Source organism: Nocardia speluncae NBRC 108251, from assembly GCF_001613245.1.
Taxonomy (GTDB): domain Bacteria; phylum Actinomycetota; class Actinomycetes; order Mycobacteriales; family Mycobacteriaceae; genus Nocardia; species Nocardia speluncae.
Genome location: NZ_BDBZ01000013.1, coordinates 1 through 57,671, shown reverse-complemented (window position 1 = coordinate 57,671; position 57,671 = coordinate 1). Strand labels below are relative to the sequence as shown.

The 57,671-nt window shown below is 67.4% G+C and carries 50 protein-coding genes and 1 pseudogene (1 of these 51 running past the window's edge); 29 read left to right on the top strand and 22 right to left on the bottom strand.

Features of this window, described 5'->3' with window-relative positions; translation table 11 throughout:
• The 3 genes from ligD to NS6_RS14440 all read right to left on the bottom strand — a co-directional run.
• Nucleotides 1-946: the 5' portion of a non-homologous end-joining DNA ligase gene (ligD, locus tag NS6_RS14450; RefSeq protein WP_307647620.1), read on the bottom strand. The gene continues 23 nt to the left of window position 1, outside the view; only the first 946 of its 969 coding nucleotides appear in the window; the start codon lies at nucleotides 944-946; its stop codon lies off the left edge, out of view.
• Nucleotides 947-1,020: 74 nt separating this feature from the next.
• A complete protein-coding gene (locus NS6_RS14445) occupies nucleotides 1,021-3,417 on the bottom strand; it encodes a tyrosine-type recombinase/integrase (RefSeq protein ID WP_068041827.1) in 2,397 nt (798 codons plus the stop codon).
• Entirely contained in the window at nucleotides 3,414-4,625 is a 1,212-nt protein-coding gene (locus tag NS6_RS14440; protein ID WP_068041824.1) for a tyrosine-type recombinase/integrase, read from the bottom strand. The genes NS6_RS14445 and NS6_RS14440 overlap by 4 nt, the downstream gene beginning before the upstream one ends.
• A gap of 62 nt (nucleotides 4,626-4,687) precedes the next feature.
• On the opposite strand from NS6_RS14440, the gene NS6_RS14435 reads away from it, so the two are divergent.
• Nucleotides 4,688-5,545, top strand: a complete 858-nt coding sequence (locus NS6_RS14435; RefSeq protein ID WP_245669344.1) for an ATP-dependent DNA ligase — start codon at nucleotides 4,688-4,690, stop codon at nucleotides 5,543-5,545.
• Between the two features lie 41 nt (nucleotides 5,546-5,586).
• Here the strand turns inward: NS6_RS14435 and NS6_RS14430 are convergent, their stop codons facing one another.
• Nucleotides 5,587-6,171 carry an NPCBM/NEW2 domain-containing protein gene (locus tag NS6_RS14430; protein WP_068041818.1) on the bottom strand — a complete coding sequence of 195 codons (585 nt, stop codon included), beginning with the start codon at nucleotides 6,169-6,171 and terminating at the stop codon, nucleotides 5,587-5,589.
• A gap of 727 nt (nucleotides 6,172-6,898) precedes the next feature.
• Here NS6_RS14430 and NS6_RS14425 point away from each other — a divergent pair.
• Together NS6_RS14425 and NS6_RS14420 are read left to right on the top strand one after the other, a co-directional pair.
• Nucleotides 6,899-8,488 carry a DEAD/DEAH box helicase gene (locus NS6_RS14425; protein ID WP_068041815.1) on the top strand — a complete coding sequence of 530 codons (1,590 nt, stop codon included), beginning with the start codon at nucleotides 6,899-6,901 and terminating at the stop codon, nucleotides 8,486-8,488.
• Nucleotides 8,489-8,723: 235 nt separating this feature from the next.
• Nucleotides 8,724-9,179: an SRPBCC family protein gene (locus tag NS6_RS14420; protein ID WP_068041813.1), complete on the top strand. Its 456-nt coding sequence runs from the start codon at nucleotides 8,724-8,726 to the stop codon at nucleotides 9,177-9,179.
• Nucleotides 9,180-9,247: 68 nt separating this feature from the next.
• On the opposite strand, the gene NS6_RS14415 is transcribed toward NS6_RS14420, so the two are convergent.
• From NS6_RS14415 to NS6_RS14400, 4 genes are read right to left on the bottom strand one after another with little or no spacing between them, the layout of a single operon-like run.
• The gene (locus NS6_RS14415) at nucleotides 9,248-10,072 is read right to left on the bottom strand and encodes an ABC transporter permease (protein WP_068041810.1); all 825 of its coding nucleotides are present in this window, start codon (nucleotides 10,070-10,072) and stop codon (nucleotides 9,248-9,250) included.
• On the bottom strand, nucleotides 10,069-10,878 hold the full coding sequence (locus NS6_RS14410; RefSeq protein WP_068041808.1) for an ABC transporter permease: 810 nt from the start codon (nucleotides 10,876-10,878) through the stop codon (nucleotides 10,069-10,071). The genes NS6_RS14415 and NS6_RS14410 overlap by 4 nt, the downstream gene beginning before the upstream one ends.
• Entirely contained in the window at nucleotides 10,875-11,666 is a 792-nt protein-coding gene (locus tag NS6_RS14405) for an ABC transporter ATP-binding protein (RefSeq protein ID WP_068041805.1), read from the bottom strand. The genes NS6_RS14410 and NS6_RS14405 overlap by 4 nt, the downstream gene beginning before the upstream one ends.
• A gap of 31 nt (nucleotides 11,667-11,697) precedes the next feature.
• Nucleotides 11,698-12,696 carry an ABC transporter substrate-binding protein gene (locus NS6_RS14400; protein ID WP_245669342.1) on the bottom strand — a complete coding sequence of 333 codons (999 nt, stop codon included), beginning with the start codon at nucleotides 12,694-12,696 and terminating at the stop codon, nucleotides 11,698-11,700.
• Nucleotides 12,697-13,095: 399 nt separating this feature from the next.
• Between NS6_RS14400 and NS6_RS14395 the strand changes: the two genes are divergently transcribed.
• The 6 genes from NS6_RS14395 to NS6_RS14370 all read left to right on the top strand — a co-directional run bounded on the left by NS6_RS14395 (nucleotide 13,096) and on the right by NS6_RS14370 (nucleotide 19,072).
• A complete protein-coding gene (locus NS6_RS14395) occupies nucleotides 13,096-13,770 on the top strand; it encodes a FadR/GntR family transcriptional regulator (RefSeq protein WP_084471076.1) in 675 nt (224 codons plus the stop codon).
• 144 nt (nucleotides 13,771-13,914) lie between these two features.
• Nucleotides 13,915-14,481, top strand: a complete 567-nt coding sequence (locus NS6_RS14390) for a MaoC family dehydratase (protein ID WP_068041797.1) — start codon at nucleotides 13,915-13,917, stop codon at nucleotides 14,479-14,481.
• Entirely contained in the window at nucleotides 14,478-15,692 is a 1,215-nt protein-coding gene (locus tag NS6_RS14385; RefSeq protein WP_068041794.1) for a CaiB/BaiF CoA transferase family protein, read from the top strand. Before NS6_RS14390 ends, NS6_RS14385 begins: the two co-directional genes overlap by 4 nt.
• Nucleotides 15,689-17,068 carry an MmgE/PrpD family protein gene (locus NS6_RS14380; protein ID WP_068041791.1) on the top strand — a complete coding sequence of 460 codons (1,380 nt, stop codon included), beginning with the start codon at nucleotides 15,689-15,691 and terminating at the stop codon, nucleotides 17,066-17,068. Before NS6_RS14385 ends, NS6_RS14380 begins: the two co-directional genes overlap by 4 nt.
• A 19-nt stretch (nucleotides 17,069-17,087) precedes the next feature.
• Entirely contained in the window at nucleotides 17,088-18,251 is a 1,164-nt protein-coding gene (locus NS6_RS14375; protein ID WP_068041788.1) for an acyl-CoA dehydrogenase family protein, read from the top strand.
• Nucleotides 18,248-19,072, top strand: a complete 825-nt coding sequence (locus NS6_RS14370) for an HpcH/HpaI aldolase/citrate lyase family protein (RefSeq protein WP_068041785.1) — start codon at nucleotides 18,248-18,250, stop codon at nucleotides 19,070-19,072. The genes NS6_RS14375 and NS6_RS14370 overlap by 4 nt, the downstream gene beginning before the upstream one ends.
• 98 nt (nucleotides 19,073-19,170) lie before the next feature.
• On the opposite strand, the gene NS6_RS14365 is transcribed toward NS6_RS14370, so the two are convergent.
• Nucleotides 19,171-20,667: an MFS transporter gene (locus NS6_RS14365; RefSeq protein WP_068041782.1), complete on the bottom strand. Its 1,497-nt coding sequence runs from the start codon at nucleotides 20,665-20,667 to the stop codon at nucleotides 19,171-19,173.
• A gap of 113 nt (nucleotides 20,668-20,780) precedes the next feature.
• Between NS6_RS14365 and NS6_RS14360 the strand changes: the two genes are divergently transcribed.
• The 10 genes from NS6_RS14360 (at nucleotide 20,781) to NS6_RS35855 (ending at nucleotide 32,703) form a co-directional block, all read left to right on the top strand.
• Complete coding sequence (locus NS6_RS14360) at nucleotides 20,781-21,461, top strand: TetR/AcrR family transcriptional regulator (protein WP_068041778.1); 681 nt, start codon at nucleotides 20,781-20,783, stop codon at nucleotides 21,459-21,461.
• A 349-nt stretch (nucleotides 21,462-21,810) separates the two neighbouring features.
• Complete coding sequence (locus NS6_RS14355; protein WP_210747134.1) at nucleotides 21,811-22,230, top strand: nitroreductase/quinone reductase family protein; 420 nt, start codon at nucleotides 21,811-21,813, stop codon at nucleotides 22,228-22,230.
• Between the two features lie 128 nt (nucleotides 22,231-22,358).
• The gene (locus tag NS6_RS14350) at nucleotides 22,359-24,275 is read left to right on the top strand and encodes a helix-turn-helix domain-containing protein (protein ID WP_068041771.1); all 1,917 of its coding nucleotides are present in this window, start codon (nucleotides 22,359-22,361) and stop codon (nucleotides 24,273-24,275) included.
• A 145-nt stretch (nucleotides 24,276-24,420) separates the two neighbouring features.
• A complete protein-coding gene (locus tag NS6_RS14345) occupies nucleotides 24,421-25,695 on the top strand; it encodes a hydroxymethylglutaryl-CoA reductase, degradative (RefSeq protein WP_157112760.1) in 1,275 nt (424 codons plus the stop codon).
• Nucleotide 25,696: 1 nt separating this feature from the next.
• A complete protein-coding gene (locus NS6_RS14340) occupies nucleotides 25,697-26,659 on the top strand; it encodes a hydroxymethylglutaryl-CoA lyase (protein ID WP_068041765.1) in 963 nt (320 codons plus the stop codon).
• Between the two features lie 33 nt (nucleotides 26,660-26,692).
• On the top strand, nucleotides 26,693-27,187 hold the full coding sequence (locus tag NS6_RS14335) for a hypothetical protein (RefSeq protein WP_068041762.1): 495 nt from the start codon (nucleotides 26,693-26,695) through the stop codon (nucleotides 27,185-27,187).
• Nucleotides 27,184-28,563 carry a tripartite tricarboxylate transporter permease gene (locus NS6_RS14330; RefSeq protein ID WP_068041759.1) on the top strand — a complete coding sequence of 460 codons (1,380 nt, stop codon included), beginning with the start codon at nucleotides 27,184-27,186 and terminating at the stop codon, nucleotides 28,561-28,563. Before NS6_RS14335 ends, NS6_RS14330 begins: the two co-directional genes overlap by 4 nt.
• 258 nt (nucleotides 28,564-28,821) lie before the next feature.
• The gene (locus NS6_RS14325) at nucleotides 28,822-29,523 is read left to right on the top strand and encodes a response regulator (RefSeq protein ID WP_068041757.1); all 702 of its coding nucleotides are present in this window, start codon (nucleotides 28,822-28,824) and stop codon (nucleotides 29,521-29,523) included.
• Between the two features lie 137 nt (nucleotides 29,524-29,660).
• Nucleotides 29,661-30,608, top strand: a complete 948-nt coding sequence (locus NS6_RS14320; RefSeq protein ID WP_371859341.1) for a HAMP domain-containing sensor histidine kinase — start codon at nucleotides 29,661-29,663, stop codon at nucleotides 30,606-30,608.
• Nucleotides 30,609-30,687: 79 nt separating this feature from the next.
• Nucleotides 30,688-32,703, top strand: a complete 2,016-nt coding sequence (locus tag NS6_RS35855; RefSeq protein WP_245669340.1) for a DUF4153 domain-containing protein — start codon at nucleotides 30,688-30,690, stop codon at nucleotides 32,701-32,703.
• A 204-nt stretch (nucleotides 32,704-32,907) separates the two neighbouring features.
• Here the strand turns inward: NS6_RS35855 and NS6_RS14310 are convergent, their stop codons facing one another.
• Together NS6_RS14310 and NS6_RS14305 are read right to left on the bottom strand one after the other, a co-directional pair.
• On the bottom strand, nucleotides 32,908-33,231 hold the full coding sequence (locus NS6_RS14310; RefSeq protein WP_068041750.1) for a branched-chain amino acid transporter permease: 324 nt from the start codon (nucleotides 33,229-33,231) through the stop codon (nucleotides 32,908-32,910).
• A complete protein-coding gene (locus NS6_RS14305; RefSeq protein ID WP_068041748.1) occupies nucleotides 33,224-33,961 on the bottom strand; it encodes an AzlC family ABC transporter permease in 738 nt (245 codons plus the stop codon). Before NS6_RS14305 ends, NS6_RS14310 begins: the two co-directional genes overlap by 8 nt.
• A gap of 79 nt (nucleotides 33,962-34,040) precedes the next feature.
• On the opposite strand from NS6_RS14305, the gene NS6_RS14300 reads away from it, so the two are divergent.
• The gene (locus NS6_RS14300) at nucleotides 34,041-34,481 is read left to right on the top strand and encodes an Lrp/AsnC family transcriptional regulator (RefSeq protein ID WP_210747190.1); all 441 of its coding nucleotides are present in this window, start codon (nucleotides 34,041-34,043) and stop codon (nucleotides 34,479-34,481) included.
• Between the two features lie 18 nt (nucleotides 34,482-34,499).
• Here the strand turns inward: NS6_RS14300 and NS6_RS14295 are convergent, their stop codons facing one another.
• The 3 genes from NS6_RS14295 to NS6_RS14285 form a co-directional block, all read right to left on the bottom strand.
• A complete protein-coding gene (locus tag NS6_RS14295) occupies nucleotides 34,500-35,576 on the bottom strand; it encodes a Gfo/Idh/MocA family protein (RefSeq protein WP_084471049.1) in 1,077 nt (358 codons plus the stop codon).
• Between the two features lie 201 nt (nucleotides 35,577-35,777).
• On the bottom strand, nucleotides 35,778-37,043 hold the full coding sequence (locus NS6_RS14290) for a hydantoinase/carbamoylase family amidase (RefSeq protein WP_068042243.1): 1,266 nt from the start codon (nucleotides 37,041-37,043) through the stop codon (nucleotides 35,778-35,780).
• Nucleotides 37,044-37,055: 12 nt separating this feature from the next.
• Entirely contained in the window at nucleotides 37,056-38,183 is a 1,128-nt protein-coding gene (locus NS6_RS14285) for a diaminopropionate ammonia-lyase (protein WP_068041742.1), read from the bottom strand.
• A gap of 146 nt (nucleotides 38,184-38,329) precedes the next feature.
• Between NS6_RS14285 and NS6_RS14280 the strand changes: the two genes are divergently transcribed.
• Nucleotides 38,330-39,103, top strand: coding sequence for a GntR family transcriptional regulator (locus NS6_RS14280; RefSeq protein ID WP_068041740.1), 774 nt, complete (start codon nucleotides 38,330-38,332; stop codon nucleotides 39,101-39,103).
• A gap of 46 nt (nucleotides 39,104-39,149) precedes the next feature.
• Here NS6_RS14280 and NS6_RS14275 read toward each other — a convergent pair whose 3' ends face one another.
• The 7 genes from NS6_RS14275 to NS6_RS14245 form a co-directional block, all read right to left on the bottom strand.
• On the bottom strand, nucleotides 39,150-40,577 hold the full coding sequence (locus tag NS6_RS14275; RefSeq protein WP_068041738.1) for a sodium:solute symporter family transporter: 1,428 nt from the start codon (nucleotides 40,575-40,577) through the stop codon (nucleotides 39,150-39,152).
• Nucleotides 40,578-40,595: 18 nt separating this feature from the next.
• Nucleotides 40,596-41,762, bottom strand: coding sequence for a M20/M25/M40 family metallo-hydrolase (locus tag NS6_RS14270; RefSeq protein ID WP_068042241.1), 1,167 nt, complete (start codon nucleotides 41,760-41,762; stop codon nucleotides 40,596-40,598).
• A gap of 43 nt (nucleotides 41,763-41,805) precedes the next feature.
• Nucleotides 41,806-43,395: an N-acyl-D-amino-acid deacylase family protein gene (locus tag NS6_RS14265; protein WP_168443481.1), complete on the bottom strand. Its 1,590-nt coding sequence runs from the start codon at nucleotides 43,393-43,395 to the stop codon at nucleotides 41,806-41,808.
• 336 nt (nucleotides 43,396-43,731) lie between these two features.
• On the bottom strand, nucleotides 43,732-44,649 hold the full coding sequence (locus tag NS6_RS14260) for a phosphatidylinositol mannoside acyltransferase (RefSeq protein ID WP_068041732.1): 918 nt from the start codon (nucleotides 44,647-44,649) through the stop codon (nucleotides 43,732-43,734).
• Nucleotides 44,650-44,859: 210 nt separating this feature from the next.
• On the bottom strand, nucleotides 44,860-45,741 hold the full coding sequence (gene bla / locus NS6_RS14255; RefSeq protein ID WP_245669355.1) for a class A beta-lactamase: 882 nt from the start codon (nucleotides 45,739-45,741) through the stop codon (nucleotides 44,860-44,862).
• A gap of 264 nt (nucleotides 45,742-46,005) precedes the next feature.
• On the bottom strand, nucleotides 46,006-46,887 hold the full coding sequence (locus NS6_RS14250) for an LLM class flavin-dependent oxidoreductase (protein WP_068041728.1): 882 nt from the start codon (nucleotides 46,885-46,887) through the stop codon (nucleotides 46,006-46,008).
• Nucleotides 46,888-47,113: 226 nt separating this feature from the next.
• Nucleotides 47,114-48,127: a TetR/AcrR family transcriptional regulator C-terminal domain-containing protein gene (locus NS6_RS14245; protein WP_068041727.1), complete on the bottom strand. Its 1,014-nt coding sequence runs from the start codon at nucleotides 48,125-48,127 to the stop codon at nucleotides 47,114-47,116.
• A 242-nt stretch (nucleotides 48,128-48,369) separates the two neighbouring features.
• On the opposite strand from NS6_RS14245, the gene NS6_RS14240 reads away from it, so the two are divergent.
• The 8 genes from NS6_RS14240 to NS6_RS14205 all read left to right on the top strand — a co-directional run bounded on the left by NS6_RS14240 (nucleotide 48,370) and on the right by NS6_RS14205 (nucleotide 56,125).
• The gene (locus NS6_RS14240) at nucleotides 48,370-49,599 is read left to right on the top strand and encodes an FAD-dependent monooxygenase (RefSeq protein WP_068041722.1); all 1,230 of its coding nucleotides are present in this window, start codon (nucleotides 48,370-48,372) and stop codon (nucleotides 49,597-49,599) included.
• 24 nt (nucleotides 49,600-49,623) lie between these two features.
• Nucleotides 49,624-50,073 (top strand): VOC family protein, encoded by a 450-nt coding sequence (locus NS6_RS14235; protein ID WP_068041719.1) that lies wholly within the window; start codon nucleotides 49,624-49,626, stop codon nucleotides 50,071-50,073.
• Between the two features lie 59 nt (nucleotides 50,074-50,132).
• Complete coding sequence (locus NS6_RS14230; RefSeq protein WP_068041716.1) at nucleotides 50,133-51,146, top strand: AF_0692 family protein; 1,014 nt, start codon at nucleotides 50,133-50,135, stop codon at nucleotides 51,144-51,146.
• 145 nt (nucleotides 51,147-51,291) lie between these two features.
• Complete coding sequence (locus tag NS6_RS14225) at nucleotides 51,292-52,329, top strand: hypothetical protein (protein WP_068041713.1); 1,038 nt, start codon at nucleotides 51,292-51,294, stop codon at nucleotides 52,327-52,329.
• On the top strand, nucleotides 52,314-53,087 hold the full coding sequence (locus NS6_RS14220) for a hypothetical protein (protein WP_157112759.1): 774 nt from the start codon (nucleotides 52,314-52,316) through the stop codon (nucleotides 53,085-53,087). The genes NS6_RS14225 and NS6_RS14220 overlap by 16 nt, the downstream gene beginning before the upstream one ends.
• An 11-nt stretch (nucleotides 53,088-53,098) precedes the next feature.
• Nucleotides 53,099-53,581 (top strand): hypothetical protein, encoded by a 483-nt coding sequence (locus NS6_RS14215; protein ID WP_068042233.1) that lies wholly within the window; start codon nucleotides 53,099-53,101, stop codon nucleotides 53,579-53,581.
• A gap of 9 nt (nucleotides 53,582-53,590) precedes the next feature.
• Complete coding sequence (locus NS6_RS14210) at nucleotides 53,591-55,318, top strand: asparagine synthetase B family protein (RefSeq protein ID WP_068041710.1); 1,728 nt, start codon at nucleotides 53,591-53,593, stop codon at nucleotides 55,316-55,318.
• Between the two features lie 51 nt (nucleotides 55,319-55,369).
• On the top strand, nucleotides 55,370-56,125 hold the full coding sequence (locus tag NS6_RS14205; RefSeq protein ID WP_068041707.1) for a hypothetical protein: 756 nt from the start codon (nucleotides 55,370-55,372) through the stop codon (nucleotides 56,123-56,125).
• A 454-nt stretch (nucleotides 56,126-56,579) separates the two neighbouring features.
• On the opposite strand, the pseudogene NS6_RS14200 reads toward NS6_RS14205, so the two are convergent.
• Nucleotides 56,580-57,671, bottom strand: a pseudogene (locus NS6_RS14200) (hypothetical protein); the annotation flags it as partial.

The window sequence follows — 57,671 nt, the reverse complement described above, 5'->3', positions numbered from 1 at the left end:
CATCGGGTGAGCGGTCCGGTCTCAGTCCGCGGAAGCTGGGATGGCGCAGAACCCCGTCGCCTGTGAGCTCGCGATACTCCACGTCGGCGACCAGAACCGGATCGACCCACCGGGCGGCCTTCGATATCGCGGCCGGCACGGCCCTGAGCGGACTGGTCGTCCGCGCGATCCCGTCCAGGGCGGCTCGCAGTTTCCGGCGATCAGCCATTGTGAATCCTGTTCCGACGCTGCCGATGAAGCGCAAGTCGGGACCGTTCTCGTGTGCGCCGAGCACTAGCGATCCGAGCGTATCGGCGAAGGCACCGTTGCCGGGTAGCCAGGCGACGATTACCCCCTCGGCAGTGCGGCGCAGAGCCGACTTGATCCAGTCACGGCTGCGGGTGCCGGGCCGATATCTGGAGTCGGCGCGCTTGCTCACGATCCCCTCGAGTCCGGCCTGCGCCGCGGCCGCCAGCAGATGTTCGGGGTCGAGGGCGGTCCAGAATGGTGGCACGCGGATCAGTCCGCCTTCGAGAGTGAGGTCATCGAGTATCTCGCGGCGCGCGAGGTAGGGCTTGTCCATTGTCGAGACCGCGTCGACGAACAGGACGTCGAATACCACGTATTCAACGCGGACCCCGGCGAGTCGCGCGCTGGTGGGCTTGGAATGCATACGTTGCTGAAGCCGGGCAAAGTCCGGAGCTCCGGTCGCAGGGTCCGGCGCGACGATCTCACCGTCGAGGACCAGGCCGCCGTCGAACTCTGCGGTAGCCGCCGACAACGCCCCGGCGAGGTCGGGATAGAACTCAGTAGCCTCCCGCAGGTTCCTGCTCCAGAATCGGCAACCTCCTTCACCACAGCGAGACACCGCCCGCTGCCCATCCCATTTCATCTCGTAACGCCAGTTCAGGGCCGGATCGGGTGGACTCCCCGCTGTGGCCAGCATCGGAGCCGGTACGCGCGCCACCCATCGAGCATACTAGTAGCAAACACTGCTGCGGGCTCGACGAACGCAGCCCGATCGGTCGGCGTCTCCGGCGCTCAGCTCGATGCCGGCGCGATCTGCTGGCGTTTGGTGTCGATATGGCGCAGGGTCTGTTGCAGGGCTTCGACCTCGCCCAGCCACTGCCGCTCGTGGGCTTGGTCGAGCCGGTCGCGGGCATTGGCGGCCATGTCGTCCAAACGCGGCAGCTGGGCACGGTCCAAGCGCAGGAAGGGGCAACGCACGCAGGCATGCTCGTGAATGCACGGGGTGCCGTACGGGCGGAAGCAGTCGCCGAGCTCGACGCGGCGGAGCAGGAAGTGCTGTTCGAACTCACGCCACTCCCCGGCGGTGGCGTCGCGGTACTCGACCGATTGACGCAATGTCCGCCGGTGGGTGATGAACTTCTGGTGGTGGGCGATCACTTCGTCGTCGAACACCGCGGCGTAGCTGCGGGTGGTGTCGAGATCCAGGTGGCCCAGTAGTGAGGCCACGATGTGCAGGGGCAATCCGGATCCGACCGCATCGGTGGTGAACAGGCGCCGGAAGTCGTGTGGTGTGAACACGACGGGCTCGCCATCGGCGGTGATGCCGGCAGCCTCGGCGGTGGCGTTCAGGATGGTGCGTACGAAGTTCGTCGACAACACTTCGTGGCGAGCACCTACCGGACGGGCGAACAGGTGGGGCAAGGGTTCGCCGTGAAGCCGTTCGTGGTGGTCGTAGCGCACCGACAGCGGGACCCGTTCGCGGCCGGCTTTGGCTCGGCGCTGAACGGCCACCAGGACTTCGACCAGTTCCGGGCTCATCGGGATGAGTCGTTCGATATCGATCTTCGAGGGCGCGATGTGCAGCAGCGGCACCAGGGTGCCGGTGCTGGCCGGTGTGTAGTGGCGAATGGAGAGCTGGGTCAGTTCGAGAACTTCTTCGATTCGGGCTCCGGTGAGCCGCAGGGTTTCGATGAGGGCCCATGCCCAGAAGCAGTCCAGTTCGAGTTTGCTCGTATCGATCAGGCCGGATTTGTTGGCGATATCGGCGGGTCCGGCAACCCAGGTCCGGCTCCGCTGGTTGCGGGTGGCGGTCAACGGTGGGTCATGGCGCCGGTAGGTGATGCCGTCCACAGTGAACTCTTCATCATGGGCCGCGTTTTTGGCGGCTTGTAGCAGCTCCGCCGACCAGCGTTTGCGGTCGAGCGCGGTGGTGGTGAACTGGTCGAGTAGCCCGGTCAGTACCCGGGTACGTTTCTGCATACGCGCTTTGACCCGGTTACGGGTCTTCTGTAGTGCACGTACGTCGGCGGCGCGGACCGGTGACGGTGCCGCCCACCGCGCCCAGCGGGCGGGGTCTTCCAGAGCCCAGTGGGCGATGTCGTGGTAGAAGGCGCGCACGGTGAACAAGATTCCGTGGAAGTCACCGCGGGGTTTGCCTTTACTGGTGACGGCCAGCCGCTCTCGCCAGGCCGCAACCACTTCAGGGCTCAGTCGTAGATCCTGCTGGGCCGGGTTGATTTGCAGGATCGTCCACCAGAACAACCTCGCCAAGTGGTGGGTGATGTGTTCGAGCGTGGAGTAGTCGACGCTGGGTCTGATTTCGTCGACGTAGTCGATGAGCAGGTCCCGGACCGGGCTCGGTGGCAGTCCGTATCGGTCGACGAGGCCAGCGGTGGTGTGCTGGCGGGTGTTGCCCTTGGCACTCCATACTGCCCGTAGCGTCGGCGGCTCATCGGCGAAAGGGCCGAGCTCAACCATCAGTTCCCAAGCCAAGTGCTCGCGGCGGATGCGCCCGGAAGCGCGGACCATATCGGCGTAGGCGAGTAGATCGTCACCGGTGACGGCGCCCAGCGGCTTCCCGGTGCGGATCATGATCCGTGCCAGACAAGTCTCTGCATCGAGTTGGACCCGCCGTACCTGCGCGCTGTAAGACGGTAGCGCCCGTAGCCGGTCGAACATGTCCGGGTCGTTGAACAAAGAGAACCGCTGCGGTAGTTCTCGAAAGATCGTCGACAACATGAACGTGTACGAGGGCCGGACCAACCTGGCGATGACCAGTGCGGTCAGGGCTCCGTGTCCGTCGACGGATCTGGTGACGCGGCCGTCCTCCTCGAGCTGGTGTGCCCATGCCCGGGGTGCCTCGTCGGCGCCGCTGGCCAACCACCGCTGTTCCCAGGTGTCGCCGGGGTACTCGGCCAGCCACTCCAGCACCCGGTGCAGGTGCCGGATCCACCGCTGTCGGTTACGAACGTCACCGGGCATGATCGGTCCGAGCTGACTCGCCAGAGCTTCGACTACCTCGTCGATTCCGGCGGCCAACAGATCCGATCCAGGGCTGTCGTCCGGCCGTGGCGGGGGTGGCCGTCCGGCGTCGTAGCCATCGAGAGCGTAGATCCGCCCCGATGGGGCGTACCGGTGATCGCGTGGCATCCGCGCCACAACGCCATCCTCTGTGGCGGTGTCGCTCATTCGGTCAGTCCCAGCAGTTCACGCACCTGTTCGGCGTCGTAACCATCGGCGATCGGCGCAACAGATTCGCGGCGTGGACGGGCGTGGTGTTCGGTGACTTTGGCGATGAGATCCTCCAGCCGAGGTCTGGTGTAGAGGAGGGTGGTGCTGACCGAGGCGTGCCGCAGGATCGTCTGCACATCAACGAGGGTGAACACTGGGTCGTCGATCATGCGGGTCGCGGCCGTGTGGCGCAGATCATGCAGAGAATGATTGGTGCCCAGCAGGGCGTTCGCGCGCATCAGCACCGCCCTCGCTGCGTGATAGGTCAGTGGCCGGTAGGGACTGCGCAGTGTGTGCCAGACCAGACCGTCGTCCAGGTGATCCTGCTGAGCGGCCTCGACCAGATACAGCGAAAGCCAAGCGAATGCGTCCGCCGAGGCGGGAACTTCAGCCAGTTCGCGGCTGCCCTTGGATACCACCTTGATAGTGCGGCGCCCGGCGTCGACATCGACCAGACGCATCCCGAGCAGTTCCGAGGCCCGGACTCCGGAGGAGAGGTAGAAGGCCACCAGCGCCCGGTCTCGGTTGCTTCGCAGTGCCGCGAACAGGTCTTCCACTGCCTGATCCGGAATGGACCGCGGGTGCCGCTGCGGCACTTTCTGCCGGTAAGGGGCACGCCGGCCCCTGGCGAACGGCTCCATCGGATTGTGGTGCGCATCGACCCGACCTCCACCGCGCCTGGTCCTGGTCGGCACCGGATTCAACAGCGGACCGAGATCGGAATCGACCGCAAACACATAGAACTCCGACAACACCGTCAGCTGATGATTGATCGTGCGCGGCGCGTACCCGATGGTCGGATAGGACTTCCCGGTGATCGCGTTGACCGAACCCAACGGCGGCGCGGTCGGCGAGCGGTGCAGCCGCCGCGGATTCGGGGCCGTTCGCAGGTGCTCGACGAGATCACGCACGTGAGCGCGCTCTGCATGTTGCCAAGCGACGCCGTGAACATGGAGAAACCGGAACCAGCGAAGTAGGTCGAATCCATAACTGCGCAGCGAACTCGGGCTCAGGTCGCAAGCCGACAGCTCCCGCAGCCATAGCTCGGCCGCCTCATGCGGGCGGTCCGGAAACCGGACCTGCCAACGTTGTACACCTTCGACCGCCTCGACCGACCCGATCGAAGGCAGGCCCGCTGCAGGCACATTCAATCGCAGAACTCCCATGCCGATGAACTATGCGCGAGGTGCGCGAATTCTTCGTAGTTCAGTCAACATGACGCGCGATCGTGATCTGCCGCGGCGGGGCCTGCCGCCTCTACAGCCGTAACCGGCGCGAAATCACCGATTCGTATCCAGAGCTCGTGGCCGCCCTGACCACCGGGGCCGGCAATCGCGAGATGGTTCTCGACGGCGAGATCATCGCGCAGACACCGGCCGGCACGCCGTCGTTCGCGCTGCTACAGCGCCGCATGCATGTCGCGCGACCAGGCGCTGCGCTGGTGCGGGCCGTACCGGTTCAGCTGTTCCTCTTCGATATGCTCGTCGACGAGGGCGAGACCGTGACAGGAGAACCGTATCTACGGCGCCGGGAGCGGCTCCACAGGCTCGGGTTCACCGCCGCACCGGTGCAGACACCGCCGCACTGGGTGGAGGTCGACGCGGAAAAAATGATGGCCGCCGCCCGGGACAACCACCTCGAGGGCATTGTGTCCAAACGCATCGACTCCGTGTACCGGCCCGGCCGGCGCTCCCCGGATTGGATCAAAACCCCGTTCCGCCGGACCACCGAAGCCATCGTCGCGGGCTGGACCTCCGGCAGCGGGTCGGTATCCGGGTTCTTCGGGTCGCTGATCCTCGGCGCGCACGATCCCGCGGGCAACCTGATCCACATCGGCAATGTCGGCACCGGTTTCACCTTCGCCGACCGGCGTTCGCTGCGCGCCCGCCTCGAAGAACTGGCCCGCGCCGATCCCCTGTTCCCGCTGGCTTCGGCACGCGGCCGGCCCGGGACTCCACATTGGGTGGAGCCGGTTCTCGTCGGCGATGTCGAGTACCGCGAGTACACCGGCGAAGGGCTGCGTCATCCCAGCTGGCGTGGTCTACGCGCCGACAAATCGACCGATGAGGTGGTCGTCCCCGAGTGAACGAGCGGTCCCGCGCCGTTCGACGACGATATTCGCCGAACCTATTTCGTGAGGGTCGGATCGCCCCAGACGCCGTTGCCGAGCTGGGTGCAACTCGACGAGTCACTGTCGAGAAGGGTGAATGCGATCGTCAGGTTCTCCACACCGGCCACCGGTATATCCACCTTCGGCGGTACGCCCACACCGATATTTCCCGATGTGAAAACCGATTTGCCGTCGGCGACCACCGAGAACTGCAGAGCCGATTCTGTATTTCCCCCGTCGGCCACACCGACCACCGAGGAGAAGCGCGACCATTCCCGGTTGAGGTCGTAGGTGTGCTTCACCTCGGTGCTACAGCCGCTGAACTGCTGGTAGATCGCGTGCGGATAAGCAACATTGTTGACCGTGATCGACCCGGTGTAGGCGGTGGTGCCGACCGGGGACAGTTCGGCCACGAACTGCTGGGCGGTGCCATCGGTCGCGGCGGCCGGTACCGGCGACGACGCCGGGGCGGAGGTCGAACTTTCCGTGGTGGTCGCGGGGAGGGCGGAATCGGAGTCGGCTTCCCCCGAACCCGGACCGACGATGAGCGTCACGACCAAACCGGCGATCGCCAGCGCCGCACCGAGGCCTGAGACAAGCATCACCCGTTGGACGGGATCACCTGCACGAGCATCCGGCGACGTAGACGCCGGCGAGGGGGGACTCTCGGGTTGCCCGCGGGTGGGATCGGTGGGATTGGACACGCGCACACTCTTCTTCGACGAACTCGCCGGAACCCGGATGGGTGCCGCAGCAGAGATATACCACGCTCGACGGGTGTAGGGAATCGGAGCGCTCGGGTCGGTGGTGCTGCCGCGGCCGGCTGATACGGCCTATCGGTTTCTCTGGGCCCGGAACGCGAAAGATATGGCGGGCTTTGATAATTCACCAGCAAAGGACCAGACCATTCGGATCGATCGGGCAGCGAGCGAATCCGGCAGAATATCGGCTATCCGCGTGCAGCGGCCCCGATTCCCGATCGGCAGTAATGCGGCGATTCTCCGGCAACTACCGCCTGCCCGGCGAATCGCTGCGGCCGGAAGCCGGTGACACCGCTCGGGCCGGCAACGCCACCCTTATCACAGATGCCCGCGAATAATTCGACCGCCGACCCGATCGACTGTGCGCCGATTCACGAATACCGGATTCGGCCCACCCGTGCTGTATGGTGACTGCTGTACCTGCGCCGATGAGTATGCATGTACAGCCGTCGCGGGATACCTGCTTTTCGCGTCGGGACCCGCGACACCGCCACCTCGTGTAGGCCCGGACATCGGTCCGATCGGACGTCGCGGTATCACCTCCGATGCCGAAAGGCGCACTATATTCATGCCTGTCCACACTGCTGTCACGCAGACTTTCGCCGATCTCGGCGTATCCACCGGAATTGTCGACGAACTCGCGGCCGCCGGTATCACCACGCCGTTCCCCATCCAGGCCGCCACCCTGCCCGACAGCCTCGCCGGACGCGATGTGCTGGGCCGCGGTAAGACCGGTAGCGGTAAAACCCTGGCCTTCGCGATCCCGATGGTCGACCGGCTCGCCGGCGCCAAGCGGGTACCCGGCCGGCCGGCCGGGCTGATCCTGGCCCCCACCCGGGAGCTCGCCACCCAGATCGCCGCCACCATCACCCCGCTGGCGCAGCTCCGCGGGCTGCGGGTGACCACCGTCTTCGGCGGTGTCCCGGTGAACCGCCAGATCAAGGCCCTCAAACAAGGTGTCGATATCGTCGTCGCCTGCCCCGGCCGGCTCGAGGATCTGATGAAACAGCGGGCCCTCACGCTGGACGCGGTGCGGATCACCGTGCTGGACGAGGCCGACCATATGGCCGATCTCGGCTTCCTGCCCGGCGTGACGCGGATCCTCGCGGCCACCCCCGCCGATGGTCAGCGCCTGCTGTTCTCGGCCACGCTGGACAACGGGGTCGGGAAGCTGGTCGACCGGTTCATGCGCACACCCGTCACCCATTCGGTCGACGAAGCGGGTGACCCGCCGCCGAAGATGGAACATCACGTTTTCGAACTCGAGGGTGCCGCGGCGAAGAAACAAATTGTCCGGATGCTGGCCAACGGTAGCGGCCGCCGCATCCTGTTCATGCGCACCAAACACCACGCCCGGCGACTGGCCGGCGAACTGTCTCGCGCCGGTATCGCCGCCGTCGACCTGCACGGAAACCTTTCCCAGCCCGCCCGCGACCGCAACCTCGCCGCATTCGCCGCCGGGACGGCCCGGGTGATGGTCGCGACCGATATCGCGGCCCGCGGTATCCACGTCGACGACCTGGAACTGGTGATCCACGTCGACCCGCCCGCCGAGCACAAGGCCTACCTGCACCGGTCCGGCCGCACCGCACGCGCTGGAACCGAAGGTACCGTGGTCACGCTGGTGCTTCCTGAACAGCGTAAGGATGTCGCGGCGCTGCTGCGCAAAGCGGGTATCACGGTGAAACCGCGCCCGGTGACCGTCGATTCGCCGATCCTCGCCGACCTCTCGGACGGTGCGGCTGCCGCTTTGCAGCTCCCCTCGGAGCCGTTTCAGGCCGACCGCTCGCGCCCCGAGAACAAACCTGCCCGCAGTGGTAGGCGCGGCTCGCGCGGTGCACGCACGTCGGCGAACGGCCGCGCTGATACGACCGGCTCGGCCGCCGGTGCGGGACAGCGGACCCGTCCGGAGGGGTCGGGTAAACGTTCCGGCCACAGCGATCGTTCCGGTGCGGCCGAACACGCCGGAGCACGCGGATCCGGCGGACGACGTGGAGCTTCCGCGGGACGCGCGGGCAGCCGGGTCGCGTCCGGCCACGAGGCTCCCGCACGCAAGCAGACAGCAGGCACGAAACGGGCCGCACATACGACCACCACGAATACTTCCGATCCGACGCGCTCGCGTCGTCCTCGCCGGGCCACCCGCCCGGCAGGCTGATCCGCTCCTGACCCGGATTTCCTCGGGCAGGCTGCGTCCCTCTCGGGCGATGACAGCCTGCTCGAGCCCCGGCGCCGCGCGGCGAATCTGCTGCGAAAGCCCCGGACGGCGCCGGTGTGCCGCGAATCCCGGCGCGTTTCGCAGGCCGGTGGCCGGGTAACTCGCCGGGCGAGGTATCTGCGGTACAGCACAGGTGCCCGCATGCAGCAAGGGTTCCCCGACGATCGGAGCTGCGATGCCCGCCGAACCGAGTGTGCGTATCCCTATCCCGATCGAGGACGTATTCGCCGTTCTCGCCGACGGCTGGCTTTATGCGCTGTGGGTTGTCGGTGCCACACATATACGGAAGGTCGATACCGGCTGGCCGGAGATAGGCACCCGTATCCATCACAGCGTCGGCGGTTGGCCGCTGGCTCTCAGCGACACCACGACGGTGCGCGCAGTGGATCCCCCACACCATCTGGAGCTGGAAGCCCGGCTGTGGCCGGCCGGGGCGGCGCGTATCTCACTGCACCTCGCCGCCCTCGGCCCCGCCGACACCGAGGTCCGGATGGCCGAACGCGTCTGCCGAGGCCCCGCACGCCTGTTACCCGGGCCGGTCCAGGACATGGCGCTCCTTCCGCGCAATCACGAATCGCTTCAGCGGCTCGCGGCCCTGGCTGTCGGCCGCTCCCCCGACGGTCCCGGCTGATCCCTCTCGCCGATCCTCCCACCGGACAACAACTGATCGCGGAAACGCGCACCAGCAGACCGGCCGGATTATCGGGCCGATCCGCCGAAGCGGGCTGTGACGCGGTTTTCCAGCGCCTGCAGGGCGATCGTGGGAGGTAGCGCAATCACCACGATCAGCACGACCGAGCCCATGATGTTCTCCATCCGGATGAGGCTCACATTGCGCAACATCTCGTAGCCGATACCACTCGACGAGGAGAACATCTCCGCGAGAAGCAAGCCCAGGAAGGCGAGACCGAAGGTTGTCCGCATACCGGTGGCGAGTGCGGGCAGAGCCGAAGGCACGATGATCTGGCGGATGAGCCGCGGCCAGCTCATCCGCAGCGACGCCGCCATTTTCAGATGCAGGGGGTGGACCGCGGCCGCGCTCTCCACGGCCATGATCAGCATCGGGACGAATGCCGCGTAGAAAGCGAATCCGAACCGGCTCAGCTGGCCTATCCCGAGGAAGGACAGGAACAGCGGGTACAGCACGATTTTCGGAATACTGTTGATCGAGTAGATGATCGGCAGCACCGCACGCGACCAGAAAGCGCTCAGCCCGAGCGCGAGACCCAGAATCGAACCCACTGCCACGCTGACGACGAAGGCGGCGATGAGCAGGCGCAGGGAGTCGAACACATTGGCGCGAAACGATTCGGTGGCCAGATCGGCGAACAGCGACCGCATGGAATCGGCGGGCGTGGGAAAGATTCGGCTGTCCAGCACGATCGCGGTGACCCACCAGGCCAGGACCCCGAGGACGGCGACGAGGATTGCGGGCCCGACTCGCCGGGTCGTGCTGGTCCGGGGCACCGCTGTGCCCAGGGATATCGGGCGGGTCGACAGCTGCCGCGACGCTACGGATGTCATCGCCGGCGCCTCCAATCGAATCGGTTGAGCACTGCGGAGATGAGCAGGGTCGCCAGGAGCGCCAGCGCGGTGACCACCAGGATGCCCGCGTACATCTCGGCGATATCGAAGCTGTCGTAGGCGATCGAAATGTAGTGGCCCAGGCCGTCGGTGGAGAGAATGAATTCACTGGCCAGCACGGAGATGATGGCGTACGACAGCCCCAGTTTCAGTCCGGTGATGATATTGGGTAGCGCATAGGGCAGCAGGATCGACCGGAAGTACTGCCACCTGGTCATGCGCAACACCCGGCCCAGTTTCCCGATGATCGGCGTCGTGGCTTCGAATCCGGTCTGCGCGTTCACGGTGACGATACCGAAGGCGAAGACCGTCGAAAGCACCGCGATCGGCGTGATTCCGCTGCCGAAAAGCACCACCATGATGGGATAGAGCGCGAAAGTCGGCACCGCGTAGTACACATTCAGGTACGGGCGGAAGGCGCGCTTACACAGGTCGAACCGCCACAGCAGGTATGCGGCCGCGATTCCCAGAACAGAACTGACGACGAAACTGATGGCGATGATCCCGAGCGTGCGCCCCAGCGAATCGACCAGGAACTCCCGGTCACCGAGCAAACGGATCGTCTCGATCACCATGTCCGAAACAGGCACGATATCCAGCGGCGAGGCCAGCGACGAGCGCGCATAGAGCTCGACCAGTACCAGCAGCACGATGATGACCACAGCGGTCCAGCCCGAGCTCGGTAGCCGCAGCACCCGGGCCGGCGGCGGACGGAGATAGCCGGGGACTACGGATCTGTTGCTCATCGGGTCACGCTCATCGTCTTCTTGGCCTCGTCCCGCAGCGACGACCAGATACGTTCGTGCAACGAGGTCGCAGCAGGCGAGGTCAGCACCCCCTCCGAACGCGGACGGGGGAGGTCGATGTCGATATCGTCGATGAATCGTCCCGGCCGCGCGCTCATGACCAGCACCCGGTCCGACAGCAGGATCGACTCCTGGATGCTGTGGGTGATGAACAGGACACCGCAGGTGAGCTTCTCGACGATTTCGAGCAGCTCGTAGGACATCACCAGCCGCGTCTGTTCGTCGAGCGCGCCGAAGGGCTCGTCGGCCAGGATCAGATCGGGTTGCATCGACAGACACCGGGCGATGGCGACACGTTGCCGCATTCCCCCGGACAACTGCCCCGGAAAATGATCTCCGAAAGCGGCGAGGCCGACCGTGGCCAGCAGTTCATCGGCGCGGGATCGGCGCTCACGCTTGGCCACTCCTTGCACCTCGAGCGCGAAAGCCACATTGTCACGGACTGTCCGCCACGGCAGGGTGGCCGATTCCTGGAAGATCACCGCGGTGCGTTCTCGGGGGCCGCTCAACGGCTTCCCGTCCACGGCCACGGTCCCGGCGTCGTGGTCCTGCAGACCCGCGACGATCTCCAGCATCGTGGATTTACCGCAGCCGCTGGGGCCCACGATGGAAACGAACTCACCGCGCCCTATCTGCAGATCGACCCCGTCGAGTGCGGTGACCGCACCGAACCGCCGGACGACACCGCGTGCGTCGACGATCGGATCGGATGTCGTTGGAGTGTTCATGAACTGACCCTTCGCGGTCGGAAGTTATACATCACGACGAGGACGTGCCGGAGCATCCGTCGGGTAGCGAATGATCCACCTCGGCCGGCAGGAACTGCGGATCGAACAGGGTGCACAGGTCGGGGTCGCGGTCGCTGCCCGATAGTTCGACCCCGGCCTGCGCCGAGGCCACCGAAGCGGGGTCGAAGCCGCCGCCCCAGGTTCGGGCGGCCGCCGCCCGCTCGACCACTTTCAGCGCGGCCTCGACATCGAATCCCGAATACTCGGCGTACAACTCGGCCGCCGCGCGTGGGTTCGCGTCGATGGACGCGACCGCCTCCGTGTAACCGGCGTTGATGGCTCGCACCACTCCCGGATGGGAGGCGGCGTAGTCCTTGGTCGTGGTGATGGTGGATTGGAGGAATCGCTCCAGGTATTCGGGACTGCTCGCGATCAGCTCGAAATCGTCCGGTCGCTGTTCGGCGACGATCGACGGCAGCATCGCGATATCCACGGACCCGGCCTCGAGCAGTGCGAGCCCCTCGCCGATACCACCCGAGGAGACGCGTTCGATCCGGCCTTCCGGGATACCGGCCAGCTTCGGTATCAGCTGTGAGAGGGCGTCGGTCGCCGAGTTCGGGCGGGTATAGGCCCACCGGCGCACGTCCTGGATCGAGTTGATCCGGGTATTCGAGGCAAGTGCATAGAAGTTCATCGGGTACGGCCCCTGCGTACCGCCACCCACCACGCGCAGTTCCGAACCGGTCGGGTCGGCCTGCACGATCGACGGGTAGCTCACCTCGCCGATCGGGATATTGCCGTCCAGCAGGGTGCGCATGGTGGCACTGCCACCTTTACCCGGCACGATGTTCTCGACGATGACGCCGTATTTCTCGAACAACCCCTGTTTCTGAGCGACGAGCCACGGAATGCTGTAGATCTCGGCCGCGGCCGACACCGTCACATCGATGGTGACGGGGGCGGCCGGATCGGCGTCGGGGCCCGGATCGCCGGCGCAGCCGGTGAGCGCGACGAGCAAGGCGACTGCCACGGCGATCGACCCGCGTCGACGGGCCCGTCGACGCGGGGACGGAAATGATGTGAACATGATCCCTCGACATATCGTGCGGGTCGGTGGTGACGATGCCGCCGCCACGGGTGGTAGAGAGCGGCACGTGGGGATGTGACGGCTCGCAGGACCTCGTTGGTGAGACGTGGGTTACAGTGGGTGACTGTAAACATATGATGCTTTAGTCGTCAAGATCCACATTTCTCGACGATACCGGGCCACGGATGGCGAAATTTGCCCTAATACAGCAGACTTTTCAAGATTCCACCGGGCAAGAAGTAGCCCCGGACCGGCAAGGAGAGGCCGAGGTTGGTCGCCGATCACACGCACCACGGATCGAAGGCAGCGGCACCCCGGCCGCCACTGGCCTACGAGATTCTGATGGAAGCCATCCGGGCCCGAATCCTGTCCGGCGAACTCCCTCCGGGCACCCGGCTACCCACCGAGCCCGAGCTCAGCGACGAGTTCGGCGTCGGGCGCAGCACTATCCGCGAAGCCCTCCGCTCACTGGCCACCCAGAACCTGATCCACACCACCCGCGGGGTGACGGGCGGCAGTTTCGTCACCGCCCCGAGCATCGGGCACATCAGCGCTCACCTGGAGACCGGCGTCGCACTGATGGCCGCGGCGCAGGCCGTGAGCGTCGACCAGCTGATGGACGTGCGCGACCTGATGGAGGTCCCCGCGGCCGGAATGGCAGCCTTCCGGCGCACTCCTGATCAGCTCGAACAGCTCGAAGCCGTGATGTTCGAACCGGACGGCACCCAGGGCCCCGAGACATACGCGGCAAACCAGGAATTCCACCTCATCCTGCTGCGCGCGGCGTGCAATCCACTACTCGAGCTGATCACGGCGCCGGTCTTCCGCGTGCTGTCCGGACGCTTCGGCCGCGATCACACCCCGGACGGATTCTGGGATTGCGTGGACCATGATCACCGGGCGATCCTCTCGGTGGTACGGGACGGCGATTCGGTGGCCACCATGAACCTCATGCGCCGGCATCTGGACCATCTGCGGGATTCGTACCGACAGATGGACCGGTTACGGTGCACATAAAGTGATACCTCTGATGTTTTAATCCACAAGATCAGGCGATCACCAGCTAACTACGGAAGTCTTTTCGCAAGGCGAACTATTGACGCCACAAACATCAGACGTTTAGAGTCATCGCGACTGCCCGACCGACGCCTAGGAGGCACCGTGGCGACCCATCCCGCAGTTTTGGGAAGGTTCTTCGAGGACTACACCGTTGGCGATGTGTACCAGCACCCACTGGGACGAACCATCTCCGAGGCCGACAACACCTGGGTGACCCTGCTGTCGATGAACCTGAACCAGAACCACTTCAACGCCCATCTGGCACAACAGAATCCGATCACCAACGGCCGGATCATCGTCAACTCGGGGCTCACCGTCTCGGTGGTGCTGGGTATTTCGGTCCTGGATATGAGCCAGAACGCTATCTCCAACCTCGCGTTCACCGATATCAAGATGAGCCACCCGGTCTATATCGGTGACACGATCTACGCCGAGAGCATCTGCACCGGCCTGCGCCACTCGCAGTCGCGGCCCTACGCCGGCATCGTCTCGATGATCACGCGCGGACTGAACCAGGACGGTGACGAGGTCATCTCCTGGAAGCGTTCGGTGATGGTCGCGACCCGTGAAAGCGGTATCGGGCAGAACTACTTCCCCGCGGCCAAGAGCGGTCCGCTCGAGCTACCCGATTCCGCATCCGCCGGTACGACCAACGGAGTTTCCGAATGAGACCGCTCGAAGACGTCCGGATCCTCTCGCTCGAACAGTACGGCGCGGGCCCGTTCGGGAGCGTGCACCTCGCCGACCTCGGCGCCGATGTGCTCAAGGTCGAGGATCCCGGCGTCGGCGGCGATGTCGGCCGCTACGTCCCGCCTTTCGCCGCGGGCGAGGATTCGCTGTTCTTCGAAACCTTCAACCGCAACAAGCGCAGTATCTCGCTGGACCTGTCGACCACGACAGGCCGGCAGGTGTTCGAAGATCTCGTCCGTGAATCCGATGTCGTGTACTCCAACCTGCGCGGCGATGTACCGGAAAAGATCGGCATCACCTACGACCAGCTCAAACACCTCAACCCGGCGATCGTCTGCTGCAGCCTCACCGGGTTCGGGATGACCGGTCCACGCGCGAAAGAACCCGGATACGACTACATCCTGCAGGGCTTGGCGGGATGGATGAGCGTGACCGGCGACCCCGACGGCCCGCCCACCAAATCGGGCCTCTCGCTGGTGGATTATTCCGGCGGGTTCGTCGCCGCCATCAGTATCCTGGCCGGGCTGCACGCCGCCCGGCGCGACGGTATCGGTGGTGACTGCGATCTCTCGCTGTACGACACCGCGATGGGACTGCTCACCTATCCCGCGACCTGGCATCTCAACGGCGGTTTCGAACCCGTCCGCACCCGCAATTCCGCGCATCCGTCGCTCGTACCGTTCCAAGCGTTCGAAGCATCGGACGGCTGGCTCATCGTCGGCTGCGCCAAGGAGAAGTTCTGGCAGCGGCTTGTCGTCGCGATCGACCGGCCGGAACTCGCGGACGATCCCCGCTTCACCGATTTCGAGAGTCGCGGCCGCCACGCCGCCGAGCTGCTGCCGATTCTCGAAGAGGTTTTCGCCACGGCCACCGTCGACCACTGGCTGTCGCTACTGCGAGCCGCCGGTGTGCCGACCGGGCCGATCAACGATATCGGCCAGGCCCTCACCGAGGAGCACACGCTCGCCCGCGGGCTGATCGTCGATACCGAACATCCGCGTTTCGGCACGGTCCGGCAGATCGCCTCGCCGGTGCGTTTCGGGACCCAGCAGCCCGATTACCGGCGGGCACCCACGCGCGGCGAGCATTCCGAAGCCGTATTGCGCGGACTCGGCTACGACGACGAACGGATCGCGGAGCTGACCGCCGGCGGCGCCTTCGGCAAAGACGACTCGGACACCGGCCGATGACTGCGGCCGCGGTACTGGCCGAGTGGATTCACGAGACGGAGCCCGCTGACCTGCCGCCGCAGGTGCAGCACGCGGCCGGCAGGCATCTGCTCGACGGGGTAGGCGTCACCATCGCGGCGGCCCGCCTGGCCGCCGGCACCCCGGGGTGGACCGTTGCGCACAGCCTCGGCGGACCACCCCAGGCGCGTGCGCTGACCGGTTGCGAGGCGCTGTCCGCACCGGCGGCAGCCATGGCGACCGCGATGCTCGAACACGCACTCGACTTCGACGACACCCATGCCGGGGGGCTGGTCCACCCGACGGTGACCGTGCTGCCGGCCGCGTTCGCGGTCGGTCAGCAGCAGTCGGCGACGGGCGCGCAGGTACTGGCGGCGGCGGGGATCGGACTGGAAACGGTCTGCCGGCTCGGCGCCGTCAGCCCGCACGGTTTCCACGCTCGCGGCCTGCACGCCACCGGCGTGGCCGGGCCGCTCGCCGCGGCCGTGACCGCGGGAAGGCTGATGGGCCTGCCCGCCGCCCGCCTCGTCGACGCACTGGGGATCGCCGGCTCCTCGGCCGGCGGATTACTGGAGTTCCTGGACTCCGCCGCCGATACCAAATCCCTGCATCCCGGTTCCGCGGCCTTCTCGGGCGTGGTGGCCGCGCGACTGGCCGCCGCCGGGGCCTCCGGACCGCCCTCGGTACTCGAAGGTAAGCGCGGTGTGTACGCAACACTGTCGGAACGCGGAGCCGATCTCGGTGTGCTGACCGACGATCTCGGGGTCCGCTGGGAGACCACGCGCATCGGTATCAAGCCCTATCCGAGCTGCCAGCTCATGCATGTAACCCTCGATGCCGTAGCCGCCGCGGTCGCCGAAGTGGCGGTGGACCCGGCCGATATCGTGGATATCGAGGTGCACGTCCACCCCGATTCCAGCCCGTTCGTCTGTGGTGACCACACCGGTACGGCCCCGCCGCGCAGTACCTACGATGCCAAGTTCGACCTGCCGTGGAGCGTCGCCGCACTGCTCCACGACGGGGCGATCACCATCGACACCTACACCCCGCAGTCGATCACCCGTCCCGCTGTCGCGGCGACGGCGAAATCGGTCCGGGTGCTCCCTGCCCCGACCGATGGTCCCGCGGCCGCGGCGCCGGGCCGGGCTGTTCTCACCCTGCGCGACGGGCGGATAGCGACAGGAGAAGTCCCGGGTAGCAAGGGAACACCGGAGGTTCCCATGACCGATGCCGAAGTGCTGGCGAAGTTCACCGGCAACTGCGCCGGGCACGCGCGGGCCGGCGAACTCGCCGACCGAATCCTGAACTTGTCCGCGGAGACCGACCTGACCGTCGTGCACGACCTCGCGTATCTCATCGCCACCGATCGGCACGACTGACGAAAGCTGAGGAATCAGAATGGATTTCACCTTCAACGAACAGCAGCGCGATTTCCGTTCGGCCTTGCGGGCCTTCGTCGAGAAGGAGATCGTGCCCGTCGCGAGCGAATACGAACGATCGGGCCGGTACCCGACCGAAATCGTCGAGCATATGAAGAAAATGGGACTCTTCGGGATCACCACTCCCGAGGAGTACGGCGGCCTGGACCTGGACAAGGTGTCGTTCACACTGGTCTACGAGGAACTGGCCCGGGGCTGGATGGGCATCGCCGGCATCCTCGGTAGCCACAACCTGTCCTGCTGGATGATCGCCCGGCACGGTACGGCGGAACAGAAACAAGAACTCCTGCCGAAACTGGCCGCCGGGACCTACCGGACCGGTGTCGGCCTGACCGAACCGGGCGCGGGTACCGACCTCCAGGGCATCCGCACCACAGCCCGCAGAGACGGCGACCACTACCTGGTCAACGGCACGAAAACGTGGATCACCAACGCGCGGCACGCGAACGTCCTTCCCGTTCTGGTGAAAACGGATACCACCACGAACCCGGCCCACAAGGGCATGAGCATTTTGCTGATCGATACCACCACCGAGGGCTTCGAGGTACAGCGTGATCTCGGAAAGCTCGGGTACAAGGGCACCGAATCGTGCGAGATCGTGCTGACCGATGTGCGGGTACCGGCGAGCGCGCTGCTCGGCGGTACCGAGGGCCGGGGCCTGCAACAGGCCCTGTCCGGACTCGAGATCGGGCGGCTCAATATCGCCGGGCGCAGCGTGGGGATCGCGCAGGCCGCCTATGACGCCGCCCTCGTCTACGCCCGCGAACGCGAGGCGTTCGGGCAGCCCATCGCGGAGTTCCAGGCCATCCAGCTGAAGATCGCCGATATCGCGACCCAGTTACAGGCCGCGCGGCTGATGACCTACTGGGCGGCGTCGCGCGCCGACGGCGGCAACCGCGTCGATATGGAGGCGGGGATGGCCAAGACCTTCGCCTCCGAAACCGCGATCATGGCAAGCCTGGAATCCATGCGCATCCACGGCGGATACGGTTATTCCACGGAATTCGTCGTGGAACGGCTCTACCGGGATGCCCCGCTCATGGCGATCGGCGAGGGCACCAACGACATCATGCGCACCGTCATCGCGAAAGCACTCGTCTCGGGGCAGGGTGTAGTCGGATGACGGCGACCACCTACCTGTATGTGCCGGGTGATGTCCCGCAGCGTTTCGACAAAGCGCTGCGCTCCGGCACGGACGCGGTGATTCTCGATCTCGAGGACGCCGTGGCCGCGGCCCGGAAGGACGAAGCACGCGGGTTGGTGGCCGAGTGGATCGCGAACTGCGATCCGGACGGTATCGAGCTCTGGGTCCGGGTGAACCCGGGTGCATTGCAGGAGAGCGATATCCGCGCGGTGGCCGGGCCGAACCTCACCGGCATCTGGCTGCCGAAAGTGGAATCGGCCCGCGATCTCGAGGCGGCGGACCGCATTCTCACCGGATGCGGGGCGGGCGACGCGCAGCTGTCCGCGCTCGTCGAAACGGGTACCGGGCTCCTGGCGGCACCGGAGCTCGCGCGGGCGCCCCGGCTCCGTTTCCTGCAGATCGGCGAGGTCGACCTCGCGGCCGACCTCGGGATCGAGGTCGACGACTCCGCGGAGCAGTTGCTGTTCGCACGTAGCCAGGTGGTGGTCGCGAGTGCTGCTGCCGGGATAGAACCGCCGGTCGCGGCGGTATCGGTGAACTTCACCGACCTCCCCGCATTCGAGGCCGATACCCGGCGGCTCCGCCGCCTGGGTTTCATCGGGCGGGCATGTATTCACCCGAAGCAGCTCGCGCCGGTGCGTACCGTGTTCACCCCGACGGCGGAGGAGGTCCGGCACGCGGAGGATGTACTGAACCGGCTCTCCGCCGCCACCTCGGGCGTCGGAGTCGACGCGCACGGACACCTCATCGATGAGGCTGTCGCACGGTCGGCGCGCCGGGTTCTCGCACGCGCACGCTGACCATGCGGGAAGTCCTACGCTCAGGCCCCCTGAGGCTCGCCCGACATCATCGTGCCCGCCTCGCATCTCGCGAAGGCGGGCACGATGATTCTGCGGGATCAGTGCGCGAGCACCGGTTCGCCCTCGGCCGGAGCGGGCAGGGTGGACGGCATCAGCACCCCCAACACAATCGCACCGACTACGAAAACGCCTGTGGCCCAAGCGAAGCTGGTGGTGTAGCTTTCGATGGCCGATTGCGCGACGGTGATCTGGCTCGGCGCCCGTTCGGCGAGGTAGTCACCGGCCGCCGAGGCCGCGAGGGTGCTCAGCAGCGCGGTGCCGATCGAGCCGCCGACCTGTTGGCTGGTGTTGATCATCGCCGAGGCGACCCCGGCATCGTCGTGCCGCACCCCGGCGGTAGCGCTCTGGAAAGCCGTCGACATCGCGGCGCCGAGACCGAGACCGAGCAGGATCAAGCTGGGCAGGATATGGGTGGTATAGCCGGTATCGAGGCCGATCTGCGTCAGCCAGGCCATACCGAGCGCGGCGATCGCGAACCCACCGCTGACCGCCACCTTCGGACCGATCTTCGGCAGCAGCAACGAGGGGGTCGTGGTGGACGAGGCGATCATTCCGGCGACCATCGGCAGGAATGCCACACCGGTCATGATCGGCGAGTATCCCAGCGTGAGCTGCATGTAATAGGTCAGGAACAGGAAGATCGCGAACATTCCGATTCCCATGACGAATACCGCGAGGTACGCACCGCCACGGGTGCGGTCGAGCACGATACGCAGCGGTAGCAGCGGGTGCGCCACCCGGGTTTCCAGCCAGACGAACAAGCCCAGCAATGCGGCGCCGCCGACGAGGAACGTGAGAGTGAGCGAATCGGTCCAGCCTTCGCTCTCGGCGTGGGAGAAGCCGTAGACGATCGCGAACAACGCCGCGGTGACCACCACCGTCCCCGGGATATCGAGCTTGGGCCGGGTGCCACCGGTGTTCCGCGCCAGGAGCAGTACCGCGCCGACCAGCGCGACAGCCGCGAAGATCAGATTCACGAACATCACCCACCGCCACGACGCCCATTCGGTGAGCGCACCGCCGAGCAGCAGGCCGATGGCTCCGCCGGTTCCGGCGACGGCGCCGAAGATACCGAAGGCCTTCGCCCGTTCCGACGGTTCGGTGAATGTGACGGTGAGCAGCGACAGCGCCGCCGGCGCGAGCAGTGCGCCGAACACACCCTGGCCGACGCGTGCCGCGACCAGCATCTCGAAGTTCGTGGCGGCGCCGCCCACAGCGGAGGCCACCGAGAAACCGATCAGGCCGATGATGAAGGTGTTGCGGCGGCCGAACAGGTCGCTGAGCCGGCCGCCGAGCAGCAGCAGGCTGCCGAAGGCCAGGGCGTAGCCGGTGATCACCCACTGGCGGCTCGCATCGTCGAAGCCGAGGTCGCGCTGGGCCTCGGGTAGTGCGATGTTCACCACGGTCGCGTCGAGCACGACCATGAGCTGGGCGACGCCGAGAACGGCGAGAACCCACCATCGCAGCGCGTGTGATCCGTGCCTGCCGGACGGTTTTTCCTGCGCGGATGGCCCGCGATCGAACGTGGTAGTCATCTCGCCCCTAGAAAAGAGTGATTAAATGGAGAAGGTGTCTCCGCTTACCTGAACGCTAACACAATAACGGAGATCATGGCTCCACTTAATCCCGCCGTTGATAGACTGCGGCTGTGAAACCCGCCACGACCCTGCGCACCCGGCGCCTGCGCGCCGATGCCGTCCGCAACCAGCAACGCATCGTCGAGGCCGCCCGCGAACTGTTCGCCGATCGCGGACTCGAGATCACCCTCGACGATGTGGCCGAACACGCGGGCGTGGGAGTCGGCACCGTCTACCGCCGGTTCGCCAACAAGACCGAACTCATTTCCGAGGTCTTCGAACGCCACCTCGGTGAATTCGCCGATGCCGCCGAGGCGAGCACGCATCATCCCGACCCGTGGCTCGGCCTGGTCCAGTTCGTCGAATACGCCTGCCGCCACCTGGCGATCAACCGTGGGTTCAGCGAGGTGATCCTCGAACTCGACCTCGATACCGAGCGCTTCCACCGCATCCGCGACCGGATCAAACCGGCGATCGCCGCCATCGTCGAACGCGCTCGGGCAGCGGGCGTACTGCAACCCGATATCGAACCGTCGGATCTCTTCGCACTGGTCCATATGGTCGACGGATTCGTCGAATTCGCCAAACCGATCGATCCGGAGATCTGGCGGCGCTATATGGTCATCACACTCAACGGAATTCGCGCCGACAGCGTCGCACGCCAGGAATTACCGGTCCGCGCGCTCACCGATGACGAGGTCGATCGCGCCAAGGCCGCGCGCACCACCCCCTGCACCGTCCGACGCCGCTGATCGCCCCTCGTACCGGCGCCGAAACGGCTCATAAATCGCGCCCTGCCGGCCGCGCTCAAGGCCTGGGTCGAGCACGGAATCAACCTGCGCGAAGGCTTCTACAAATAAGCAGTGCACCGAGTAGTGCGTGTCCGTCCCGGACCGCCGGGCGTTCACGGGCGCGCCGACCGCGCAGGCGACTTCAAGCGGAACAGCCGTAGACGACACGCTTCTCCGAACCCCCTGCCGTGATCAGCAGTTACCTTCTGTCCCAGACCGATCGAGTGTCGACTACGGCTGTCTGTCATCGGCGGGTACTACCATCCACCAGATGTCGTTGCCGAATGATATGCCAGCGTTCAATCGGTCAGTGGTTCAAGACTTCCGCGCCAACGGCGGGGAGATCACGATGGAGGGAATGCTGAAGGGGGCCGACCTGGTCCTACTGACCACCGTCGGCCGGCGCAGCGGGCGGCAGCATATCGTGCCGCTCGCCTACCTGACCGACGGTGCCGATCGAATCGTGTTGTGGGCGTCCAATATGGCCGCGGCGCAGCATCCGGCGTGGTACCGGAACCTTGCTGCCAACCCGCAGGTCATCATCGAACAACCCACCTCCGCCGGGATCGACCTTTTCACCGGCACCGCGCATACCGCCACCGGGCCCGAACGTGCGGGGCTGTTCGGGATGCTGGCGGAGCAGTTCCCGCATATGGCCGCCCATCAGCAGCAGACCGAGCGGGAAATCCCCCTCGTGGTGGTGGAACGGATATCCGGGCTGACCGGATAGGTCCCCACCGCCATACCGCCGATCGGTGCGTCCCGCCCCCGGCGCTCACCTGGATGAGGGGAAGGCGCGGCATCCGTCGCGACCCACCTCGCGTACCCGGCCCGGCTGCTGAGCACCAGACTGTAGCCATGAACAGCAGTGACGTCGCGCGTCTCGTCCACGGGGTGCTCCGCACCGTCACCCACGGTGAACCGGATATCACCGCACTGGCGGGCTCGCTGACCGAACTGGGGCTGGAGGCCGCCACGATCGGCGAGATCGTCGACCGAGTACGCCGCGACCGGGCCGAGGTCGCCCGGCTGCGCCGGCGCGAACAGGAGCTCAGCGCACTGTTCTCCAGCGCCCGCGACCTGGCCGAAGTACGCGATATCGATGCGCTGCTGGCCAGGTTGGTGGCACGCGCGCACGAGATGACAGGCACCGATGTGACCTATCTGTCGGAGTTCGACCCCACCACTCGTGACCTGCACGTTCGCAAGACAATGGGGGCGGTCACCCCGCAGTTCCAGGATCTGCACGTCCCCGCAGGCACGGGGCTGGCGAGCCGGATCGCCGATACCCGGTCGGCGCAGTGGGTGCCTCGCTACAGCGAGTACGTGGAGGGCACTCATGAGCACACCATCGACGATGCCGTCTTCGCCGAAGGAATCGTCTCGATCCTCGGTGTGCCGATGCTCTCCGACGGCACCGTGCTCGGCGTCCTGTTCGCCGCGACCCGGCAGGAACACCGCTTCACTCCCGAAGAGATCGCGCTGCTCTCGGCGCTGGCCGACCACGCCTCGGTGGTGCTGCAGACCGCGAATATCCTCGCGCAACTCCGGGAATCACAAGACCGCACCCGCGGTGCCCTCGACAAGCTGACCGCGCATCTGGAGGCCCGGGACCGGTCGAGCGCGGTCCATCAAGAACTTGTCCACGCCGTGCTGTCCGGCGGCGGCTTCACTCAGGTCGCGCGCACCTTGGCCGCGGCGCTGGACCGGCGGGTGACGATTATCGACGCCGAGTCTTTTTCGATCGCGACCTCCGCGGCCGCGGACAACGAGCACGCCGTAGTGAACCTGTCGCAGGATGTGCGGGCCGCGGTCTCCGCGAGCCGGTCGAGCGGGCACTGCCGGTCCGTCGAGAACAACAGGTCGGTCGAGGCGGTGGCCGCCGTCACCGCCGGTGAACTGTATTTCGGCGCGCTGCTGCTCACACCCGGCAGTGTGGAACTCGGTCCGGTGGAGCGGCGCACGATCGAGCGCGCGGCTCAGGTCGCGGCGCTGCTCGCCCTGCAACAGCGGGCGGTCACCGACGCCTACCGCCGTGAGCGCAGCGAGCTCGTCGCCGACCTGCTGGATGCATCGCCGGAAAGGCGGCGCGATATAGACCAGCGGGTGCGTAACCACCGCCTGACCGCGTCCGGATTGAAAACGCTGCACATCGTCGAAGTACCGCCGGATCGCCGGGCCCGCGCCGAACGCGCTGCCGCGGGTTTTCTCGGCGACAGTGGGCTGGTGAGTGAGCACGCGGCCACTGTCGCGGTGATCGGATCGGCCGCCGATCCGATGGCCTTCGCGAACGACCTCCGCACCCATCTCATCGGCGCGCTCGGAGCGCCGGTTCTCCTCGTGACCCCGCCGCGGGCGGCCGCACCCGACGAGCTCCCGCGCCTGTTCCGCACGGCGCAACAGACGATGCGGCTGCTGTCGGGGCTGGGGATCGACAACGGCGCCGTCGCCACCGACGCCTACGCCCCGTACACAGTCCTGTTCGGTACGAACCCGGAGGCTCTGCAATCGTTTCTCGATCTCACCATCGGCCCGGTTATCGACTACGACGCCAGGCACGGCACCGATCTGCTCACCACCCTGCGCACCTTCGTGCGACACGAGGCGAGCCCGACGAAGACCGCGCGAGCGCTGAACTATCACACCAACACGATCCTGCAGCGTCTCGACCGCCTCAAAGCCCTGCTCGGTGCGGATTGGCGCCGCGACGAACACCTGTTCCGTATCTCGCTCGCCACCAGGTTGGACGAGTTGCGTTCGATATCCCGGCAATGACAGCCGAATGTGGCAACAACACACTGAACAAGAGATTTCATGTGCTCCTGCCACATGTCGCTGGTTACAGCGTGGTCGTAGCGTCGATCCCGGCAGATTTTCCCCGGGACCGCGAATACCGCGTCCCCGCGATATGGAGGGCGCAGTGACCGTCGACAGCAGGATTCCCGGCTTCAAGGACTCGTCCGTCGAGCAACGCCGCTCGGTGGTTTCCGAACGGACCGGAGTTGCTGTCACGGACCTGGACGTCCTCGACCCCGCGCGCGGCCTGGACACCGAACATGCCGATCACATGATCGAGAACGTGATCGGCGTGCTGGGTATCCCGGTCGGCATCGCCACCAACTTCCGGATCAACGGCCGGGACTACCTGGTCCCCATGGCGACGGAGGAGCCCTCGGTCGTCGCCGCGGCGAGCAATGCCGCGCGCATGGCCCGCGACCTGGGCGGATTCTTCACCTCGGGTACCGGTCCGGTGATGCAGGCGCAGATCCAGTTGCTGGACCTACCCGACCCCGAGGCCGCGCGGCTACGCATCCTGGAACAACGTTCGGCAATCGTCGACCTCGCCGACGAGCAGGACCCGACGCTGGTCCGGTTCGGCGGCGGCGCCCGCGACCTGCACGTACGCCTGGTGCCGACCCGGACCGGCACCCATGTCGTAGTCCACCTGGTGGTCGATGTGCGCGATGCGATGGGCGCCAATGCGGTCAACACCATGGCCGAAGCCGTCGCCCCCAGGCTCGCGGAGATCGCCGGGGGCCGGCCGCTGCTCCGGATTCTCACCAATATGGCCGACCGGCGGATCGTGCGGGCCCGCGCCGTATTCGACCGCGACCTGCTGGGCGGAGACCAGGTCGTCGACGATATCGTGCACGCCTCGGCACTCGCCGAGGCCGACCCGTACCGGGCCGCCACGCACAACAAGGGCATTATGAACGGCATCACCGCCGCGGTGCTGGCCTCCGGCAACGACACCCGCGCTGTCGAGGCGGGCTGCCACTCCTACGCCGTCGGCCCCCACGGCCGGTACACGGCGCTGTCACATTTCGAGAAGACCGCCGCCGGGCACCTGTCCGGAACCCTCGAGGTGCCGATGGCGGTCGGCCTGGTGGGCGGCGCCACGAAGGCGCACCCGGTGGCGCAGGCAGCGATCAGAATCCTCGGGGTGGCGACGGCCGGTGAGCTCGCCGAGGTCGTGGTCGCGGTGGGGCTGGCCCAGAACCTCGCCGCCTGCCGCGCCCTGGCCGCCGAAGGTATCCAGCGCGGGCATATGAGCCTGCACGCCCGGACCGTCGCGGTGACCGCCGGTGCGGATGCCGCGGAGCTCGACGTCGTCGTCACACAACTCATCCAGGACAAGAACATCCGGGTCGAGCACGCCGAAAAGGTGCTCGCGGAGCTGCGGGGCCGGAGCTGAGATGAGCCCGGACTTCACAGCAGTTCGGCGGCCGGCACCACACCCGCACCCCCGGCCGGGCCTGCCGGCCGCGGTCCGGGTGTACGAAGTCGGCCCCCGCGACGGACTCCAGGCCGAGGCCACCGTGGTGCCGACGGCAGCCAAGGCCGAATTCTGCCGGCGGCTCGTCGCCGCGGGTATTTCGGCCGTCGAGCTCACAAGTTTCGTTTCACCGCGCTGGATTCCACAGCTGTCGGATGCCGAGGACCTGCTGGCCGGCCTCGATCTGCCGGTCGGCACCCGCCAGGTGGTGCTGGCCCCGAACCGCCGCGGGCTCGATCGGGCGCTGGCCGCCGGTGCCACCGAGCTCGCCGTATTCGTGAGCGCAACCGAGACATTCGCCGCGAAGAACCTGAACACCACCATCGCCGGCGCCCTCGAATCCGCCCGGCCCGTCGTGGCCGGCGCCGCAGCGCACGGACTCGCCACCCGCGCATATATCTCGATGTGTTTCGGAGATCCGTGGGAGGGCGCCGTCGCCCCGGGAGCGGTCGCAGATATCGCCGAACACCTCTTCGCCATGGGGGTGGCCTCGATCTCGCTGGGCGACACCATCGGTATCGCCACTCCCGGACACGTCCACGACCTCCTGGAGACCCTGTTCGCGCGGGAGATCGCCGCCACGACCCTGGCGATGCATTTCCACGACACCTACGGCCAGGCACTCGCGAACGTCTATGCCGCCCTGACCGCCGGCATCACCGAGTTCGACAGCGCGGCCGGCGGCCTGGGTCGCTGCCCGTACGCCGCTGGAGCCACCGGAAACCTCGCGACCGAGGACCTGGTGTGGATGCTGCACGGCCTCGGTATCGCCACCGGCATCGACCTGGACGCGCTGGCCGCGACCTCCCGGTGGATGTCGACCGTCCTCGGCCGGCCCAGCCCTTCGCGAGTGGTCAGCGCACTCGCCCCCTCGACTTCCTGACCCGCCCGACCCTTCGACGCCCACGGAGTACCCATGCCCACCGAACCCGCGCCGCCGGTGCCGCCGGCACCGGCCGACCCACCCACCACCGCATCGGCCACCCCGGGCGGCGAAGCCCCCCGGTACCTGGAGGTGTGGGGAGACACCGTCGTCGGTCGTCATCTGGCCTTCTCCGTGGCCATCGGCATCGGCGTGAGCCTGTCCGCGCTGCTGCTGTCCAACTGGGCGTTCTCCTCGTTCGTGACGAACGAATCGCTCGCCGACGCCTACGCGCTGCTGGTGGGTATCGCCGGATGTGTGGTGGCCGGGGTGATCTGTGGGCGCATGTTCCGGCCGAAACGCATCGTGGTCACCGACGCGTCCGAAGACGCGGCCGTCGGCGAGGTCATCGCAGCGTTGCGGGAAGAGCGGCAGGGCCTGGGATCGCTGGACGATCTGCCCGACCACACTCGGCGTGAACTCGACGATCTCGGGCTGCGCCCGCGGTTCGCCGCGGCCGAACGCGACGACACCGGGGCCACCTCATGAGTTCGATCCTCACCAGCGATATCGTGCTGGCCGTAATTCTCGCTGTGATCGGCGCGATCGTCTTCTCGCTGATCGGCATGGTGTCGGGTACCGACGAAACCGCGACCATTGCCCCGCTCACCCTGCTGGTGATCCTGCTGGGCGCGCCGCCGGCGGCGGTGTTCACGTTCTTCCTGGCCGGAGCCGTGGCCAAACATATGACGCATGCGGCGCCGACCACGCTGCTCGGCATACCCGGGGATACGATGGCGGTCCCGCTCCTGCGCGAAGCGCGGATGCTGCGCGCGCTGGGTGTACCCCATATCGCACTCCGCAAAGCGATCTCCGCGGCCGTGATCGCGGCCGTGATCGCCGTCCCGGCCGCCGTTCTGTTCGCCACCCTGCTGGCCCCGGTCGCCGACCACGTCCAGTCCGCCGCGCCGTGGCTGTTCCTGCTGGCCGCGATCGGCATCGCCTATGCGTCGCCCGGGAAATGGGCGGGCGTGGTCGCGCTCGTACCGTTCGTCGTCCTCATCCTGGGTCTCAAACAGCTCACCGAGTCCTACGATGTGGCACTCAACATCAGTTATTTCCTCGGTATCGCCGTCGGACCGCTGATCGCCGACCTCTTCTTGTCACTGGGCCCGCAGGGGCGTGCCGAAATGGCTCGTAAGGAACCGGCGACGGTATGGCTCGCTCCTGATGTCAAGACCTGGAAGGGCTACTTCCCCAATCCGTTCCGGATACTCGACCGTGGGCAGACCGGCTATGTCGCGGCCACCGCCACGGTGTCCAGTGCGACCTTCGTATTCAGTCCGGTCGCCATGACGGTACTGATGGGCGAAGTGGTCGCCACCCGGGTCAAACACGGCTACCGCCGGCTCACCTCGGTGATCGCCGCGCGCAACGGCACCACCGAATCGACCTATATCGCCGAAGCGCTCATCCCGCTGATCGCGTTCGGGCTACCGTTGAGCCCGGTCGCCGCCGGGCCCGCCGCGCCGTTGTTCAACGCCCCACCGGTTTTCACCACCGACGACGGCAACGGCAATATCGACAATCTGTCCACCGCGCTCACCAATACCGAATTCCTCCTCTACGGACTCGCGGCAGTCGCGGTGGCGATCCTCATCGCCTACCCGTTCGCGATGAATTTCGCCCACCGGGCCGCGAGTATCGTCGTGCGCTACGTGAGCCACGAGGCCATCATCGCCGCGTTCGCCGGGCTGGTCGTGGTGATCAGCGTCTGGGAGGGCGGGATACTCGGCCTCGCGGTGACGCTCACGGTCGGGCTCGTCGGCGGCCTGCTGTGCCGGTTCTTCAAAATCCACGCGGGGGTATTGTTCATGGGCTATTACGTGGCGGTGTTGACCATTCCCGCGGTGCTCGCACTCTGAGACACCGGCCGTACGCAAGCACGGCGTGTACCGGCCCGGTACACGCCGTGTGCTGCGACAACAGCCGGGAGCCCGGGGCGGTCTCGGCGGTGCTCCACTTCGTTGCCTTCCCGCAACAGCTTTCGGCCCTCATCTGCCCGACGCGGTGGCGAGCAGTGCGCGCACCGGCTCCGCATCGCGGAAATGGAGCGCCGGGCACACAGAATCTCCACAATTGACGCCTTTTCTCTCCACACCGGGTGGCTAGGCTCCCCGATCATGGAACAGAAGGCACCGGTAGGGGGAGCGGCGGCGCGGCGGATCCTGGTGGTGGACGACGAACTCACCATCGCCGAATCCGTGGCGGCGCGGTTGCGGGCCGAAGGCTTCACGGTCGAACTGGCCCACGACGGGCCTGCCGCGGTAACCGCCGCGAGCACTTTCGGACCCGATCTCGTCGTCCTCGACGTCATGCTCCCCGGCTTCGACGGACTGGAGGTGTGCCGGCGGATCCAGGCCGAACGCTCGGTGCCGGTCCTGATGCTCACCGCGCGCACCGAGGAAACCGACCAGCTCATCGGTCTCGGCGTGGGCGCCGACGACTACCTCACCAAACCGTTCTCCCTGCGGGTCCTCACCGCCCGGGTACATGCTCTGCTGCGGCGGGTCGAACGCGCCGCAACACCGAACGCGGCGATCACCGTGGTCGGCGATCTGCGAATCGACGCCGATCAGCGGCGGGTCTGGCGCGGCGGGCTGGAAGCGCAGCTGACACCGCTGGAATTCGACCTGCTGACCCGGCTGGCGCAACGCCCCCGGGCAGTACTGGCCCGCGAACGACTCCTCGAGGAGGTGTGGGACTGGGCCGATGCCGCGGGCACGCGCGCGGTCGACAGTCATATCAAGGCGTTGCGCCGCAAACTCGGCGCCGACCTGATCCGGACCGTCCACGGTGTCGGCTACGCCCTGGAGAGCAGATGAGCCGACTCACCGTCACAGATTCCGATGGCCGGGGCGGGTTCCCGGGCCGATTGCGGCAGGCGGCGGACCGGGTGGCGGCGGTCCTGCCGCGGCCACTGGACCGGATCCGCTCCATCAAACTCAAACTGGCCGTCCTGATGACCTTCGCGGGCGGGCTCGCCTTCGGCTATTTCCGCCTGCAGATCGGCTGGCTGCCACCGATGACCACGCTGGCGGCAATGGTGATCGCACTGGTGTCCTCTCAGTTCCTGGCGCACGGCATCACCACACCGCTGCGGGAGATGACCGCAGCCGCGCAGCGGATGGCACGCGGCGACTACACGCGCCGGGTACGCGCCTCCTCCCGGGACGAAGTGGGCCAGCTGGCCGAAGCGTTCAACCGGATGGCCGACGATCTGGCCGCCGCCGACCGGCAGCGTCGCGACCTGATCGCCAATGTCTCGCATGAATTGCGTACCCCGATCACCGCGCTGAGCGCCGTCCTGGAGAACCTGGTGGACGGGGTATCGCAGCCCGACCCGAAAACACTCGAAACGGCGCTCGCCCAGACCGAACGGCTCGGGCGGCTCGTCTCCGAACTGCTCGACATATCGAGTATCGAAGCGGGCGCCGTCCCGCTCGACCGCGGCGCATTCGCCATCGCACCGCTTTTCGCGGAAGTGGTGGCCGAGGTGGAGGTCATGACAGCGGCATCGGGCCGCGGAATCCGCTTCCGCAGCGAGGTGGCCCCGGCAACCGCGACCGTGTACGCCGACCGCGCCCGCCTGCACCAGGTTCTGCTGAATCTCCTGGACAACGCCGCCCGGCACGGTCCGGCCGGCGGTGAGGTCCGGCTCCGCGCCCACACCGTGGGCGGTGACCTCGTGATCGACGTAGAAGACGACGGTCCCGGTATACCGCCCGCCCAACGCGACCGCATCTTCGACCGTTTCACCCGCGGCGGCCGCACCGACGGCGGCGGCACCGGTCTCGGACTCGCCATCGCGCGCTGGGTGATCGATCTGCACCGCGGCTCCATCGCCGTCACCGACCCCGGATCCCGGATCCGCGTAGTCCTCCCGGCCACCGAGCCGACCGGCCACTGACCTTTCCCGCTGTACAGCCCGGCCGCCGATAGGCCCCGGGGCGATAACGCACACCCTCAGGAGGACTCCCGTGCCCAGAATGCCCAGACGAACTGAACCGAACGCCGACAAGGCGGGGCGGACGCCCCCGGCGCCACCGGCGGAATCCACCGGCAACACCCCCGCGCCGGCAACCGAGGACTCGGCAAAGCCGGTGAAGACCGGCAGCGGAGAAGTAACCGGCAGTGTCGAATCGGCGGCACCCGCCGGGACGGGCGACCAGGTGGGACAGACCGACTCGGCAGCAACAGCCGGCTACGCACCGACCGAGCCCGCAGGTCCGGCGACACCGGCCGAGCCCCCGGCACCCACCGACCCTGCTGAGCCGACCCTGCCGGCAGGAACAACCAACCCGTCGAAATCGTCCGGGTCGGCAGAGCCGGTGATTCCGGCACGTCCTGCCCGCACGCTCGTGACGGCCGGGGCGACCGAACCGGCCGGAAACCGGCAGCCCTCGGCCGGAGAAGGCCATTCGGCCGCGCCCACATACGGCTCCTCGGTCGCGGTGGCCCATACCGCGGGATCCTCCGGCGGCAACGAAGCGGCTACGGATTCGATATCCGATGCCGCACTGTGGGGTCCCGGCAGCGGGGCACGTATTCAGCCGTCCGGCGCGCCGGATGCGCCGGAATACCCGAAACCGCCGGCCGTCGCACCGCGCCGGCATCTGGTCGCCTACCCCGCGGGTGTTCTGCCCGCGGCGGGCATCACGGGCGTGGTCGCGGCGGCGGCCATTCCGTTCGATCGCCCCGGAATCGGCTGGTTGCTCGCGGGTTCCACGGCGGCGGTCGCAGTCGGGGTGGTCCATCGCCGGGCACGCCGGACAGCGGACCCCGCGCAGGTCCGGAACCGGGAACGCCTGTGGTGGGCCGCCGCTGCGCTGGTTTTGCTGGCAGTCGGCACATTCCGGGCCGCGGGCTGGTTGTTCGTTCTGTGTGTGGCGGCGGCAGCTGTGGCCGGGTCGCTGGCGGTGGTGGGCCGGCGTTCGGAGCGCGGGATCTTCCGGGATGCGCTGGCTGTTCCGCTGGCGTCGGCCGGTGCCGTCGCCTGGGTGTACAACGCACTGGGTAAGCGATCCGGCGGTGCCGGGGCGCATAATCGCCGGCTCGGGGTGTCCGCCGTCGTCACGGTGGCGCTACTCGCGGTGTTCGTACCGTTGCTGGCCGGCGCCGATGCCACGTTCGCCGCGCTCGTCGACGGTCTGGTTCCGCGGATGGACAGCGACGCCCTGACCCGCTGGGTCGTGGTGTTCGGGCTCGCGGGTATCGGCACTCTGGGCGCCCTGTACCTGCTCGCCGGTCCCCCGCTCCCGGCCGATGGGGAGCCGAAGGCCGCGAATCGAACGCTGGCGCGGCCGGAATGGAGCCTGCCGGTCGGCGCCCTGACGGCGGTGTTCGCGTTGTTCCTCGGGGCACAACTGGTGGCGCTGTTCGGTGGCGACGACTATGTGCAGCGCACCGCAGGCCTGACCTACGCCGAGTATGCCCGCAGCGGTTTCTGGCAGCTCTCCGCGGTCACCGTACTCACGCTCGCCGTCATCCTGCCCGTCCTGCACAGGGCGGCCCGGGACACCGCCGTGGACCGGCTGTGGTTGCGCGGCCTGTTGTGCGCGATCAGCGGGCTCACGCTGGTGATGATCGCCTCCGCGCTCGGGCGAATGTGGACCTACCAGCAGGCGTACGGATTCACCGTGCTGCGGTTGCTGGTCGCCACCTGCGAACTCTGGCTCGGCATCGTCTACGTGCTGGTGATCATCGCCGTTCTGCGCCTGGAAACAGCGTGGCTGCCGCGCAGTGCGATCGCGACGGGGACGGCCGCACTGCTGGCGCTGGCCGCAGTGAATCCCGAGGGACTGGTCGCCACCGAGAACATCGACCGCTGGGAGCGCGGCGAGGATCTCGACGTCGACTACCTGGCCGGCCTGTCGGTCGATATCGTCCCTGTCCTCGATCGCCTGCCCGCCCCGATGCGCGACGATCTGCTCGACCGGCTCGGCTACCGGCTCGACGACGACACCTGGAACAGCTGGAACCTGGCCCGCACCCGAGCCCGCTGAGCCGGCTGCGGTCTGATCGCGGCCGGCACGGTCGCCCGGACCCCGGCTTCGGCAGACACCGCATCGATCCGAATGGTCGGATTCGACGTCATCCAGAAAGGCACCGGATATCGCTCGGAGGCCGACGAGTCGGGTTGCCAGTACTGACCAGGCCGCGGGTACTGCCTCGTAGCCCGAACGCGAGGCATGGCTGCGACGAACACGTCAGGTGTGTGCCAGGACGGTGGTCAGTGCAACGTGGACAGCGGTGCCCGTCAGGATGCTGAGGACGGCGTTGTGGCGCCACAGGTGCAGGGCGAGGGTGACGGCGAGAGCGGGACCAGTGATCAACAGTTGCGCCGGGGCGATATCGCGCACGGTGTACGCAGCGAGGATGACCATGACACCGACCGGCATATGGCGACCCAGATAGTCGACGATCCGGCTGGCGCGCAACGGGGCGAGCACCGCGAACGGCAGCGCGCGCAGCGCCCAGGTGATCACCGAGCACAGGGCCGTGGCGGCGATCAGATAGCCGGTATCAGGCATCGGCGGTCTCCTTCTCGGTGAATGCCCGGCGCATGAGCAGGGCGGCCAGGAACAGCCCCAGCGCGATCGGCAGCATCTGCCCGGGTAGCAGTACCCGGGCGATCAGTGCGCAGAGCAGGGCGAGCACCGGAACCGGGATATCGCGATCGGCGCGGTAGCCGTCCACGGCCAGCACGACGAACAGCGCGGTCAAAGCGAAATCGAGGCCCTCGAGCTGCACCGGTACCAGCGCCGCGCCCGCGGCACCGACAGTGGCTCCGCCCACCCAGTACCCCTGGCACAGGACTTGCAGCCACAGGATGCGGCGGCCGCTCCACCGTTGGGCGGCCGGGCCGGTAGTGAGTGCGTAGGCCTCATCGGTGAGCGCGAAGGTCGCATATCCCTTGCCCCACCGGCCACGAACCCGATGCAGCGGGAAAGACAGGCCGTAGAAGACGTGGCGGAAGTTGACCAGGAACGCGGCCAACGCCACCTGCGCCAGTGGTGTCGCGGCGGTGACCAGCCCGATCAGCAGGAATTCGAGCGATCCGGCGTAGACGACCCCGGCGAACACCGGGGCCCACCACCAGGCCAGCTGGCTGTGCACCACCAGCACTCCGAGTGCGAGGCCGAGCGGAAACAGTGCGAGACCGACCGAACTGGTGTCCATCAGTGCCGACCGCAGGTCCGATCGCGGCGTGACCGGAGCCGGGGTGCCGGATATCGCTGTCGGTGCCGAAGTGCTTCTCACCAGGTCATTTTATGTTTCTTTCGGCGTAATATGGTTTCCTGATCTGACCGGAAACAAGCACAGTGAGACATATATGCATCTGGATTCGGTGGATAGAGATATTTTATTTCAACTCCGCAAAGACGGCCGTCTCACGAACGTCGAGCTGGCCAAGCGAGTGGGACTGACACCACCCCCGTGCCTGCGCCGGGTGAAACGGCTCGAGGACGCCGGGGTGATCAGGGGGTACCGCGCCCAGATCGACCCGGCGGCGCTCGCGCGCGGGTTCGAGGTGATCGTCGCGGTGGAGATCAGCATCAACGACCTGCAGACGGTGGAGGAATTCGAGACCGCCATCGCCTCCTACGAGGAGGTGGTGGAGTTCCATCGCCTGTTCGGCCGGCCCGATTACTTCGTCCGGGTCGCAGTTACCGATCAGGAAGTCTTCGAGACCTTCCTGACCGGCAAGCTCATGGGGCTGCGAGCCGTGGCGCGGGTGGATTCCCACCTGATCATGAAGAAGATCAAGACCGACGACTGATCCCGGGCGAGCACGCGGTCACGGGGCCGGGTCGGCGCCATGGACCACGAAAAACGGCATCGGTATCGGACGCGAATTCTCGCGTAGCGAGCGGGCACCGGCGACACCGACCAGCGATGCGGCAACCGCAGGTAGCACGGGAACGAGAGGCGGACGGCCACTTTCGACGCACGCACGGAACCCCTCGAGGATCCGGACCGTGCCTTCCGCTTTCGGCTCCACACGCGTCCCGTCGGGAAGCAGCAGCGGCGCGGGTTCGCGCACCTCGTCGCGCACTTTTGCGCCGGGATCGGTCCACGATTCCTTGCGCACGCGAACCGACCACGCGCGATCGCCGGGCGCCCGCACCGTCTCGGCGAGCCCCTCGGTCCCGCGCACCGAGAACCAGCTCCAGTGACTGTCCGGTTCGCCCTGGAGGAAACCGTGCCGGGTGATCGCGAGTCCACCGTCGTCGAGTCGCACCAGCATCACCACGGCGGAGCGCGGATCGGCGCTGTCCACCGGGAAGGCCGTCACCTCGGTGGGCGTCGCCCCGGTGAGCGCGAGGACAGGCGAGAGAGTGTGGGTGCAATATGCTGTCGGTTCGATCCGGCCACGCCAATGCGCCGGATCGCCGATCAACGACGCGACCGCATCCGGCGCCATCCCGTGCAGGTAGTCCGCCTCGATCAGGGTCGGCCGCCCGATTTCTCCCGCGTCCACGATGGTGCGCACGAGCTGGATATGCGGGTGGAAGACATAGTTCTCGGCGAACGAGTAGGTGGCTGCGCAACGCTGCTCGGCCGCGAGCAACGCCCGCGCCTGCTGTTCGTCCGCACATGCCGCGGATTCGGAGAGCACGTGGACGCCCGCCTCGAGAAATGCGACGGCCAGGGGCGCGTGCTCGTCGAAATCGTTGGCGAGCACCACCGCATCGAGCCGGTGATCCAGCAGCGCCGGCCACTCGCCGACCAGCGCCGCGCCCGGCAGCAGATCCCGCGCTTCGGCCCGCCGTTCGGGATCACGGTCACAGGCGGCCACCACCTCCATACCCAGCCGGCGGCACCAGGTGGCCAGATACAAACCCATCCCCAAACCGACGACACCCACACGCATGGTCGCATCCTGGTTCTCCCGGGAGGTCCCGGTCAACCGAATAACGGAAGTCCGTGACGATCCTCGGCCGCCCGGCCTGTTCGGGCCGGATCGCCTCCGCCGAACCGCACTCGGCCAGAAGTAGGTCCGGGGCGGATCGAAGAACCTCGACCGGCAACGGGCACACCGGCAGCTCGCGGGCCCGCGCCGGCTCGAACGCGTTCAGTCGGCGGCGACTGCCAGTTCCAGCACCGCATGCAGCAGCACATCGATCCCGTCCGCGCAGGCTTGCGGAGTGGAGTATTCCCGCGGGTTGTGGCTGATCCCGTCGTACAGCCCTGGAACGAAAACCATGCCGGCAGGACACAACGCGGCGATCTCGCCCGCATCGTGGCCGGCGCCGGACGTAATCGGCGCACTGCTCATCCCCAGATTTGCGGCATGCTTTTCGACCAGGTCCCGCATCTGTTCCGCGAACACCACGGGCGGGGTCTCGGCCGTGGTACGCGAGGTGATGGTGACTCCGGCGAGTTGTTCCACTTCGGCGAGATAGGCCGCGAGATCGGCGTGCGCGCGTGCCATGGCGGCACCGTCGGGATTGCGCAGATCGACCGTGATCAGCGATTTCTCGGGCACGATATTGATCAGGTTCGGATAGTTGACCTGCCGCCCGACCGTGGCCAGCATCGCGCCGTACGCGCCGGATTCGACCATCTCGTTGAGCCGCACCGTGATCAGCGCGGCAGCCAGGCCGGCATTGCGGCGCAGATGGTGCGGTGTCGCCCCGGCGTGCGCGGCGCGGCCGGTGATCTGGAGTTCGAGCCAGGTGATTGCCTGGACTCCCTGCACCACTCCGATCCGGGTATCCCCGGCCGCCAGGATCGGCCCCTGTTCGATATGGCATTCCAGGTACGCGAACGGCGCCCGGATCGGTACCGCGACCTCGCCGACCAGCCCGTGCCGGTCGAGTTCGGCGCCCGCACTCACCCCGTCGGGATCAGTGCGCTGCCGTGCGTCGGCCAGATCGATCCGGCCGGCGGCGACCGCGCTGCCGAGCATATCGGTGCCGAACCGCACCCCTTCTTCCTCGGTGAACACCGCGACCTCGATCGGCCGTTCGGTGGCGATACCGTGGTCGTTCAGAGTGTGGACAACTTCGAGACCTCCGAGGACACCGAGGCATCCGTCGAACCGCCCCGCTGTGGCGACAGTGTCGATATGCGATCCGACCATCACCGGCGCGAGGGTGTTGTCACGACCGTCGCGCCGGGCGTAGATATTGCCGATCCGATCGATGGTCACCGTGAGCCCGGCCGCGCGCATCCATCCGGTGACCAGTTCCCGCCCGGCCAGGTCGGCATCGGTCAGGGCCAGCCGGCGGACTCCGCGCAGACCGGTGTCGTCATCGGAATAAGCTCCGACGTCACCCAATTCGCCGAGTGATCGCCACAGCCGGTCGCCGTCGACCCGGATATCGGAGGTAATCATGTTTTCCTCCACTCAGGCGCCGGCGAGCGCGGCGCCGGTGACACGGTTGAAGTTGGCGATATCGGTGGCGCCCTCGGTGGAGAAGATCAGGATGTGATCGTCGGGGCCGAGCGCCAGTTCGCCGGCGTGGGTGAGCAATCCGGCCAGCCCGGCGGCCCCGCTCTCGCCCGATACGACCCCGTCGCTGTACATCAGCCGCATCGCGTCCTCGGCGGCAGCGTCGGTCACCGTGGCGAAAACGTCGTAACCGCCGGATACATCAGGCCAGGCGATCACCGACGGTGTGCCGCAGTTGAGTCCGGCCATGATCGACCGCTGCGGGCCGGGAATGGTGAGGATTCCACCGGCCTCGATACTGGCGGTGACACAGTCGGCGTCGATGGGTTCCACACCGAGTAGCCGGGTGCCCGCGCTGTCGCGGAATCCGCGCGCGACCGCGGCACCGAAGGCGCCCACCCCGATCTGCGCGACCACCACGGTCGGCCGGGGGATGCCGCCGGCGGCGATCTCGTCCAGGATTTCGCCGATCATCGTGGAGTATCCGTCGATCACCCAGGACGGCGGGTCGACGTATCCCTCCCATGAGGTGTCGGAGACGACGAGCGAATTCGCATCGGCGAGTTCGGCACTGCGGCGGATGGCGTCGTCGTAGCCGCCGGGCACGACTTCCACCTGCGCGCCTTCGGTGGCGATGGCGTCGATCCGTTCCTGCACCATATCTTCGGGCACCAGGATATGGGCCGAGAGTCCGAGCAGCGCGGCCATCCGGGCGACGGCCCGCCCGTGGTTGCCGTCGGTGGCCGAGACCAGGCGCAGACCCGGTGTCTTCGCTGCGAGTTCGGTTTTCAGCTCGGCGAGCCCGAGACCGCTGCCGGCGGGGTGGCCGAGGTGTGCGAGCAGTGTCCGGTAGGTGGCCCAGGAGGCGCCGAGGATCTTGAACGACGGCATACCCATCCGGGCGGATTCGTCCTTCGCGTGCACCGAGCCGGCGCCGAGACGGGCGGCGGCCGCGGGGAGCGCGGCGAGCGGAGTGGGGCGGTAGTCCGGCATCGACCGATGAAAAGCGCGGCTACCGTCGACGAGTGGACGCACGGTGTCCTTGGCTACCAATGGGTTCCGTACGAGTCGCGGTTCTGACATCACGTTCCTCCCGGTCTGCGGATGACCGGTTCAGAATAGAAATTTGTATGACAACTGTCAAGTGACTTAAGCCAAATCGCCCTGATAAGCTGCGCAGGCGTCCCCGCACGTACGTCCGACCGCAGCACAGTGAAAGGGCTCCCGCGATGGCCACCAGCGCCCCCGCCGATTCGGCGGGCCTCGGCGACGACATCTCCCGGATCCGTTCCCGGCGCCAGCTGCACACCGAGATCCGGGAGGCCATCCTCAACGAATTCATCCTGTCCCGGAAACTCGAGGCCGGCGCCCGGTTGCCGTCGGAAAGCGAACTGTCCCGGCTGTTCGGCGCCTCCCGGGTGACGATCCGCGCCGCGCTACAGAGCCTCAAGGACCAGGGCTATATCCGGATCGTGCGCGGTTCGGGTTCGATCGTGCTGCCGCTACCGGAATCGATCAGCTCGGGTATCGACCGCCTCTCGTCCTTCGACACCTTCGCCGAACAGTCCGGTAAGGAAATCGAAACCGACGACCTGGAACTCACCCGGATCCAACGCGACGACGACCCCCTCGCCGCGGTTTTCGAACCGGGACCGATCACCGTGGTGAGCCGCACCAAGACCATCGACGGCCGCAAGGTCGCGCTGATCGTCGACTATGTCCCGGAATCGGTACTTTCGCCGGATGCGCTGCGCCGCCGCTTCGACGGTTCCGTCCTGGACCTGCTCCTGGCCGATGGACTCGCCGAATACTCCGACTGCACGCTGACACCGGTGGTCGCGGCGGGCGATCTGCGCGACCGGCTGGGCTGCGAGAACGGCAGCCCTCTACTGCAACTCAGCGAACTCACCCGAAATTCGGTGGGTGTCGTGGTCGACCGCAGCGAGGCGTGGCTGTCCCCCGAGACGTTCCGCTTCCAGCTGCGCCGCCGCCGCGAAAGTTGACGGCCGAAAGGCCCCGCCACCCGATCGGGCGGCGGGGCCGAATTCCCTACAGCGCAGCGGCCGACTCCCGCCGCTTATCGGCTTCCGGCCCGTAGGCATCGGGTACCAGCTTCCCGCGCCGCGCATCGATCATATGGATCACCAGGAACGACGCCAGCCCGCAGACACTGCCGAAAATGATGGCCGCGACGGCGAACGGCTCATCGGCGAGTTCCCAGGCGAATCCGCAGACCGTGCCGACGATGATGGAAACGACACCGGCCAGCCGGCTCGTCTTCTTCAGTATCAGGGCGAAGAGGAAGGCGGAGAACGGCCCGGCCGAACGCATGGTGAACGCGAACACCAGCAGCGGGATGATCGCCTGGCTCCACAGCGAGATCAGGGTCGCGAGCACACCCACCACCACAACGCCGATCCGGCTGTATTTGATCTCGTTGTCCGCGGTGACCGTAGTCCCGAGTTTGGGCAGCAGGTCCTTGATGAAGATGGTCGACGAGCCGAGCATATTGCCACTGGCACTGGACAGCGTCGCCGAAACCACCGCGCTGAGCAGCAGTCCGGCGATGAGCCCCGGCAGCAGCCCCACCGACACGGTGGCCAGGGCGTTGTTCGGATCGATATCCGGGTAGACGGCCAGCGCGATCAGGCCGAGTACCGCCGGAATGAATGCGTAGACCGACATCAGCAACCCGCACAGCACCGATCCGAGCACGGCGGTACGGGGCGTGCGGGCGGAGTAGTACCGCTGCACGGCCTCCTGGCCGGTGGAGAAGGTCATGAAGTAGAGCACGACGAGCCCGATGATGGTCGGCCAGCCGATCTTGGTGAAGCCGAGCTGTCCTTCGGGCAGGTTGGCGACCACGGTGTCCCAGCCGCCCGCATTGTGCAGCGCGAACGGAACAGCGATAGCGAATCCGCCGACGATCAGGAAGAACTGCACGAAATCGGTGAGCGTAACGCTCCACATCCCGCCAATCCAGGTGTAGAAGATGACCGCGATTCCGGTGAATACGATCGACCAGGCCAGGCTGATCCCGCCGAGGGTGGAAACGATGGTCGCTGTAGCGGTGATCTGCACCGCGGTCAGCGCCACCAGCGCCACACTGCCGAGCACCGCCGACATCGTCTGGGCGGCCGGACCGTAGCGGCGGCCGATGACCTCGGGCACGGTGACGGCCATGGTGCGCCGCATGGCCGGGGCCACGAACGACACCAGCAGGATGCCGATACCGGCGGCCACCACATACCAACCGGCGGACAGGCCCCAATCGCCGTACGCCTTGCTTGCCACGCCGACCGAACTACCACCGCCGATCTCGGTGGCGGCCAATGTCCCGGCCATCATGAATACGCCCAGCCGGCGACCGGCCAGGTGATAATCGGTGCCGTCCTTGATACGGGTCCGGGCGTACAGGCCGATACCGACCATGACGGCCATATAGACCACCATGATGGTGATGACGGTCGCGTTCATCTGTCGATCCTTCGGTGTTCAGAGCTGCTCGAGCGCAGGCTTATCGGTTTCCGCGGCGAGCAGTGCCCGGAGGAGTACGGCGTAGCCGTACGCGCCCAGGTACAGGTCGTCGAGGTCGATGGATTCGTCGGTGGTGTGGGCCCGGCCGGGATCACCGGGGCCGAAACCGAGCGTGGGTATCGCGTGCCGGCCCGCACTGGCCGACCCGTTGGTGCAGAACTGGTAGTAGCCGGGGCGTGGGTCGAGCCCGGCCGCCCCGAGCGCCCGGATCGCGTGCGCAGCAGGCCATTCGGTCGCTGACACACACCAGGCGGGCGCGAACGATTCGACGGCCGCCTCGACCCCGGTCCAGGTGGTGAACTCGCTCCGGGCCAGATCGATATCGACGCGGGCACCGGCCCGTCCGGCGATCCCCCCGGCCAGCTCGCGTAGCGGCTCGAGCACATCGGCGGCCGATTCGCCGAGCACCGTGCGGCGGTCGTAGGTCGCAACGCATCGGTCGGGGAGCACCGAAACATTCGGGTACGGGTCGGATTTGAGATTGGTCAGGGCGATCATCGCCGGCCCGAGGTCGGGGTGGCGCGGGAATTGCAGGCCGCGGACGGCGGTGATCACATCGGCCATCACCTCGGCGGCGTTCACCCCGGCCTCCGGATACGCCGAGTGGCTCGACCGTCCGATCACCTCGATATTCACCTCGGCCCGGCCGCGCTGGCCGAGCATCAGCCGGTTCGCGGACGGTTCACCGATCACGACCACATCCGGCCGTACCTGCTCGAGCACCCGGCTCAGCGCGGGCCCTTCGACCAGTTCCTCACAGACCGTTCCCGCGACAACGATCGTGCCGCGCAGACCGGCCGGTAACGCCGATGCGCCGTACACGACCGCTGCCAGCGCGCTTTTCATATCGACCGTGCCACGGCCGTACACCACACCGCCGGCCACCTCACCCCAGGGACTGTGCGACCACTGTTGCGGGTCGGCCACCTCCACCGTGTCCAGGTGGCAGTCCACCAGCACCACCGGGCCCGGCCCGAACCGCCGGGTGCCGATCACATTGCCCCAGTCGTCGGTGGTGACCTCGAAGCCCAGCGCGGCCAGTTCACCGGAGAGCACCTGGACCGCGGGCTGTTCCGCAGTTGCCGGGCTGCGGGCGGCGACCAGGCGTAACAAGAAATCCCGCATGCCGTCTCGGTCGATGCATGCGTTCGTGATCTCGGCGCCCACCTCAGTTACCACCCTGCGTCGTGGCGCCGGTGACGGTCCCGGGTCGCCGGCCCGTGTGTTCGCCGGACCGCCGGACCGCTTCCCCACCGACGGTGACCAGCTCGACGCCCGGCGGGGTGTTGTGCGGTTCGGCGTAGGTCGCGGTGTCCACATACCGTCGCGGATCGATCAGCACCAGGTCCGCGCGCCGGCCTTCGGCGACCGCGCCCCGGTCGTCGAGCCCGAGGAGCCGGGCCGGGCCGGCCGCCAGCCGGGTGACCGCTTCGGGCAAGGTGATCAGCTTGTCCCGTAAGGCGAACCGGCCCAGCACTTTCGGTGCAGTGCCGTAGAGCCGCGGGTGCGGATGTGGATTGAAGACCCCGTCGGAGCCGACCAGCGCGCCTGAGCGGACGAAGATTTCGCGCACGACTTCCTCGGCGGAGTAGTGGTCGATCATGGCGGCGTCCAGTGCGGTATCGGCGAGCAGGTCCAGCACCGCGAAGGCCGGGTCGGTGCCGGTTTCCCCGGCGATCCGCGCGACCGTTTTGCTCACCGCCGCCTCGCGGGGCGCTCCGGCCTGCGTGACCACGATGTTCTCCGGCCCGCACGCGCCGAACAGGTTCTCCCATCCGGGCAGCCCGCGATGCATATCCCGGCACATCCGTTCCCGTTCCCCGGTGTCGCGGACCCGCTCGAGCGTCGCGGCCGGACCACCGTCGAAGGCGTACGGCGGCAGCAGGGCGCTCAACAGGGTGCTCCCGGCACCGTAGGGGTACTGGTCGAAGGTGAGCCGGATCCGGTCCTGCGCCGAACTCAGCAGGTCGATGAGGTCGGACAGCAGTTCGGGGACACCGATGAGCTTCACATGTGAGACATGCAGCGCCGCGCCGGTGTGCTCGCAGACCCGGACGAACTCGGCGATCGAATCCAGCACACCCGCGGCCTCGTTGCGGACATGCGGTACCAGCGGAACGTCGAAGCGGGCGGCGGCTTCGGCGATACCGATCAGCTCCGCGGTATCGGCGTACAGGCCGGGCGCGTAGATCATGCCGAAGGAGACGGCCCGGCAGCCCGCGGCCAGCGATTCCTCGACGAGGTCTTTCATCGCCGCCATCTCGCGGGCGTCGGGCCGGCGGTCGGCATTGCCCATGACCGCTTCGCGGACCGCGCTGTGCGGAACGCAGGCCACCATATTGGCGGCCGGCCGGGCCTGCTGGAGTGCGGCCAGGTATTCGCCCATGCTCCGCCAGGTCCACGGAGCGGAGGTACTGGGCTCCAGACCCTGCAGGTAGCTGCGGCGGCTCGTCAGGGTCGCGTCGGTGATCGGCGCGGGGCCGAGGCCGTCGGGGCAGATCAGTTCTGTGGTGAAACCCTGCGCGATCTTCGGCGTGAGCAGCGGATCGTCGAAGGGGCGCAGGGCGGAGTGGGCGTGCAGGTCGACGAACCCCGGCAGCAGTAGCCGGCCGGTGCCGTCGATGCGCTCACCAGCGGATTCCACCGGAAGCCGCGGCCCCACCGCGATGATATGTCCCCCTTCGACGGCTACGTCGGCGGTCCGGACACCTGTTTCGTCGACAACCTCGGCATCGGTGATGAGCAGGGCCGCTTCCACAGTTCCTCCAATTTGTATGACAACTGACATGAGTTCTAACACAAGGGTCCGGCCTGGGGAAGGGTTCCGGAGAAGGAAGAAACATGATGGTTACGTGCACCCCGGTTATGCACCCGCAGCACCACAGGCGGCGGAATCCGAGCACGGACTCCGGAAGCGCTCCCCCGCCACCCTCACCACACCGTGAACCAGCTCCGCCACCAGCGTGGCGAACCGAACTGTGGCCACCGGTTCCGTGGCATCCCGGGAACCACTCACGCCGCACGACGCTCGTCGAGAAACGTCGCATATCGCGGCGCGTGCGCGGGCCCGGGATCGATTACCGGAAGGCGAAGGTCAGGATGCCCCGGCGCGGCGGGCCTCGATCCGGGCGAGCCGGTCGGCGCTGAAGTCGGCCGTCCACAACGGTTGCAACATATGCCAGTCGGCCGGGTGCGCGGCGATGCCCGCGGCGAACCTATCGGCCAGCCGCTGCGTCGTGGCAGCGATGCCACCGGTGGTGTCGACCGGCGCGCCGATACCGAATCCCCAGCCGTCGGGGGTGAACCAGCAGTGCACCGGCAACAGGGGCGCCCCGGTCTCGATGGCCAGCTTGGCCGGGCCCGCGGGCAGGGTGGCGGGCTCACCGAAGAAGTCGACCGTTACGCCCGCACCGGACAAGTCGCGTTCGCCCAGCAGACCCACTATCCGGCCCGCCCGGAGCCGGGCGGCCAACTGGTCGAACGGCGGCGTCTGGGCACCGGTGAGCGGAATGATCTCGAACCCCAGACTCTCCCGGAACCGGACGAAACGCTGGAACAGCGATTCCGGTGCCAGCCGCTCGGCCACGACGGTGGGCGTGCCCAGTCGCTGCACCACCCACACTCCGGCCAGGTCCCAGTTCCCGCTGTGCGGCAGCGCCAGCACCACGCCGCCGCCGCGCGCGAACGCGTCTCGAAGATGTTCGATCCCGGTGGCGCAGGATTCGATCGTCTCGGCAAGTCGCGCCGGATCCATCGACGGCAGCCGGAACGCCTCACACCAGTACCGGGCATACGAGCGCAGGCTATCGCGCACGAGTTCGTCGGGCACCGCGTCCGCCGTGGTGGCCAGTACCCGGGAAAGATTGCGACGCAACTGCTGCGGCCCGCCGCGGCGCGCGGCGCAATCCGCCGCGAACCGGAACAAGCGAAAGGCCCACCCCTGCGGTAGCAGCCGCACCAGACGCCACGCCGCCGCATACCCGAGATCCGCCGCGCGGGCCGCCGTGTTCATTCGGGCGCCACCCCGAACCGCCGGGCGCCGAGGAATTCGATCGGATCTGTCATGGTCGACACCCTCGACTCGATTCTGCGGTGGGCCGATCCCGAAAAGCCACACCCCCCGGGATCACTTCCTGAGCTGCGCGAACATCTCGATTCTACCCACCGGTTCTGCCCCCGTACGCATTCCGGTCAGAGCGGTATGTCCGGACCGGTGCGCGCATTACCGGCCGGTTTCGCCGACTCCGAGTTCCGCTACGGCCGCCCGGGTGGCGGCCGCGAGTAGCGCGCTGTCGGGTTCGGCGTCCTGTTCCGGTTTGGTACTGAGCACCGCGATGACCAGGGGTGCACGGCCCGGGGGCCAGGCGATGGCGACATCGAGCGCGGAGCCGTAGGCCGGAGTTCCGGTCTTGTGGCCGACGGTCCAGTCTGCAGGCAGGCCGGCGCGAATACGGTCCTCTCCCGAACTGGTGGCGATCAGCCACGACTTCAGCTGTTCGCGTTCGGGTACCTGGAGAGCATCGCCCACCACGAGGGTGCGGTAGCCGGCGGCCAGCGCGGCCGGTGTGGTGGTATCGCGCTCATCGCCGGGAACGGCTGTGTTGAGTTCGGTTTCCCAGCGGTCCAGTCGCGAGGTGTCGTCGCCGATCGAGCGCAGGAACGCGGTGAAACCGGCGGGGCCGCCCAGCAGTTTCAGGATCTGATTGCCGGCGGTGTTGTCGGAGACGGTGATCGCGGCATGGCAGAGCTCGGCGACCGTCATACCGGTGCCGACGTGCTGTTCGGTCACCGGGGAGTATTCGACGAGTTCGTGGGGCGGATAGTGGATCACCCGGTCGAAGAACCCCGACGACAGCGGGTGTTCGTGCAGGAGCGCGCCGCAGGCGAGACCCTTGAACGTGGACGCCATCGGGAACCGCTCGTCCGGGCGGTGCGCGACACTGCGGCCGGTGCCGGTATCGACGGCGAAAACACCCAGCCGTGCACCATGGGTCTGCTCCAGGTCTGCGAAAGCCTGGGTGGTGGCCGCCGGTGCGCTGACACTCGCCGTTGGCGATGTCGCCGCGGTACCCGGCGAAGAATCGCAGGCCGCGGTGAACGACAACGCGGAGACCGCCAGGGCGGCGGCCAGGAATCGTCTCCGGTTCCGTGGGATGAGCTGGGTGAGAATTGGGTAGGTCACCGCCGCAGGACATCACCGCCCGGGCGGGCACCGCAAATACGCCGGCCCGCCGGGTACGAGTCGCATCGGATATCGACGCAGGCCGGGGCCGGTGTCGACGGCGCAACGCCGACCGGATCGCTGCGGGCCACGTCCGCGGCTCGGATGCCCGGTTCTTCCGGGGACGCCCGGCCCGGCCTACCCGTTTCAGCGGGCGGCGATGAGGTCCAGGGTCGCGTCCAGGACCGCGCGGTCGGCGGAGCCCGGGACGAGGATGAACTCGTCCAGTCCGGCCGCTTCCGCCGCGTCCAGCGTCCGGCGCAGCGCGTCGGCGTCGTAGGTCTTCATGGCCGCCGCAGCCGCCGTGGCATTGCCGGAACCGAGAAAATCCAGATACTCCGCGGTGAAACCGTGCAGGACCGTCCGGGCGTCGGGAATGCCCAGAGTGTAGAAGCAACCGCTCACCAGCCGGGGCGTGGCGCGCTCCGCGTCGGTCCAGGCGCGGCGGGCGGCGTCGGCGGACCACGCGATCTCCCCGGGCACCCCGCCCACGCTGAAGGACACCACCCCGTCGGCCCACCGCGCGGCGCGGCCGAGTGATTTGGGGCCGAGGGCCCCGGCGAGCACGGGCGGCCCCCCGGGCCGAACGCACGGCGGACCGACGGGATCGGCACCGTCGAACGGCGGTGCGCCCGCCCACAACGACCGCAGTTCGGCGACCGCCCGGTCCAGCCGGTCGTGGCGGCGCTCGGAACCGGCCCCGAGGCTGCGGTAGTCGCCGCCCCGCCCACCGACTCCGACACCGAGGGTGAAGCGGCCCTCGGACAGGACGTCGAGCGTCGCGGCCTGTTTGGCCACCAGCGCCACCGGATGGGCGGGAACCACCGACAGGTTGGCGAAGATCTGCACCCGTTCGGTCACCGCGGCAGCGGCCGCCAATGTCGTCCACATCTCCGGATTGTGGTAGGCCATCCGTTCACCACACGAAATACTGGATATCGGCCCCTGGTCCGCGAGTCGCGACCATTCGACGGTGGCCGCCCTGTCGTAGCCGCGGCACATAGTGGGCAAAGCGATCCCGATCTCCATCGCCCCAGCATCGGGCACAGTCCCCGGCCTTCGCAAGAACGTGTTCCAGCCCGGCGCGGTGACGACGACCGGTATCGGCCACGAAGCGTTCGCACATCCGTGCTCCGTTCGGACATCCACCGGCCGATAAGAGTTCGCCGGCACTGCCTCGCCCAGCCGGGCTCACCGACACCGACTTCCGCGTGGGCGATTCCGGTGACGGCTGCGAGCGGAATATCGCCGCAGATCAGCGCCGGTCGAGACCGGTGCTGATCGTTCGCCGGCCCATATCGGCCGGGGCTTGGGACGAGGATGTCACGAGGGCGGCGAAACCGTCGAGGTGCCGGGCGAGGCTGTACTCGAACATCGCTTCCAAGTCGGTGGCCGTATCCAGGGGAACCGCCGCCAGGTGGGGAAACTCGCCGCTTCCCAGCAGCCGGTGGGCCCGGTCCCGCTGCTCGGCGCGCCAACCGTCGTGCGTGAGCCCGGTGTTCTGCTCCGCCTCCTTCTCGTATGCCATGGTCAGCGCAGCAGCCATCACGAGGGAATGCAGTGCCAGCGCCTCACGCATCCGGGTCTCCGGCGACAACCCGAAACCGTCCAGTGCGACCAGCGTCCACTCCGTCTGAGCCAGCATTTTCGGCGTCAGCATCGGGCGCGTGAAGGAAACGACCCGGGGCAGCCATAGATGGCGGTGGCACAGCTGCCATTGTGCGCGGGCGATCAGCTCGAGGTCGGCGCGCCAGCCACGCGTCCCCGGTTCCGGAAGATCCAGATTCCGGAATATCGCATCGGCCATCAGGGCCAGCAATTCTTCTTTGTTCGCCACGTGCCGGTACAGCGACATCGGACCGGTGCCGAGATCGGCCGCCAGCCGCCGCATGGATACCGCCTCCAGACCCTCGGTATCGGCGATAGCGACAGCGCTACGCACCAGGAGTTCACGGTGCGGTCCACGCTCGGACGGACCGGAACGCCGAGCCACCGCCCCACCGGCCGCTGCGGTACGGCCCGGTTGTTCCGCGCCCTGCGGTGCACAGACCACCGCCCCCGAACCGATTCTCGTTTCGATCAGCCCTTCGTCGCGCAGCATCGCCGTCACCTTGGTGGCGGTCGCGATCGCGACGCCCCAGCGCTGAGCGATCTGCCGGATGGAGGGCGCCCGCTGCCCCGGCCGCAGCTCGCCGGTGGCGATCCGGGCCCGGATCGACGCGGCGATCACCCGATAGGGCGAATCCGGAGGTGTCGCCGAGGCGGACATGGACGCTCCGATCTGTCGACAACGTGCATTACCGGACGCAAGTGTACTAGTTCACAGATTCACCGCACTAGTGTGGTTTCTGCCTTCACACGCGATATTTGCGCGTATTTCGCGGTTAGCCTGTTCCAGCGAGAGTCGATACGCCGTACGCACCACGCGCCGTACCGCACTCTCGTCGTTCCGGTTCCGCGCGCGCCCTTCATGACACACCGGTGGCCGCGCATCGACTACAAGGGAGCACCATGAGAAACCGCCGTGTCCTGATTTCCGGGGCCGGTATCGCCGGGCCCACGCTCGCCTTCTGGTTGCACAGATTCGGCTTCCAGCCCACCGTGGTGGAACGCGCACCCGCGCCCCGCAGCGGCGGGTACGCCGTCGATATCCGCGGCACCGCACGCGAAGTCGCCGACCGGATGGACATCACAGCGCGGGTCCGGAAAGCACATACCGGCGCCCGCGGGATGGCATTCGTCGATCGAGAGGGCAAGCGAATCGCGACACTGAGCACCGAGTTGTTCGGCGATTCCGGCGGCCCGGTTGCCGAATTGGCGATTCGGCGAACCGATCTGGCCCGCATCCTGTACGAGACCACCCGCGACGACGTCGACTACCTCTTCGGCGACTCGATCACCGAGGTCGCCCAGGACGACGACGGTGTCCACGTGAAATTCGACAGCGGTCCCGCCCAGCGGTTCGACCTGCTGATCGGCGCGGACGGGGTGCGATCCACGGTCCGGCGCCTGGTCTTCGGCCCCGAGCAGAATTACCTACGTGACCTCGGCTGCTACCTGTCGCTGTTCACCATACCGACCACCGGGAACCACGACGGCTGGCAGCTGATGTACACAATCCCCGGTAGCCCCGGCCGGCCGGGGCGGACGGCCGGCATCTACCCCACCCTCGGGTCCGGCAAGGCATTGGCCGGCTTCTTCCTGCGGTCTGCACCTATGCCGTACGACCGCGACGATATCGACGAGCAGAAGCGGATCGTCGTCCAGTCCTTCGCGGGCGACGGCTGGAAGATTCCGGGGATGCTTGCCGCCATCTGGGACGCACCCGACTTCTTCTTCGACAGGGTGGTGCAGGTCGAAGCGGACACCTGGTCGAGCGGGCGGACGGCGCTCCTCGGAGACGCGGCATACTGCGCCTCGCCGATGTCCGGTATCGGCACCAGCCTCGCACTCGTCGGCGCCTACATCCTGGCCGGCGAACTCGCCACCGCCGCCGGCGATCCGCAACGCGCCTACCCTGCCTACGAACAGAAGATGCGCGGATTCGTGACGAAAGCGCACCGATTCGCCCGCGGCTCCGGCGACGGCGACCTCATGCCGGACACCCGTAGCCAACTCTGGCTGCGCAACCAAACCCTTCGCGTCCTTCCGTATCTCCCGCAGCGAATCGTCAGCCGGGGCATGACCGAAGTCGCCAACACCGTCGAGCTCGACGATTACCCGGTCCCGGCATCCCGCTGAATCCGGCAACTGAGGAGTACTCCCATGAATACCAGCACGTTCCTCTGGTTCGACGGCCGCGCCGAGGAGGCCGCCCGCCACTACACCGCGATTTTCCCCGATTCCGAGATCCTCGACCGGCAGCAGGATGCGGACGGCCGGGTCACCACGGTCACTTTCACACTCGGCGGGCAACGGTACATCGCCTACAACGGGGGTCCGCAGTACCCGTTCACCCGAGCGGTCTCGCTGTTTGCCGAGTGCGATACACAAGCGGAGGTGGACACTCTGTGGAAGAGCCTCACCGACGGCGGCCGGGAAGGGCCGGGCGGATCGCTGACCGACCGATTCGGGGTGACCTGGCAGGTCATTCCGAAAGCCCTCGCCGAATTACTGTCCGACGCCGAACCGGAGGCGGCCCACCGGGTGCTGAACGCCTTACATGCGATGACAAAGATCGATATCGGAGGTCTGCACGACGCACGCGACCGCTGACCGCACCGGCCCGCCGCATCACCTACGGTGCGCGCGCCGCATCTATCCGAAGGACCACCGTGTCCCACCACCATGCAGGCCCGCGCAGCGGACGGCTACGTGCCGCCTGGACGCTGGCCCTGCTGACAACGATATGTGCAGAACTGACGTTCACAGCGGTCGCGGTGCCACTGACATGGCTGCTTCTCCCCCTTCTCATGGTCATGTACGGGGCCGGAGTACTGCTGTTACGGGAGGCGGCCGCACGCACCGGAGCCGGGTGGCCGAGCCTGGTGCTGCTCGGTCTCGCCTACCAACTGGCCGAGGACGGGCTCGGCCTCCAAGCCTTGACCAGCCCGCAGATGTACGGCGCGGCCGAGTGGGGATGGCGCGCGCTCGGCGTGAACTGGTCCTATTGGGTCTCCCAGATCGGGGTGCACGTGGTGTTCAGCGTGCTGATTCCGATCGCGCTCACCGACCTGCTCTTCCCGGCGCACCGCGGCCGCCCCTACCTGCATACCCGCGGCCTGTTCGCCTGCGGCGCACTGGCCCTGGCGGGTGTCTGTGGACTGCGGTTCGTCATCTCCGCCACCGAAGACCCCGGATACCGGACGCCGGGGGCGTGGACGGCCGGTTTCATCCTGGCCATCGTCGCTCTGGCGGCCACGGCGCTGTACGTCCTGCCCGGCCGCGCAACACCTGAACCGGCCCCGGCGGCCACCGCACCGCGACCGGTGACCGCCGGACTCTGTTCCGCCCTGGCCACGATCGTATTCCTGGGTTTGCTGCTGCCCCCGGGGCTCGGGCCCGATGCGGTGTTCGGCGACCGCGTCGCCCGATGGCTTCCGGTGACGGCCGCCGTCCTGGTCGCACTCGGTTTCGGCTACGCCTTCCTGCGCTGGCGCGGCGCCGCGAACTGGGCCGGCCGGCACCGGGTCTGGCTGGTCGGCGGGCTACTGGTCGGCCATACGGTTTTCATGATGCCCGCGTCCCGTTCGACCGCGCTCACCGGTGCGATAACCATCGCGCTGGAGGTCGTTCTGCTCGTCGCCCTGGCGAGATACCTGCGCGCCGGCACCGTCATCGAGCAGTGAGGTTCTCGCGGACAACATCCGGTACGGACACATCGGCCACGAAGTGTTTGCCGATCCGTGCTAGATGTTGAATAGCGGTCATTCAGACCTGCCGCGAGAATGAGGCACGACCTGCTGGTGCGTGCGCCGGAGGGAGGACGGACAAATGATCTGTCCGCATTGCAGTGGGAGTCTGCTGCGCCGGGAACGCACCGATCACCGGTGCGCCAAATGCGGGCGCGAGTTCGCGCTCGACCCCAAAACGGAGCCGCTGGGCCTGCACGATCTGCGGTTGCGGTCGCTGACCGAACGGCTGTCTGCCGGTCGGGGCCTGTCTGCCACAGTGACGCAGCTCTGGTATGCGGCGACGCGGCGGCGGCTGCCCGAACTGGACCGCCATGTCGGCGGTCTGGCGGTGACGTGGGTGATCGTCACTGTCGTAGCCATCTATATCCTCTGCCTGACCAGCGGTATCCAGGGGTGGAACGGTGCTTTCGTGTTCTGGAAAGTGCTCTTGGCCGGTGCCGCTGTCATAGCGGTGGGACTGGTGGTGATCTACGCCTGCCGGCCGTTGTTCCTGCGGCGTACCCGGATCGCGATGCCGGTGACCGCGTATGGGTTCCGGACGGATGTGCTCGGCCGCTGGATCAGCGTCTACGGCGAATTCCCGCCGGGCGTACTCGACGAGCAACACGTTCCGATTCCGGTGGTCGAGCGGCCGCGGGTCGCCCTGGTCTGTGACGATCCGAGTGTGCGGGCGTGCCTGGCGGCCAACGGGATCCCACAGACCTACGATATGGCGCTTGCCGACCGGATCGAGAACGCTGCGCCCGGCGTCCCGGTGCTCTTGCTGCACGATGCGAGCCTGCAAGGATTCGCCACCGCGAAGGCCGCCCGCCTCACCCTCGGGGATCGCGTGCGGATCCTCGGCCTCGCCCCGCGCGCGGTGCTGGACAACGAATCCGCCATCCGGCTGCGCGAACGACCACCGGCCGGCGACCGTATCTCCTTTCTGCGCACCGTAGGACTCACCCAGCGCGAAATCGACTGGCTCGCGGACGGATGGTGGTCGCCGATCGCGGCGATCCCACCGGCGCGGCTGATCGCGGTCGTCTCCCGGGCCGCGGAGAAACTCGAGGATGAAACCGATGCCGAACGGCGGGCGGCGCGGCAGACGGGATTCCTGACATGGCCGGCAGCGTGATGACCGGCGCGGCGGACCGTCTCGTACGCATCGCCGCCGAACGGGTCGCGGCACCGAACGGACTGCTGTTCACCGAACGGCAGCTGTACTACGAGGTGTGCCGCACAGTGTTACCGGTGCATCGGCTACCGCGCCGGCCCGCGTTCACGGTGCCGCCGGTTGTGCCGTACCGCGCGTTCCGGGCGGTGCTGGCCCGTATCGGCGAGGTACCCGGGCTACTCGGCCCGCCCTCGCCCCGCCCGGCGGCCGCGGGCGCGCACACCCCGGAACCGGATCTCTTCGATTACGGCCTGCCGCGGCTGCTGGTCTGCGGTTCCGCGGCGGTCGCGGGCATGCTGCGTGCCAACGGTATACCGATGGAATCGGCGTGCCCGGTGGTGAGCGCCGCGGAACTACCGCTCGCTCCAGGGGTCACGGCGATGCTCGCCCGCGCGCACGGCACCATATACGTCCTGCACGATACGAGCCTGGCAGACCTTGCCTTCCCGGAGCGGCTGCCCACCCTGACCGATATCCCGGACGGCGTCGATATCGTGCCGATCGGACTGCGCCCGGCCCAGACCGCACCGCTACACCTCACCCGAATCCGCGGCGCAGCCTCGGGCCGGGGCCGCGTCGTCGAGGTGGAATCGGTGAATCCCGCCGTATTGCTGCGCAGCGTGCACCGGCTGGTCCGCGATGTGCACCGGCCGCCTACCACACTGATCGATATCCGCCGGGCCCGGCGGACCGGCTTTCTCACCTGGCCCGCCTCATGAAGGAGCCGAGTATGCCCGCGCGCAACGAGATCACCTACACCGACGAGTTGCTGGCCGACCGGACCGTGCACCGCCGGTATTCCGACGGCCGCCAGGAATGGCGCTCCCGCGGACCGGACGGGCTGGTGTCGTGGCGCGACGACAGCGGCTCCACCGGCACCGACGAATCGCTGGGCCGGCACCTGATCAAACGCACCTACGGCGACGGCCGCGTCATCTACGGCCGCGAGGCGGGTTACGGGCGAACGCTGTGGGGTGACGGCACACTGACCGCCAATCGCTCGTCGTTCGGCGGCCGGCTCGGCGGTATCCTCGCCGTCGCGGCCGGAGCGGTGCTGGTGGGCAGCCTCATCGCCCCACCGGAATCACTGTCCCCCGAGCAGGAAGAGGAACTACGCCTCGCCGCCGAAGAAGACCCGGCCGGGGCCACGGGCGGCTCCGGCGAATACGGCGAATGGGGCGGCGACGCCGATTCCGACGGCGATTTCGGCTGAGGAGCAGCAATGAGCCGATGGTGTGCCTTCCTGACAGAGCACGATCCGGCCGCGCAGGTACGCGCGGCCGGTGGCGACCCCGTCTCGGTGTCGGGCCGCAGCGCCTTCGGGCTGCTGCACGACGAGCCGGGCCGGGCCGCGGGACCCTTCACCTGGGGTGATCTCACGGCAATAGGCGAGGTCACCCTGTTCAATGCCGCGGAACTGCGTAGGCGGCTGGGCCGGGACGCCCCGCCACCGGATTGCGCCGACGGGCTACTGCTGCTGGCGTGCTACGCCCGCTTCGGCACCGCAGGTCTGGCCGCGGCCGACGGGATGTTCGCCCTCGCGATCTCCGAGGGCACCGAACTGGTGCTGGTCCGCGACCACGTCGGCGCCCGCACCCTGTTCCATGCCCGCGCCCGCGGCCACTGGGCGGCGGCGACCTCGTTACGCGCGCTCCGACGATGGCCCGCCCTCGACACCGGACTGCATCTGCCCGCGGTGCGCTCGTTCCTCGCCTTCGCCTACCTGCCGGGGCCGGAAACCCTGTTGCGCGGTATCCACGAGGTGCTGCCGGGCCGCTGCCTGCGACTGCGACCGGACGGTTCGGTCGATGAGCAGACCTTCTGGGAACCCGCGGAACACACCGGGGATCGGTCCGCCCGCGAACACGCGCAACGGTTGCGTGAACTCCTCGAAAGCGCCACCGCCCGGCGATTACCGGCCGGCGAACCGGTCGCGGTCCTGCTGTCCGGTGGTATCGACAGCAGCCTGGTCACCGCATTGGCCACGAAGCTGCATGAGCATCCGGTGCGGTCGTATTCGATCGGTTTCGACGGCACCACTCCGAACGAGCTCGCCTATTCGGGCCTCGTCGCCACGCACTGCCACACCGAGCACCGGGTTCTCACAGTGCCCGGAACCGCTGTCGCCGACAGGCTCGCGCATACCGTCTCCCTGCTGGACTGCCCGGTCGGTGATCCGCTGACCGTGCCGAACCTGCTGCTCGCCGAGGCCGCCGCGGCCGACGGCGCCACCACCATTCTCAACGGCGAGGGCGGGGATCCGGTCTTCGGCGGCCCGAAGAACTTGCCGATGCTGATCTTCGAACTGTTCCGCGACGAGGCCGCCCCGGAGGCACGCGCCCGCGCATACCTCGACAGCTACCGCAAATGCCACGGTGACCTGCCCGTCCTGCTCACTCCCGGGGTGCTCGCCGAATTGTCGGACGCACCACCGCTGACCGACCTGCTCACCCCGTACCTGCGGCCGGGCCGGATGAACGGCCTGCTCAACCAACTCCTGCACACCAACCTGCGGACCAAAGGCGCCCACCACATCCTCACCAAAGTAGAGCGACTCACCGCCGCCAGCGGAGTGGAGGGTCGTGCCCCGCTGTTCGATCGTGCGGTCATCGACTATTCGTTCCGGATACCGGCGAACCTGAAACTCGCCGGGACCACAGAGAAATGGATCCTGAAGGAAGCCGTCCGCGATCTGCTGCCCGCGACCATCGTCGACCGGCCGAAAAGCGGAATGCGGGTACCGGTGCAACAGTGGCTCACCGGCCCGCTCGCCGATCTGGGCAACGATCTGCTCTTCGGGCCCAGCGCGCGGGCCCGCGACCTTTTCCGCGCCGATACCCTGCGCGCCTGGCTGCGCGGTGACGGCTCCCTGCTGCCGCGGCACGGCGGCAAACTGTGGCTGGTCCTCACGCTCGAGTTGTGGTTGCGCTCCTTCGAGGTGGGCCCCTGACCTTCTCCGTGCCGCTTCTCATCACTGTTCGAAATCAGGAGTCCCCCACCGATGTCCGCACCGCACGCCCCCACCCCGCCGCTCAAACAGCAGGCCGACGACGACAACGAGATCCACGATGTCGCCACGTTCCGGGACGCGGGCCGCAATGCCGTCACCCCGGTCGCGCTGTTCCCGGAGCCTGTCGCGCTGGCGGTGGTGAACGCCTTCGCCGATATCGTCACCCGCGCAAAAAAGAGTGTGGCGGCCACGAACCCGGACTCCGACGGCATCGTGCGCTCCCAGACTTTCGAGGAGGGCGACGTGTACATGATCGAGAAACCGTTCGACGGCTTCTTCGCCGACCGCTACATCATGGACTTCTACGATGTCACCGAACGCGATATCTGCTCCCGGATGCACCTGCACACCGGACTGCGCTTCGTACGGATGATGACCGGCCCCGATACCCGCATCCGGGTCGGCAGCCTCTCCCCGTTCGACATCACCGATGTGCCCGGCGTGACACCGTTCCACCCGGCCACCTTCGAAGACGCTCTCCCCGACGCACCCGCCGGCGTACACCGCACCCGATACAACCTGATCGTGCCGCCCTGCTCGTTCGTGGATATGCAGATTCCGCGCGGAGTCAGCCACCAGTTCAATGCGATCGGCCCGCACGCGGTAATCGATTCGGTGCACCCGGAAGAATCGATCGAGGTATTCCGTGAGCAGATGTCGGGCTACAAGATGATGGCCCAGACTGTCTTCCTCGCCGACGAACTCCCCGCCGCCACCACCTGCGTCGATACCGTCACCGGCCACTGAACACGAGTCCGGCTGCACGACCGGCCGGATAGTTCTCGTAAAAGATCGTCGCACCGCGGCACACGAAGGCCCCGAAGCAGTCGCCTCCATCCGGCCCCGGCCCAAGCCCCTACCCGCCCGGCCTATCTCCGGTTCCACTCGGCCGGCTGGAGGCACCGGCGTGAACGTGCTGGGTCGCCCCCGCCGCATGCACCACAGCATCCGCCGTCAAGGTGACGGCCCGCCGGTCCCACGCGACGACCGTGACGCCTCCATACGCCGACCCGGCTATGACCAGCGGACCGCGATCATCACCCGGCGGGACCGGTGGTATCGGGCCGGCCGGCCGAGGGCTTCGCCTGCATGGGCGCGAATATCGTGCTGGTCAACCGTCAACCGGAGATCCTCGATACCGCGCCCTGGAGCAGCCCGCCGGCCACGGCGAGCGCTCCATCGCACCGGACTGCCACAGCCGTCACACAGAACCATCCCTCGGTCGGGTGCGGACCTCCGGAGGGGGTACCGGCTGGTAGTCCGGTACCGGGGTGTTGTCCTCCGCCGAAGGTTCGCCCGAGGCTCCCTCCTCGGTGGATTCGGTTTCGGCGGGTGATTCTCCTTCCGCGGATGGCGCATCGCCGGTCGGCTCTTCGCCGTCGACCGGTGCCTCGCCCTCGGGCGGCGGCCCTCCCTCAGCAGGCGGCTCACCTTCCCCAGGAGGAGCATCCTCAGCGGGAGGCTCACCTCCTCCGGGCGGTTCACCTTCGGCAGGAGGCTCACCTTCACCGGCAGGCTCCCCCTCAGCCGGTGACTCACCTTCGCCCGGAGGCTCACCCTCCGCCGGAGGTTCACCGTCAGCGGGCGGTTCACCCTCAGCAGGTGGTTCGCCGGTGGGCGGCGGTCCCGGATCAGGAGCGGGCGTGGAAGGCGGCGGTTTGGGTTCGTCCTCATCGGACTCGTCGTCCTTCTCGGCATCGTCGTCCTCCATACCGGAAAACAGCTTCGACAACATGAGCAGGGTCATCGGGTCTATGCCGCCACCCTGCGCCTGGGTAGGAGTGGGTGTCAGATTGGTGTTCGGGCTCGGGGCGGGCGTTGGACCGGGATCGCGCGAACTATCGGAGTCGTCCGATTTATCGGTGCCGGAACCGAGTTCCTCGGCCGAGAGCTCGCCCGACCCGAGGCCGTCCGGCCCGAACAGGCCCGATTCGCCGTCCTCCGAGTCCGGGTCTCCCAAACCGAGATCGCTCAGGTCGAGATCGCCGTCGCCGTCGCCGGATTCATCCGTGCCGGGGCTGCCCGGCCCTTCATCGTTCGGTCCGCCGAAGTAGGGATCGTCGTCATCGCCATCGTCGTCCTCCTCATCGGGGCCCTCCTCAATTGGGGTTTCCTCTTCCTCTGGATTTTCCTCCTCGTCTTCAGCAGGAATCGGATCCTGTACTCCCGGCTCTTCGGGAACCTCGACCCCATCGTCCTGGCTGCCCAGCCAGTAACCGCCGGCACCTATGGCACCAACGGCAGCGATACCGCCTACAGCCATGGCCGTCTTACCGAATTTCCTGCCCGAACC

What these genes read in the sequence shown, in the direction of transcription:
- NS6_RS14445 (WP_068041827.1), bottom strand. Translation starts at nt 3,417, where the DNA reads ATGAGCGACACCGCCACAGAGGATGGCGTTGTGGCGCGGATGCCACGC.
- NS6_RS14440 (WP_068041824.1), bottom strand. Translation starts at nt 4,625, where the DNA reads ATGGGAGTTCTGCGATTGAATGTGCCTGCAGCGGGCCTGCCTTCGATC.
- NS6_RS14430 (WP_068041818.1), bottom strand. Translation starts at nt 6,171, where the DNA reads ATGCTTGTCTCAGGCCTCGGTGCGGCGCTGGCGATCGCCGGTTTGGTC.
- NS6_RS14425 (WP_068041815.1), top strand. Translation starts at nt 6,899, where the DNA reads ATGCCTGTCCACACTGCTGTCACGCAGACTTTCGCCGATCTCGGCGTA.
- NS6_RS14420 (WP_068041813.1), top strand. Translation starts at nt 8,724, where the DNA reads ATGCCCGCCGAACCGAGTGTGCGTATCCCTATCCCGATCGAGGACGTA.
- NS6_RS14415 (WP_068041810.1), bottom strand. Translation starts at nt 10,072, where the DNA reads ATGACATCCGTAGCGTCGCGGCAGCTGTCGACCCGCCCGATATCCCTG.
- NS6_RS14410 (WP_068041808.1), bottom strand. Translation starts at nt 10,878, where the DNA reads ATGAGCAACAGATCCGTAGTCCCCGGCTATCTCCGTCCGCCGCCGGCC.
- NS6_RS14405 (WP_068041805.1), bottom strand. Translation starts at nt 11,666, where the DNA reads ATGAACACTCCAACGACATCCGATCCGATCGTCGACGCACGCGGTGTC.
- NS6_RS14395 (WP_084471076.1), top strand. Translation starts at nt 13,096, where the DNA reads ATGGAAGCCATCCGGGCCCGAATCCTGTCCGGCGAACTCCCTCCGGGC.
- NS6_RS14385 (WP_068041794.1), top strand. Translation starts at nt 14,478, where the DNA reads ATGAGACCGCTCGAAGACGTCCGGATCCTCTCGCTCGAACAGTACGGC.
- NS6_RS14380 (WP_068041791.1), top strand. Translation starts at nt 15,689, where the DNA reads ATGACTGCGGCCGCGGTACTGGCCGAGTGGATTCACGAGACGGAGCCC.
- NS6_RS14375 (WP_068041788.1), top strand. Translation starts at nt 17,088, where the DNA reads ATGGATTTCACCTTCAACGAACAGCAGCGCGATTTCCGTTCGGCCTTG.
- NS6_RS14370 (WP_068041785.1), top strand. Translation starts at nt 18,248, where the DNA reads ATGACGGCGACCACCTACCTGTATGTGCCGGGTGATGTCCCGCAGCGT.
- NS6_RS14365 (WP_068041782.1), bottom strand. Translation starts at nt 20,667, where the DNA reads ATGACTACCACGTTCGATCGCGGGCCATCCGCGCAGGAAAAACCGTCC.
- NS6_RS14350 (WP_068041771.1), top strand. Translation starts at nt 22,359, where the DNA reads ATGAACAGCAGTGACGTCGCGCGTCTCGTCCACGGGGTGCTCCGCACC.
- NS6_RS14340 (WP_068041765.1), top strand. Translation starts at nt 25,697, where the DNA reads ATGAGCCCGGACTTCACAGCAGTTCGGCGGCCGGCACCACACCCGCAC.
- NS6_RS14335 (WP_068041762.1), top strand. Translation starts at nt 26,693, where the DNA reads ATGCCCACCGAACCCGCGCCGCCGGTGCCGCCGGCACCGGCCGACCCA.
- NS6_RS14330 (WP_068041759.1), top strand. Translation starts at nt 27,184, where the DNA reads ATGAGTTCGATCCTCACCAGCGATATCGTGCTGGCCGTAATTCTCGCT.
- NS6_RS14325 (WP_068041757.1), top strand. Translation starts at nt 28,822, where the DNA reads ATGGAACAGAAGGCACCGGTAGGGGGAGCGGCGGCGCGGCGGATCCTG.
- NS6_RS14320 (WP_371859341.1), top strand. Translation starts at nt 29,661, where the DNA reads ATGACCTTCGCGGGCGGGCTCGCCTTCGGCTATTTCCGCCTGCAGATC.
- NS6_RS35855 (WP_245669340.1), top strand. Translation starts at nt 30,688, where the DNA reads ATGCCCAGACGAACTGAACCGAACGCCGACAAGGCGGGGCGGACGCCC.
- NS6_RS14310 (WP_068041750.1), bottom strand. Translation starts at nt 33,231, where the DNA reads ATGCCTGATACCGGCTATCTGATCGCCGCCACGGCCCTGTGCTCGGTG.
- NS6_RS14295 (WP_084471049.1), bottom strand. Translation starts at nt 35,576, where the DNA reads ATGCGTGTGGGTGTCGTCGGTTTGGGGATGGGTTTGTATCTGGCCACC.
- NS6_RS14290 (WP_068042243.1), bottom strand. Translation starts at nt 37,043, where the DNA reads ATGATTACCTCCGATATCCGGGTCGACGGCGACCGGCTGTGGCGATCA.
- NS6_RS14285 (WP_068041742.1), bottom strand. Translation starts at nt 38,183, where the DNA reads ATGTCAGAACCGCGACTCGTACGGAACCCATTGGTAGCCAAGGACACC.
- NS6_RS14280 (WP_068041740.1), top strand. Translation starts at nt 38,330, where the DNA reads ATGGCCACCAGCGCCCCCGCCGATTCGGCGGGCCTCGGCGACGACATC.
- NS6_RS14275 (WP_068041738.1), bottom strand. Translation starts at nt 40,577, where the DNA reads ATGAACGCGACCGTCATCACCATCATGGTGGTCTATATGGCCGTCATG.
- NS6_RS14270 (WP_068042241.1), bottom strand. Translation starts at nt 41,762, where the DNA reads ATGCGGGATTTCTTGTTACGCCTGGTCGCCGCCCGCAGCCCGGCAACT.
- NS6_RS14260 (WP_068041732.1), bottom strand. Translation starts at nt 44,649, where the DNA reads ATGAACACGGCGGCCCGCGCGGCGGATCTCGGGTATGCGGCGGCGTGG.
- NS6_RS14250 (WP_068041728.1), bottom strand. Translation starts at nt 46,887, where the DNA reads ATGGAGATCGGGATCGCTTTGCCCACTATGTGCCGCGGCTACGACAGG.
- NS6_RS14245 (WP_068041727.1), bottom strand. Translation starts at nt 48,127, where the DNA reads ATGTCCGCCTCGGCGACACCTCCGGATTCGCCCTATCGGGTGATCGCC.
- NS6_RS14240 (WP_068041722.1), top strand. Translation starts at nt 48,370, where the DNA reads ATGAGAAACCGCCGTGTCCTGATTTCCGGGGCCGGTATCGCCGGGCCC.
- NS6_RS14235 (WP_068041719.1), top strand. Translation starts at nt 49,624, where the DNA reads ATGAATACCAGCACGTTCCTCTGGTTCGACGGCCGCGCCGAGGAGGCC.
- NS6_RS14225 (WP_068041713.1), top strand. Translation starts at nt 51,292, where the DNA reads ATGATCTGTCCGCATTGCAGTGGGAGTCTGCTGCGCCGGGAACGCACC.
- NS6_RS14220 (WP_157112759.1), top strand. Translation starts at nt 52,314, where the DNA reads ATGGCCGGCAGCGTGATGACCGGCGCGGCGGACCGTCTCGTACGCATC.
- NS6_RS14215 (WP_068042233.1), top strand. Translation starts at nt 53,099, where the DNA reads ATGCCCGCGCGCAACGAGATCACCTACACCGACGAGTTGCTGGCCGAC.
- NS6_RS14210 (WP_068041710.1), top strand. Translation starts at nt 53,591, where the DNA reads ATGAGCCGATGGTGTGCCTTCCTGACAGAGCACGATCCGGCCGCGCAG.
- NS6_RS14205 (WP_068041707.1), top strand. Translation starts at nt 55,370, where the DNA reads ATGTCCGCACCGCACGCCCCCACCCCGCCGCTCAAACAGCAGGCCGAC.